This is a genomic window from Streptomyces sp. NPDC085866 (assembly GCF_044541035.1).
In the GTDB taxonomy this organism is placed as follows: domain Bacteria; phylum Actinomycetota; class Actinomycetes; order Streptomycetales; family Streptomycetaceae; genus Streptomyces.
Window position 1 is genome coordinate 56,792 of record NZ_JBITSQ010000016.1, and the last position, 57,253, is coordinate 114,044.

Below are 57,253 nucleotides of genomic sequence, written 5' to 3' on the forward strand. Positions count from 1 at the left end.
TCCCGGACCCGCCGTCCCCGCGAGGGCTTCGAGGTCGCTCCTGCGGACCTTGATCGCCATCCAGGCGGTGAGGAACGCGAGTCCGGCCATCGCCACGGCCGGGACGAAGGCGATCGAGATGCCGTGGGCGAGCACCTCGCTTCCCCAGGGCGCGGGCAGCTGGTGCGTCTTGGCGAACTGCGCCTTCTGTTCCGGTGTGCCCTGCGCGAGGAACTTCGGCAGCTGCTTCTTCGCCTCGTCCGTGCTCGCCGAGCCGAAGACGGTGGTCAGGATGGACAGGCCCAGCGAGCCGCCGACCTGCTGCGTGGCGTTGAGCAGCCCGGAGGCCGCACCCGCCTCGTGCTGGGCGACACCGGAGACCGCCGTGACCGTGACCGTCACGAAGTTCAGGCCCATGCCGAAGCCGAAGACCAGCATCGGGCCCAGGACCCCGCCGACGTAGGAGCTGTCAGGGGTGATGAAGGTCTGCCAGAACAGCCCGATCGCCACGAGCGCCGAGCCGGTCATCATGAACGGCTTGGGGCCGAGCGTGGGCAGGAACCGCTGCGACAGACCCGCGCCGACCGCGATGGCGACCGTCACGGGGAGGAAGGCCAGACCGGCCTCGATCGGGCTGTAGCCGAGCACGTTCTGGACGAACAGCACGATGTAGAAGAACATGCCGAACATCGCCGCTGCCAGGCTCAGCATGACCACGTAGGTGCCCGAGCGGTTGCGGTCGCGGAACATCTTGAGGGGGGTGATCGGTTCCTTCGCCCGCAACTCGGTGAAGACGAAGGCCAGCAGAAGCACCACCGCCGCGCAGAACGAGCCGAGCGTGAGCCCGTCCCGCCAACCGTCCTCCGAGGCGCGGATGAACCCGTACACCAGCGAGGCCATGCCTGCCGTCGACGTAAGCGCTCCCGCGATGTCGAACCGTCCCGGGTGCCGCTGGGACTCGCTGATGTACAGCGGAGCGAGTGCGGCGATCAGCACGCCGATGGGCACGTTGACGAAGAGCACCCACCGCCAGTCGAGCCAGTCGGTCAGCATGCCGCCCGCGAGCAGGCCGATGGCACCGCCGCCCGCCGACACCGCGGCGAACACGCCGAACGCCCGGTTGCGCTCGGGACCTTCGGGGAAGGTGGTGGTGATCAACGCGAGCGACGTGGGCGATGCGATCGCGCCTCCCACACCCTGCAGGGCGCGTGCGGCCAGCAGCTGCCAGGGTTCCTGGGCCAGGCCGCCCAGCAGCGAGGCGAAGGTGAACAGCAGGATGCCGGTCATGAACACCCGGCGCCGGCCGAGGATGTCACCGGCCCGCGCGCCGAGGAGCAGCAGACCGCCGAAGGTGAGCGTGTAGGCGCTGACCACCCAAGTGAGGTCCGTGGTGCTGAACTTGAGCGCGTCCTGAATGTGCGGGAGCGCGATGTTCACAATCGTCGCGTCGAGCACCACCATGAGTTGGCAGGCCGCGATGACGGTGAGCGCTATGCCGGGATGCCCCTCCCGGCGGGCCGCTCCTGGTTTCTGTTCCTGGATGAGCTGAGAGGTTGTCACTATGGGTCCCCCACAAAGGCTTTAGTGAACGCTCGCGTTCACTGTCGCGTCAACGGTAGTGAGTCCCCAACAGTGAACGCAAGCGTTCACTTAATCCTGTGTCGCGCATCGCGTCCCCCTTGCTGCGGCGCGACGCAGCCCCGCCCCGAAACCCCCGCTTCCCCTTGCCTGCTGGAGAAACTCAGATGGTTACCTCGCGCTGGACGGCCGCCCCTGCTCAGGCGGCTTCCCCTCGTCGGCGCGGTGCGGTGCTCGAGCGCGCGATCCTGGACGCCGCTCTGGAGCAGCTCAGTACGGTCGGCTGGAACGGCCTGACGATGGAGGGTGTCGCGGCCGGCGCGCAGACCGGCAAGGCCGCTGTCTATCGTCGCTGGCCCTCCAAGGAGGATCTGGTCGCCGACGCACTCGAGGCCGGACTACCGCGCTTCGAGGGGGTGCCCGACCTCGGCAGTGTGCGCGAGGACCTGCTGGCCTTGTGTCGGCGAGCGCGCGACGCCATGTTCTCGCGCCCCGGTTTCGCGTTGCGTGCAGTGATTCACGAATGCGACCCGGCGCAGGTCGAGCGCTTCCATGGCGTGATCTTCGAAGGTGTGGTCGAGCCGACCATCAAGCTGCTGCGCGAGGTCGTCACCCGGGGGATAGGGCGGGGAGAGGTGCGGTCCGACGCGGCCAACAGCTACGTCTTCGACGCCATCCCGGCAATGATGATGTACCGATCGAAGATGTGCGGAAGCGAATGGAGCGAGCGGGATCTGGAAGAGATGATCGACCAGTTGATGCTTCCGCTGCTGCGGCCGCACGGCGCCTGATTCCGGCTGCCGGCGACCTCCGCGCCGACCGGGGGACCTGGGGTGTCGCACGAGGATCCCGGCGGCGTACGCTAAGGGCGCCATGCCGTACGAACCACCCACTCATACCGTCGAGCGCTCCCTGCGCGCCACGACCGGAGCGAAGATCATTGCCGGTGTCGACGAGGTGGGGCGGGGCGCCTGGGCAGGGCCCGTGACCGTCTGCGCTGCGATCACCGGACTCCGTCGGCCGCCCGAGGGTCTGACCGACTCCAAGCTGCTGACCGTCAAGCGGCGCACGGAACTGGCCGAGATACTGCGGTCGTGGGTGACGGCCTATGCCCTGGGGCATGCTTCCCCCGAGGAGATCGACGACCTGGGGATGACCGCCGCACTGCGGCTCGCCGCCGTCCGTGCCCTGGACGCGCTGCCGGTCCGCCCCGACGCCGTGATCCTCGACGGGAAGCACGACTACCTCGGTGTCCCGTGGAAGGTGCGCACGGTGATCAAGGGCGACCGGTCGTGCGTGGCCGTTGCGGCGGCGTCGGTGATCGCCAAGGTTCAGCGCGACAAAATGATGGCCGAACTGGGTATCGACCATGCAGACTTCGGGTTTGCGGACAACGCCGGGTATCCGTCGCCCGTGCACAAGGCCGCACTGGAGGAACGGGGACCCACCCCGTACCACCGTTTGTCGTGGGCGTATCTTGATTCGCTGCCCCAGTGGCGGCACCTCAAGAAGGTCCGCAGCTGGGCGGACGGAAGCGCTCCGGAAATCGAGGGTCAGCTCGGCTTCGATTTCTGACGGTTCCGCTCGCACTGATGTGCCACCCGGTCGCCCGCGCCGCACCAACGTTTGATAAATATCAGCTCATGCCTCTCATTCCCGAGGAGCCTCAGATTCACGAGAGTGCCCAGGGTCCCCGCGCCACGCCCGCCAGCGGCCGTACCGCGCCGACCCCCCGCCCCGTACCCGGCCCCCGCCCCGCGGCTCCGTCGCGCCCCGGTCGTCCCGGCCCTCTGCGGCCCACGCCGCCGGTGCAGCGGACGCAGCGTGACGTGGCTCCGGCCAAGCCAGGCCCGTCGGGCCCGGCCGCTCCCGCCGCCCCGGCGGCTACCCCGCAGATCCAGCTGATCCCGGCCTCGGCAGAGGGTGCGCTCGACGCAGCCGACGAGGCGGTGGACCTGCTCCTGGACTCGGGCCGTGCCCCCGCGGACGTGCTGGTGATCACCACCGGTTCCCAGCACCCGTGGGCCGAGCACGAACTGTCCTTCGGTGAAGCCTCCTACTGGGCGCAGCACGACGCCGGTGATGACGTGTTCTACACGGACGCCGCCATCGCCTCCCGTGCCGCGTCACGCCCCGTGGTCGTCGTGGCCGTCAACGGCGGTTCCGCCGCTGCCGCCACCGCCCTTCCGCTGGCCCACTCCCGGGCCGGTGCGCTGCTGATCGTCTGCGGTGACCCGCAGCAGATCAACTCGGTGCTGGGCTCCGGCGTCTGAGTCCCGCCCGGCACCTCGGGGTGCCGGGGCGACGAAGGCAGCCCCGAGGGGATCCGCACGGTGCTGCTTTCGGCATGCCCGGATGACTGGCGGTGGCCGTTCCTCCTCCGGGGACGGCCGCCTGTCGGAGCGTCCGGGCGGCCGTGTGGCGGCTGTGTGTCCGGGTGCCGGGCGGACCGCGCGGCCGGACCCGGAGCCGAGCTTTCAGCGAGCAGCCGCGCGGCGCAGCACCTCGGAGACCGGGCCGCCGGTGCGAGGTGCCAGGGCCGGGACTTCCGACATGGCGAAGGGCTCCGGCTGCGAGTGGGTACTGGGCCGGCGTCCGCCACGCCCCTCACCGAGCACCTGCCAGCCGTCACCGGTCAGCGTGATGTACGCCCCGCAGCGCAGCCCGTGCAGTGTGCAGGCGTCGCGCAGCCCCCACATCCAGGCGCCGTCCTCCTCGGTCCAACGCGCGTCGCCCTCGCGGCAGTAGAGCAGCACGGCGGTGCGCACCGGGGTGCGGCGGCGCAGGTCGTGCGGAATGACCCGGCGCAGCTGGGCCAGCAGCGCGTTGCGGAACATCCAGCCGTCGGCCGGCGCCGGACGGCGCAGGAACGAGGCGCTGGCGCACAGCCGTTCGTCGGGATCCAGCACGGCCACGATCGCCATGGACGGCTTGGGGCGATGGCGGGCGTGCAGCCCGCTGACGACCTCACGGGGACTGCGCAGCAGGGGGATTCCGGCGGCTGCCCACTCCGCGGGCTCGAGCAGGCGGCTGGCGGAAGCGGCGGACGCGGACGTCGACAACGAGGCCGCCGAGGACGAGGCGAATCCGAAGGTCACGTTCCTCCCTTCGGCTACGCGCCCACACTACGGGCGAGGTCGGATTCGGGGGACCGCGCACCGCAGCAAAGCCCAGCCGGTTCACGGACGAGCCGTGCGGGGAGCGGACTTCAATTCTTCCTGTCGAACTTGGATGCGGCAACGAGCAATTGGGGCCACCGACTGTTATCTGGTGGTGCGTGACTTATATCCCTACCCACGAGTGCTCCTGATGACCCCCGTGGCGTTCGATCACGGCACGTGGTGCGTCGGTCCGGGTAGCGACGCACCACGGCTGGTCAGCCCTGGACGGCCAGCACCAGGGGCAACACCCCGTCGGCTCCGGCCCTTCTGAGCAGTCGTGCCCCGACCGCGAGGGTCCAACCGGTCTCCGTGAAGTCGTCCACCAGCAGGACCGGACCACGGGCCTCGGCGAGCGCGGAGGCGAGGGCGGGAGGCACGGTCAGCGAGCCGTCGAGGGCCTTCAGACGCTGGGCACTGTTACTGCGTGAGACCCGCGACGCGTCACCGGCGTACTCCACGGAGCCCAGCAGGGGCAGCCGGCCGATCTCGGCGATACGGGCGCCCAGGGAGTGGATCAGTGTCGGACGGGTGCGGGAGGCGACGGTGACCACGCCGACCGGCCGGGGCTGCGCGCCGGCCGCCCCGGAGGCCCAGCCGCCGGGGCCTTTCGCCCAGTCCGCCAGCACCTCCACCACGGCTCGCGCCACGTCGTCCGGCACGGGCGCGTCCGGGGCCTGGGGTGCCAGCAGGGGGCGCAGCCGGTTGCCCCAGCCGATGTCCGACAACCGACCCAGAGCCCGCCCGGACGAGGCCTGTTCACCGACCGGAATACGCCCCTTGAGGTCGATGCCGATCGCCGGGAGCCCGGTCGGCCACATGCGGCGGGGCTCCACCTCGACCCCGGCACGGTCCAGGTCGACACGTGCGGCGTCCAGGGCCGACGTGGACGTGTCGGCGGTGAAGCGCGGCCCCGCGCAGTTGTCGCACCGGCCGCAGGGCTTGGCGCCCTCGTCGTCGAGCTGGCGCTGGAGGTACTCCATCCGGCAGTCCGTGGTGGAGGCGTACTCGCGCATCGCCTGCTGTTCTGTCTTGCGCTGCCGTGCCACCCAGTCGTAACGCTCGGCGTCGTACGACCACGGCTGGCCGGTCGCGGTCCAGCCGCCCTTGACGCGGTTCACCGCTCCGTCCACGTCGAGGACCTTCAGCATCGTCTCCAGCCGGGAACGACGCAGTTCCACCAGGGGTTCGAGCGCCGGCAGCGACAGGGGGCCGTCCGCCCGGGCGAGGACGTCCAGAGTGCGGCGCACCAGATCCTCGGAGGGGAAGGCGAGCGACGCGAAGTACTCCCAGATCGCCTCGTCCTCCCTGCCCGGCAGCAGCAGCACCTCGGCGTGCTCGACGCCACGGCCCGCGCGGCCGACCTGCTGGTAGTAGGCGATGGGGGAGGACGGCGAGCCCAGGTGCACGACGAATCCGAGGTCCGGCTTGTCGAAGCCCATGCCTAGCGCGGAGGTGGCGACCAGCGCCTTGACCCGGTTGGCGAGCAGGTCGTCCTCGGCCTGCTGCCGGTCGGCGTTCTCCGTCCGGCCCGTGTAGGAGGTGACGGCGTGCCCGCGCTGCCGCAGGAAGGCGGTGACCTCCTCGGCTGCGGCCACGGTGAGCGTGTAGATGATGCCGGAGCCCGGCAGGTCGTCGAGGTGGTCGGCGAGCCAGGCCATCCGGTGCGCGGCATCGGGCAACCGCAGCACGCCGAGGCTCAGGCTCTCCCGGTCCAGCGGCCCGCGCAGCACCAGGGCGTCCGATGAGCCGCCGGTGCCGAGCTGCTCGGCGACGTCGGCGGTCACGCGCGCGTTGGCCGTGGCGGTGGTGGCCAGTACCGGGACACCTGGCGGAAGCTCACTGAGCATGGTGCGCAGTCGGCGGTAGTCCGGGCGGAAGTCGTGGCCCCAGTCGGAGATGCAGTGGGCCTCGTCCACGACGAGCAGTCCGGTCGCCGCGGAGAGCTTGGGCAGGACCTGGTCGCGGAAGTCGGGGTTGTTCAGCCGCTCCGGGCTGACGAGCAGCACGTCGACCTCGCCGGCCTCGATCTCGGTCTGCACGGCCTCCCACTCCTCGGTGTTGGAGGAGTTGATGGTCCGGGCGTGGATGCCGGCTCGGGCCGCGGCCTCCACCTGGTTGCGCATGAGCGCGAGCAGTGGAGAGACGATCACCGTGGGTCCGCCGCCTCTGGCCCGCAGCAGCGAGGTCGCCACGAAGTACACCGCGGACTTGCCCCAGCCCGTGCGCTGCACGACCAGGGCCCGGCGCCGGTCGGCGACCAGCGCCTCGATGGCCCGCCACTGATCCTCGCGCAGCCGGGCCGTGCCCGTGGTGTCCCCGACGAGCCGGGCGAGGACGGCGTCGGCCTGTGCCCGGAGGTCCGCGTTGCTCGTGTGCTCCATGCGTCCCATACAACAGGACGCGACTGACAATCGGGCGGGCGCCGGCCGCGAGCGGACGACCGTGGCTGTCCGGCTGTGGACGGAGCGCCCGCGGTCGGCGCCTGCCTTGTCGTGTCCCTGATTCGAGTTATCCACAGGCCCAACCGGAATCTCGTGGTCCGCGAGATCGTCTGCGCATGACGAACCACAGCGAAACGACCGGGCCCTTCGAAAACGGCGACATCGTCGGACGAGAGCCGCTGACCGAGCAGTCCGCGCACGACACCCAGGTCACTCTGCGCACCCCGGGCGAGCTGGCCGACGCACTGCCCTACCTGCTCGGCTACCGCCCCGAGGACAGCATCGTGCTGGTCGCCCTGCACGACCGGGAAGGCCGCGGCAGGTTCGGCGGCCGGGCCCGGCTGGGCATCCCCGCAAGCACCGAGGACTGGGAGGAGGCCGTGCAGCAGCTGGTACGGGGGCTGGTGACCAGCAGCGAGCGACGCGGCAGGCGGCCCGAGCAGATGGTCGCCTACGTCTGCCAGGAACCGGGCCAGGGCGAGACCGGCCGGGACGTGATGCTCCGGCTCGAGCCGCTGATCGCCCAGATGCGCACCGAATGCGGCGACCTCGACGCGCCCGTGGTCGAGGCCTTGTGCATCTCGGACGGCCGCTTCTGGTCCTACAGCTGCGCGGTAGAGGGATGCTGTCCTGACGACGGAACGCCGATGGGCCTGCCCGGTACCTCGGTGCTGGCCGCCGCAGCCACCTACGCGGGGATCCAGGTGCGCGGCACGCTCCGCGAGCTGCGGGCCAGGCTGCTGCCCTGGGAGACCAGCGTCGCCCTGGAGCAGGAGGTCGCCCTGGACGCGGCCGGGATGTCCCTGGTACCCCGCATCCTGGACGACGCGGCCCGGCAGAGCGTGGCGGAGGAAACCCTCGATCTCGCCGAGCTGATCATTCACAGGTTCGCCGCGGCAGCGCCGGTGTCCGGCACGCACCCGGCCGACCTCCGCGACGACGAACTGCTCAGCCACGACGAGGCGGCGACGCTGATCCTCGGGCTCCAGGACCGCACGACCCGCGACCGGGCGGCCGCGTGGATGGAGGGCGACGAGGCCGGTCCGGCTCTGCGGCTCTGGCGCGCACTGTCCCGCCGGTGCGTCGGGCCGTACGGCGAGCACGCCGCCGGCCCGCTCACCCTGGCGGGCTGGGTCGCCTGGTCCACCGGCGACGAGCTCGAGGCCCGGGAAGCCCTCGCGATGGCACTGGGCGCGGACCCCGACTACCTCTTCGCCCGCCTCCTCCACCGGGCCTGCAACGAAGGACTCGACCCCGAGTCGGTCCGCCGCTGCCTGCGTGTGGAACGCGCGGGGCGTGCCCGGACGGACACCGTGGAGACAGATTCGGCACGGGAAGCGACCCCGGGCGCGCCTTCGGGAACGGTCGTCGCAGGCCCTGGAGCAGCCGCCCGGACGGACGGTCCCCACGGCGAGCGCGCCTCGCGGACCGGCGGTCCTCGGCGCCGTCGCCGAACGCGGGCCGCGGAAGGCGGCGACCGCAGTCCTCGTCCGGCGCGGGTGCAGGACGCACGGCGGCGGTCGCCCGGCTCCCACGCCGGATCGCCGGCCGATGGACCTTCGCGTCCGGGCAGCACGAAGCCGGGCGGCATGCGCGCGCGTTCCGGTGAGGGCCCGAGCCGCGACACCGCGGCGGCGGGCGGTCAGCGGGAGACCGAAGGGGACGGATGAGTGCCGAGACACAGCGGCAGGGGGTGAGTCCCTTCAGCCGCACGGGCGCCTTGCCGGGCTCCTGCCCGCCACGCCGCCATTCGGTCGGCTTGCCCGATCCGAGGCGTGACCAGGAGGAGTCCCTCTCCGTTCACCTGAGTGGCGGAGCGCCGGCACGGGCCGTACCGCCGCCGTACGACCCCTGTCCCTCCGGACGCGCTACCCCGCGCACAGCGTGTCCGAGGCGCACCGAGTGCAGAAGAAGCCACCGCATGCATCAGCAGCAGACTCGGCTCTCCGCCGCCGACGAGAGCCACCCGCCCGAGGTCGGGCACATGCCCTTCCCACAGCCCGGTACCGGGATCACTGCACCGAAAATCGACGGTGCCCCCAGGCCGCCGTCGCCCCCGGGCATGTCTCCGATCCCCCCAGCCGTCGACGGCCGGCCCCGAGGCTCAGCCCAGCACACGAGTCGGCCGCGCCTCCCCACCGGCGCACCGGCTCCCGGCGCTTCCCCGCGCACGCCGTACCCGAGGCCCCGGCCGGCCCCCGACCTGCCGCCCACGCACACCGCCCTGATCTGCGTCGCCCTGCCGGGCCTCGCCATCTCCGGCGAACAGGGACAGCTGGCCGGCCAAGGACTGGAGGGGTTCTACCGGGGCGGTCGGCGCCTGCTCTCGCGGTGCCAGGTCCGCATCGCCGGGCGGGAACCGCTCGCGGTGCAGGCCAGGATGACCGGGGCGGACCGGGCTCGCTTCGTCGGGACGCTGCGTGTCTCCCCGGGGACGGGTCCGGATCCCGATGTCGTCGTCGAGCGGACCCGTAGCGCCGACGGAACCGAGCGCATCACACTCCAGAACGCCTCCCCACGCCCCCTCCGCCTCCCGCTCGAGGTCGCCCTCGGCACGGACCTGGCGGACCTCGGCGCCATCGCCTGCGGCAGGACAGGCCCCGAACTCCCGGCCAGCGTCCATGACTCGGGCCTGCGCTGGTCCTCGGCCGGTGGCGGCGCCAGTGTCACCGCGCACCCCGCACCCGCCGACGCACTGGCCTCCGCCGGACTGCTGTGCTGGGAGCTGGAACTGCCTCCGGGTGGAACGGCGAGCGTGGAACTACGCGTACGCCCGGACGGCGCCGGACCACTGCGCGCCGTGGGCCAGGCCGCGACGAGCCCCTTCGCGCCCGCCCGGGCGGCAGGCGACGACCCGCGAGTGGCCACCCTCCTCCAGGCCGCTGTCGACGACCTCCAGGCCCTGCTGCTGCGCGATCCCGCGCACCCCGCCGACACCTACCTCGCGGCGGGCGCGCCCTGGCGCTGCGGCATGGCCCCGGCCGAGGCGCTCGCCGCGGCCCGGATGGCGCTGCCCCTCGGCACCCGGCTCGCCGCGGGCACGCTGCGCACCCTCGCCCGCACCCAGCTTCCGGGCCCAGGCCCACAGGCCGGTCTGATCCCCGGTCCGCGACGCGACGCCGGGGCTCTCCTCCCGCCGGCGTGCACAGGCACCGAGGCCACGCTTCTCTTCCCCGTCCTGCTCGCCGAGGCCCGCCGCTGGGGGCTCCCCGAGCAGGAGACGCAGGAACTGATGCCCGCCGCCGAGCGCTGCCTGGCCTGGCTGCGGACCGCCGTCGGTGACGGCACCTACCTCCCCGACCCTCAGCCGGGAGGCCCGGTCCGCTGCGAGACGCAGGCCCACGCTCACCGGGCCGCTGTCCTCGGCGCCGATCTCCTCGACGCGTACGGCAGGCCGGGGGGCTCGGAGTCAAGACAGTGGGCCCAGGCCGTCCGGAACGCGTTCCGCACGGATTTCTGGGTGGAGGACCGAGGCGGCGGGCGCCCGGCCGCGGCCCTGGCGCCGGACGGCAGGCCCGTTCCGCATCTCGGCTCAGCTGCCGTGCACCTCCTCGACACCGGTCTGCTCGGCGCCGGCCGACTTGCCCCCGGCCTGCTCGACAAGGTGCAGACCGAACAGCTCGCCCGGCTGCTCGGTGGCCCCGCGATGGACGCGGGCTGGGGACTGCGCGGTCTCGGGACCAAGGAGGCCGGACACAATCCGTTCGGCCACCGGACCGGAGCCGTGCGGGTCCACGAGACCGCGCTCGCCGTCGCCGGACTGGCTGCCGCCGGTTTCGAGAAGGAGTCGAGCGGACTGCTGAGGGGGCTGCTGGAGGCAGCGGAGCACTTCGGCCACCGGCTGCCGGAGATGTTCGCGGGGGAGCGGCGCTCTGCCGGTAGCGCTCCTCTCCCGCACCCGGCGGCCTGCCGCCCGGCGGCCACCGCCGCCGCCTCCGCGGTCCTGCTCCTCACCACGCTCGCGGGCATCCGGCCCGACGCCCCGGCCCGCACCGTCACCCTGCGCCCGGTGCAGAGCGCACCCCTCGGCGAGATCGGTCTGACGGGGCTGCGCGTCGCGGGCGCTCCCTTCGCCGTGCGGGTCAGCCGACTGGGACTCGCCATGGTCGAGGAGGCGGCGGACGGTCTGCAATTGGGAGTGTGACCTCGTACGACGCGACCGGCACGACGGACGCGAGCCCACCCCGCGACCCATACCGGAACGAAGCGGACCGCCGCCTGCGCGGTAGACGAAGGGAGTGTTTATCGTCAGGCAGACGACTATGATCGCCGCATGCCCTACGACCCGTCAGCCTTTCCGCCCTTCGCCGTCACCGTGGACCTGGTCGTGCTGACCGTGCGCCGCCATGCCCTGTGCGCGTTGGCGGTACGCAGGGGCGAGCCGCCGTTCCAGGGGCGCTGGGCGCTGCCCGGCGGCTTCGTACGGGCCGACGAGGACCTGTCCCAGGCGGCGGCGCGCGAGCTGGCCGAGGAGACCGGGTTGCGCGCCCATGATCCCTCGGTGCCGGCCCAGGACAACGGCGCACACCTGGAACAGCTCGCGACCTACGGCGACCCCAAGCGGGACCCCCGGATGCGGGTCGTCAGCGTCGCGCACCTCGCCCTCGCCCCGGACCTGCCCGCGCCCCGGGCCGGCGGCGACGCGAGCAACGCACGCTGGGCGCCGGTCGAGGAACTGCTCCAGCAGGGCGGCTACGGTCGCGACGGCGAACCGGTGGCGCCGCTCGCCTTCGACCACGCCCAGATCCTCGCCGACGGAGTCGAGCGGGCCCGTTCCAAGATCGAGTACTCCTCGCTGGCCACCGCCTTCTGTCCGTCCGAGTTCACCGTCGGCGAGCTGCGCCGGGTCTACGAGGCGGTGTGGGGCGTGGCCCTCGACCCGCGCAACTTCCACCGCAAGGTCACCGGAACGCCGGGATTCCTGGTTCCGACGGGCGGTACGACCACCCGTCAGGGCGGGCGGCCGGCCCAGCTCTTCCGGGCCGGCGGTGCGACCCTGCTCAACCCTCCGATGCTCCGTCCCGAGGTCTGATCCATCGAACGGCGGACAAAAGTCCCCTCCCGCTTGCGCGCCACCGAAGAACAGATCAGGTGATACCCGAAAAACCGGACACTCCGCGCTATCTTGCTGCAGGTGATCCAGGCTTTCGGACTGACCAGCAACCCTCGCAAGGGTCACCCGCCTGCCGTCGACGACGTCTCCTTCGAGGCGCCCGCCGGCCGTGTCACCGTGCTCCTCGGGGCGGAGGGTGCGGGCAAGACGACCGCGCTCAGACTGATGCTCGAACTCCAGCAGGGCCGCGGCATCACCTACTTCAGGGGTTGGCCTCTGCATCAGATCGCCCACCCGGCACGGGAAGTCGGCGTGCTCCTCGGCGACGTGCCCGGTCATCCGTCCCGCTCGGTCCGCGGGCATCTGCGCATGCTGTGCGCGGCGGCGGGAGTTCCCGCCCGGCGCGCCGACGAGGTCCTCGAGGTCGTGGGCCTCGTCAGCCTTCGCGAGGAACGCCTCGGCACCCTGTCGCGGGGTATGGACCGCAGGCTCGGACTGGCCTGCGCCCTCCTGCCCGACCCGCACACGCTCGTACTGGACGACCCCGCCGACGGCCTCTCCGCCCGCGAGGCGCGCTGGCTGCACGGCATGCTGCGCGCACACGCGACCCAGGGCGGCACGGTGCTGTTCACGACTGCCGACTCCAAGGAGGCCGCACGCGAGGCCGACCGGGTCGTCACCCTCGAAGACGGCAGGGTCGTCGCCGATCTGGAGGCCAAGGATTTCGCCCGCACCCGGCTGCGTCCGCGCGTGGCCGTCCGCAGCCCTCACGCCGCCCGCCTCGCGGCCCTGCTCACCAAGGAGGCCCGAACCGACCAACGGTCCGTCGAGGTCGTGCGGGAAGGGGGCAACCGTCTCTCCGTGTACGGCAGTACAACCGCCGACATCGGTGAGACCGCCTTCCGGCACGGCATTCTCGTCCACCAACTCGCCGACGAGGTAGGGGACATGGGGTCGAGTGCGGAAGTGGGAGGCGGGGGCGAGGTGAGGGCGGCCGATGAGGAGGTGGCGGCCGGGCCGGAACAGGCAGAGACGGACCACTCGCCGGAGGAACCGGTGCAAGCCGCGTCCGGCTCATCGCCAAAGGTGTGGGCCGCTCCAGCTGCGCAGGCAGCGTCCGGTGTCACGTCCGGGGACCACGAGCGGGCGGTGCCCAGCGTCTCGGCGTCGGAGCGGGAGCCGGAGCCGGAGCAGGGCGTCGGCGACGAGTGGCCGCCCTGCGGGGGCGTACATGGCCGCGGCTCCCTGTCGAGCCGCACGAGGATCGCCGACGGCACCCCGGCCGAGAGGACGTCGCAGGCCGACACCGTCTCCGGAACCGGACGTACGCCCCTCGACGCTGCTCCTGGAGCCGACCGGACGTCCACGAGCGTGGCCTCCGCCGCCGCGGCCGGAGTGGTCGGCGGTGCCGAGGCGGCCGCTCCAGCCGGTGCGCCTGCGATCGCCGCCGACATCCGCCTCGCGGCCGCACTCGAGGTCGATTCCCCGGAGGCCTCCGCGGAGCCGGAAGCAGAAGCCGACACCGCGAGCACCACCACGGTCGGCAAGCCGGCGGTCGGCACGACCGTCCCCGGCGCCCGGAATCCGGACGCCCGGAGACCCGGCAGCCCCCAGCCCCGGACCGGGCAGGCCGGGCAACCGGCACGCTCGCGCGCCGACGCCGCCCCCGCCCTCGACGCCGTGTCCTGCCTCCCACCCTCCATCTCGGTCCGCCCCGCCCGCAGCCCGCTGCGTCCCCTGCGCTACGAACTCCGGCGTGCCACCGGAATCGGCACCGGATTCCTCACCTGCGGAGTCGTCCTGGTGGTGTCCGCGCTCACCGCCGTACTCCTGGCGAGGCTCGGCCACACCCCGCAGGCAAGGCTCTTCGCGGCGTGGCCGCGGGAGCTTCCCCTGCCGCCCACGGCGCTCGCGGCGGGGCTGCTCGGTGCGCTGGCCTTCGGAGACGAGTTCCGCCACCCCGCGCTGGCGGCGGACCGCGGGACCGTCCCCCGTCGGCTGGGGCTGCTCACCGCGAAACTCCTCGTCTCCGGAGCCACCGCCCTGATGCTGGCCTTCCTCACCGTGGGCTGCGACGCCGAGGCGATCTATCTCGTCTACGGACGGGAGCTCACACGAGTGCCCTCGGACTGGCTCTCACTCGGTGCGAGTTGGCTCGGGCTGGTCGTCGGCTGCGCGTGGGCCGGTGTCCTGGCGTCCGGCGTCTTCCGGTCCACGACGGCGGGCCTCGCCGCCGTCCTCGCTGTACCCGTCCTGGTCGTGCCCGCCGTGCACCAGGCGCTACAGGGTCCCGCCATGGGGACGGCGGCCGGCTTCCCGGCGCGGATGCGGGAGGTCCTCCTGTTGCAGTGGCCCTTCGGAGGGGACCGGTATCTGCTCGCCATGGCCCGGGTCGTCGCCCAACCCGTGGGTGGCGCAATGACGTTGTCGCTGGCGGCGTTGCTGTGTGCGTATCTGGTCACGACGCTTCGCGCCAGGGTCCGATGACGACTGTCCGTACGCTTGCGGTCCTGCTGTGCGCACAACTCCCCGGAGAAAGCCCGTTTCTTTCCGATAAGGCGTCAATTGCGACGGGGTGAGCGATCACCCTTTCGTGTGCTTTTCACCAAAGACCTCAAGGGAGTTGGAGGCGACGCCGACAAAGGATCCGTGAGTACCCTTGCGCACACCATGATGACCGCCGCCCGCTCCGCAGACTCTGGTCTGACCGGCCCGGGCGATCTCGACCGCTACCCCTACGCCGAGGCCCCGGTGGCCGACCGTGTCGGAGTACCCGCCTGGGACGGAGCGGACCCCGAGCTGGGCCGCGTGGGCCGGCGCGCCGCGGGCAGCCGCGGACGCGGACTGCACGGCCAACTCGTCCAGCAGCTGGGTCAGATGATCGTCTCCGGCGACCTGGGGGCGGACCGCCCGCTGGTGCCCGAGGAGATCGGCCAGCGCTTCGAGGTCTCCCGCACCGTCGTCCGAGAGTCCCTCCGCGTCCTGGAGGCCAAGGGCCTCGTCAGCGCCCGCCCGAACGTCGGTACGCGCGTGCGTCCCGTCAGCGACTGGAACCTCCTGGACCCGGACATCATCGAATGGCGGGCCTTCGGGCCGCAGCGCGACGACCAGCGCCGTGAGCTGAGCGAGCTGCGCTGGACGATCGAGCCGCTCGCCGCCCGCCTCGCCGCCGGGCACGGACGGGAGGAGGTGCAGCAGCGTCTGTCCGACATGGTCGAGATCATGAGCCATGCCATGGCTCAGGGTGACGCGCTGACCTTCTCGCGCGCCGACACGGAGTTCCACGCGCTGCTCATCCAGATCGCGGGCAACCGCATGCTGGAGCACCTCTCCGGGATCGTCTCGGCCGCCCTCCAGGTCTCCGGCGGGCCGGTCACGGGCTGTGACCGGCCGAACGAGGCCTCCCTCGCCCTGCACGCGCGGATCGTCGACGCGCTCGGCACCGGCGACGGCACGGCGGCGGAGTCGGCCATGCGGCAACTGCTCACCGTCCACCCCGAGGTGGAGCGCGTGGTTCCCGCCCCGCGCGAGCACTGACCAGTACCGAAGGCGGTGCGGTCGCCAGTGTGCCGCGTTCTCGTGGTTCTCGTGGCGGCGCCGGGCCTGGGAACCGGCCGTCGCCGGACCCCGCCGGATTCCCAAGGATCCGGCGGGGTCCGGCGACGCGGCCGGCCGCCCATGCCGGCGGAGTGGTCCTGGTCGACACAACAGCGATGCGCTTTGCCTATGTCTGACCGCTTTTGACCGCTTACGGGGTGTGACTCGGGCCACGCAGATTGGGCGTAACGCTCGCGGGAGCAGCGCGATGACCTAAGAGGTGACAGCCGCGGAGGGAATACGGACGCCATGACAGGCGCTGTGCATCTTCCCGGCCCCCGCCCGCTCCGTCGGCCCATTCCCAGGCCGGTGGTCGGCTCCTGTCCGCTGTGGACGGGGCCGGAAGCCGTTTTCCAACGTTCCGAGAGGTTGTTCGTGTCGGCCAGCACATCCCGTACGCTCCCGCCGGAGATCGCCGAGTCCGTCTCTGTCATGGCGCTCATTGAGCGGGGAAAGGCTGAGGGGCAGATCGCCGGCGACGATGTGCGTCGGGCCTTCGAAGCTGACCAGATTCCGGCCACTCAGTGGAAGAACGTACTGCGCAGCCTCAACCAGATCCTTGAGGAAGAGGGTGTGACGCTGATGGTCAGTGCAGCAGAGCCCAAGCGCACCCGAAAGAGCGTCGCAGCGAAGAGCCCGGCGAAGCGCACCGCCACCAAGACGGTCGCGGCGAAGACGGTGACCACCAGGAAGGCCACCGCCACCACGGCCGCCCCGGCCGTGCCCGCCGCCCCGGCAGCCGACGACCCCGCCGAGGAAGTCGCACCCGCCAAGAAGGCAGCAGCCAAGAAGACGACCGCCAAGAAGGCGGCCGCGAAGAAGACCGTCGCCAAGAAGACGGCCGCGAAGAAGACCACGGCCAAGTCGGACGACGCCGAGCTGACCGAGGACGAGGTCCTCGAGGACACCAAGGTCGCCGACGAGCCCGAGGGCACCGAGAGCGCCGGCTTCGTACTCTCCGACGAGGACGAGGACGACGCTCCCGCCCAGCAGGTCGCCGCAGCCGGTGCCACCGCCGACCCGGTCAAGGACTACCTCAAGCAGATCGGCAAGGTCCCCCTGCTCAACGCCGAGCAGGAGGTCGAGCTCGCCAAGCGCATCGAGGCCGGTCTGTTCGCCGAGGACAAGCTGGCCAACGCCGACAAGCTCGCGCCGAAGCTCAAGCGCGAGCTGGAGATCATCGCCGAGGACGGCCGCCGCGCCAAGAACCACCTCCTGGAGGCCAACCTCCGTCTGGTGGTCTCCCTGGCCAAGCGGTACACCGGCCGCGGCATGCTCTTCCTGGACCTCATCCAGGAGGGCAACCTCGGTCTGATCCGCGCGGTGGAGAAGTTCGACTACACCAAGGGCTACAAGTTCTCCACGTACGCCACCTGGTGGATCCGTCAGGCGATCACCCGCGCCATGGCCGACCAGGCCCGCACCATCCGCATCCCGGTGCACATGGTCGAGGTCATCAACAAGCTCGCGCGCGTGCAGCGTCAGATGCTCCAGGACCTGGGCCGCGAGCCCACCCCGGAGGAGCTGGCCAAGGAGCTCGACATGACCCCGGAGAAGGTCATCGAGGTCCAGAAGTACGGCCGCGAGCCGATCTCGCTCCACACCCCGCTGGGTGAGGACGGCGACAGCGAGTTCGGCGACCTCATCGAGGACTCCGAGGCCGTCGTCCCCGCCGACGCCGTCAGCTTCACGCTTCTGCAGGAGCAGCTGCACTCCGTTCTGGACACCCTGTCCGAGCGCGAGGCCGGCGTCGTCTCCATGCGTTTCGGTCTCACCGACGGTCAGCCGAAGACCCTCGACGAGATCGGCAAGGTCTACGGCGTGACGCGTGAGCGCATCCGTCAGATCGAGTCCAAGACCATGTCGAAGCTGCGCCACCCGTCGCGTTCGCAGGTGCTGCGCGACTACCTCGACTAGGTCCCGGTCGTACGACGACGAAGGCCCGGCTCCCCTCGCGGGAGCCGGGCCTTCGCGCTGCGCGCAATCGTGCGGTGACTGACTCTGGGTGTCCCAGTAACACCCCAGAGTGAGGAGCATGCATGCGCCGTTCAATTGCCCGGGCCCTGATCCGGCCCCTGGTCCTGGCGGCCACCATGACCGCCATACCCCTGGTGGGAGCTGCCCCGGCGGCCGCCGACAGCGTGGTCGTAGGGGGTTTTCCGCTCGAGATTTCGCAAGCCCCGTGGACCGTGGCGCTCTCCAGCCGTGACCGGTTCGGAGGTACGCGCGCGGGGCAGTTCTGCGGCGGGGTGGCGGTCAGTAGGACCACTGTGCTCACCGCCGCCCACTGCGTGGACAAGGAGGTCCTCGGAGCGTCTCCGAACGAGGCGCGCGACCTCAAGGTCATCACGGGTCGTACGGACCTGCTGTCGGGTGAGGGCGAGGAGATCGCCGTACAGGGCAAACGAGTGAATCCGCGCTACGACCCGGTCACCAACTCCGGCGACTTCGCCGTGCTCACGCTCGCCGCGCCACTACCGAAGAGTGCGGTCGTGGCCATGGCGCCGGCGGGTGACCCGGCGTACACGGCGGGAACGCAGGCTCTGGTCTCCGGATGGGGTGACACGACCGGCGGCGGCACCTATGCGCATCGGCTCCACGCCGCACGCGTGCGGGTGCTGGCCGACGATCTGTGTGCCCGTGCCTACCCGGGCGGTCCGGACGGCGCCTACCGGGCCGACTCCATGCTCTGTGCCGGAGAGGTCGCGGGCGGTCCGGACGCCTGTCAGGGCGACAGCGGCGGGCCTTTGGTGGCCTCAGGGCGGCTGATCGGGCTCGTGTCCTGGGGGAGCGGCTGTGGGCGCCCCGGGAGCCCCGGTGTCTACACGCGTGTGTCCGACGTCCTGCGCACGCTGCAACCGGCCCTCGCTGGTCCGCAGAGGCCCTACAAGGGCACCTGAGGGACTGCGTGGGGGCATGAGCACGGGCGGTCGTTCCTCGTGGTGAGGAGCGGCCGCCCGTTCGCTGGCCTGTGCCAGGGCTGGCTCGTCGTGGTGCGAGATGTCAGCGCTCTTCTTCGGAAGCGGAGCCAGGAACGGTCGTCAGCCGCTCCGTCTCGTCCTGTATCTCAGCGGCGATCTTCTTGAGTTCCGGCTCGAACTTGCGACCATGGTGGGCGCAGAAGAGCAGTTCTCCGCCGCTGAGCAGGACCACGCGCAGGTATGCCTGGGCGCCGCAGCGGTCGCAGCGATCGGCGGCCGTCAGCGGGCTCGCGGGGGTCAGAACAGTAGTCACGTCGCCTCTTCTCTAGCTCGACGAGCTGTCGTACCAGGGTCAACATCCAACCAGCCCGAAAACGTTCCCGCTCGTGGCTTTTCCTCGAAAAAATCTTTCCGGGGCTGCTGTCTGCTGCCGGTTGGCGGCGAATGTGCCGTAGTGCGTCTCTTGTGTGCTTACGGTTTCGCGCTGTCTTAGGTTCACGTCCTCCCGGCGGGGTTGCCGGTTGTTCATGAGGACGTGCCCGGAGCCTAAATGGTTCATGCCTCCAAGGGAACGTGATATGTACTTCACTCCATCGAGGGATCGAACATGCATGCGAGCCTGGACTAGGCTGACTTCCCGATGAGGGTGGCGTTACAACGGCTCTACCAGGCCTCGGTACCCTCTGAGCGGCGACCGAAGCCGCCCCCTTACCCAAAAGGGGGTCACCTGAAATTCAGCGAGGAGCGAACCGCGTGACCGCCGATACGTCCGTGCCGTCCACAGCGCTGCTGGCAGGAGCAGACCGGGACGGTTCCAACTACACCGCGCGGCACCTGCTCGTCCTCGAGGGCCTCGAGGCCGTGCGCAAGCGCCCGGGCATGTACATCGGCTCGACCGACAGCCGCGGTCTGATGCACTGCCTGTGGGAGATCATCGACAACTCCGTGGACGAGGCCCTCGGTGGCTACTGCGACCACATCGAGGTGATCCTCCACGACGACGGCTCCGTGGAGGTGCGGGACAACGGCCGCGGCATCCCCGTGGACGTGGAGCCCAAGACCGGTCTGTCCGGCGTCGAGGTCGTCATGACCAAGCTCCACGCCGGCGGCAAGTTCGGCGGCGGCTCCTACGCCGCCTCCGGTGGCCTGCACGGCGTCGGCGCCTCCGTCGTCAACGCGCTGTCCGCCCGTCTCGACGTCGAGGTGGACCGCAGCGGCCACACCCACGCCATCAGCTTCCGGCGTGGTGTGCCGGGGGCCTTCCGAGGAGACGGCCCGGACGCGAAGTTCGAGGCCGGGAGCGGTCTGGCCAAGGGGAAGAAGATCCCCAGGACCCGTGCCGGCACGCGTGTGCGGTACTGGGCCGACCGGCAGATCTTCCTGAAGGACGCGAAGCTCTCCCTGGAGACGCTGCACCAGCGCGCCCGCCAGACCGCCTTCCTGGTGCCCGGCCTCACGATCGTCGTCCGCGACGAGCTCGGCCTCGGCGAGGGCGGCAGCAAGGGCGAGGAGTCCTTCCGCTTCGACGGCGGCATCAGCGAGTTCTGCGAGTACCTGGCCAGCGACAAGCCGGTGTGCGACGTGCTCCGCTTCTCGGGGCAGGGCACGTTCAAGGAGACCGTCCCGGTCCTGGACGAGCACGGCCAGATGACCCCCACCGAGGTCACGCGTGAGCTGGGCGTGGATGTCGCGCTGCGCTGGGGCACGGGCTACGACACCACCCTGAGGTCCTTCGTCAACATCATCGCCACCCCCAAGGGCGGCACCCACGTGACCGGCTTCGAGCAGGCCATCACCCAGACGCTGAACGACGTGCTGCGCGCCAAGAAGATGCTGCGTGTGGCCGAGGACAACATCGTCAAGGACGACGCCCTCGAGGGCCTCACCGCCGTCGTCACCGTGCGCCTGGCCGAGCCGCAGTTCGAGGGGCAGACCAAGGAGGTCCTCGGCACCTCGGCGGCCCGCCGCATCGTGAACAACGTGGTCTCCAAGGAGCTGAAGGCGTTCCTGACCGCCACCAAGCGTGACGCGGCCGCCCAGGCCCGGGTCGTCCTGGAGAAGGCGGTCGCCGCCGCCCGTACGCGTGTCGCGGCCCGCCAGCACAAGGACGCCCAGCGGCGGAAGACCGCTCTGGAGTCCTCGTCCCTGCCGGCCAAGCTCGCCGACTGCCGCAGCGACGACGTCGACCGCAGCGAGCTGTTCATCGTCGAGGGCGACTCCGCGCTCGGCACGGCGAAGCTGGCCCGGAACTCCGAGTTCCAGGCGCTCCTGCCGATCCGGGGCAAGATCCTCAACGTGCAGCGGTCGTCGGTGACCGACATGCTCAAGAACGCCGAGTGCGGCGCGATCATCCAGGTCATAGGAGCCGGGTCGGGCCGTACGTTCGACATCGACGCGGCCCGCTACGGCAAGATCATCATGATGACCGACGCCGATGTGGACGGTTCCCACATCCGGTGCCTGCTGCTGACGCTGTTCCAGCGCTACATGCGGCCGATGGTCGAGGCGGGCCGGGTCTTCGCCGCGGTGCCGCCGCTGCACCGCGTCGAGCTGATCCAGCCGAAGAAGGGCCAGGACAAGTACGTCTACACGTACTCGGACCGTGAGCTGCGCGACAAGCTCATGGAGTTCCAGAGCAAGGGCATCCGGTACAAGGACTCCATCCAGCGCTACAAGGGTCTGGGCGAGATGGACGCCGACCAGCTGGCCGAGACCACGATGGACCCGCGCCACCGCACCCTGCGCCGGATCAACCTCTCCGACCTGGAGGCCGCCGAACAGGTCTTCGACCTGCTCATGGGCAACGACGTGGCGCCGCGCAAGGAGTTCATCTCCAGCTCGGCGGCGACACTGGACCGGTCGCGGATCGACGCGTAACCGCTGAGCCGGGCTTCGGCCGACCGGTCCGCTCACCATGAGCGGTCCGGTCGGCCGGTCGCGTGGCTGCTCCCTGCGGTGACACCTCGCGCCCGGCCGGCCGCCCCGAGCTCGTGATCACCGCCCCACCGCAGGTCTCTCTCCACCCGTGGGTGGAGGCGGACCGGTCGCCGGATTCCACCCGCGATCCACCCCTGCTCCGATCTCCTGACCTGCGCATTTCCGTAACTTCGAAGGCGTCGGCAGCACTCGCTCCCGACACCACCTTCTCGCTTACGGAGGCTGTGATGTCCGGGCTCGTCAACGTGTTGATGATCGTGGCCGTCGTCGCCGTGGTGGTCGTGCGGCAGTTCCGTGCCCGTGCGATCGACACCGACCGGCGCTGGTGGCTGCTGCCCGTGATCCTCGCGGTCGTGGCGCTGCGCGAACCCGGCATTCTCGACGCCCACCACCGCGCCGAATCCGCCGTGCTGCTCGCCGTGGAGGTGCTCATCGGCCTGGCCACGGGCGCCGGCTGGGCCTGGACCACCCGGATCTGGACGGAGTCGGACGGCGTCGTGTGGACCAAGAGCACCCAGGCCAGCGTCGTCGTATGGCTCGTCGGCATAGCCCTCCGGGTCGGTGTCTTCGCCCTCGGCGCGGCGTTCGGCGTGCACCAGGACAGCGCGGCGCTGATGCTCGGCCTCGCCGGCACCCTGCTCGTCCGCGCCGGGGTCATGGCTTGGCGGGCCCAGGCACTCGGCTCCGCGAGCCGCCCGGCCCCGGCGTACGGTGACGACATGCGGTCGGCGCGGAGGGAGCGGGTGTGAAGGACAACGCCTGGACGCGCTGGCCGTCGCGCGAGGCGCTCGGCCGGGAGGGGATCAGCCGGCCCCGGCGCATGATCGCCTGGGCCGTCAGACTGCTCGTGATCGCCCTGCTCCTGTGGAGTGCCTTCAGCCAGAAGCACGTCGGCATCTGGGGCGCGCTCGCGGCCGCGTCGGGAGTCGTGCTGGCCGGCGTCGTCTCCTGGGCCTTCTTCCGCACGACCTACGAACACCGGCTGCTGCCGTCCCTGGGGCTCATCGGCGTGCTCCTGGGGATCGCGCTCGCGGCCCAGGCCACCGGCTTCAAAGGACCGGCCCTGGTGATCTGGTGCGGCTGCGGGGTCGCCGTCCTGGAGCGGCTGCCTCTCGGGGCCGCCCTGCCGGTGACATCGGTGGCACTGGCCTCCTACTCCGCCTCCAACAACGACGTGTGGCTGACCACGGCCGCCACGGTGGGGGGCATGGCCCTCGCCGGATACGTCCTGCGACTGGACGCGGAGGCCCGGGGCGGCGCGCAGCGGCTGCTCGCCCAGGAGCGGGCCGCGAGGGCCGCCGAGGCGGAGTCGGCGGCGCTGGGCGAGCGGGCGAGGATCGCCCGGGAGATCCACGACGTGCTGGCCCACAGCCTCTCGGCGCAACTGGTCCACCTCGAGGCGGCCCGGCTGCTGATCGAGCGGGGGGCCGACCGGGAGCAGATCCTGGAGCGCGTGGTGGCCGCCCGGGGCATGGCTCGCGACGGCCTCGCCGAGACCCGGCAGGCGCTGTCCGCGCTGCGCGGCGAGCTGACCCCGCTGGAGGACTTCCTGACCGAACTCGTCAGCGGCGCCGACGGAGCCGAGGTCACCGTCACAGGTGAGCGCAGACCCCTGCCGGCCGAGGCGTCCCAGGCCGTGCGCCGGGTGGCGCAGGAGGCACTGACGAACGTCCGCAAGCACGCCCACGGCGCCAAGGTGCACCTGCGGCTCGACTACGGCCCGCACGAAGTGACGCTGGACGTGCGGGACTCGGGCGGCCCGCCGGGCGAACTGACCGGGTCCGGCGGCGGGTACGGTCTGCTGGGGATGCGTGAGCGCGCCGAACTGCTGGGCGGCTCGCTCGACGCGGGGCCGGACGAGGAGGGGTTCTTGGTGACGTTGAAGGTGCCGGTATGACGGAGGCGGAGGGGGAGAAGAAGCCTGCGCGGGTCGTCGTCGCGGACGACCAGACCGTGGTCCGGGAAGGCATCGTGATGCTGCTCGGGCTGCTGCCCGGTGTGGAGGTCGTGGGTTCCGCGGGGGACGGCGAGGAGGCCGTGCGGCTGGTCGGGGAACTCGCCCCCGACGTGGTCCTGATGGACCTGCGGATGCCCCGCTGCGACGGCGTGGAGGCCACTCGGCGGATCCGGGCCCGGTATCCGGGGACCCAGGTCGTGGTGCTCACCACGTACGCGGACGACGAGTCGCTGTTCCCCGCGCTGCACGCGGGAGCCCGGGGCTATCTCACCAAGGACGCGGGCGGCGACGAGATCGTGCGCGCCGTGGAGAGCGTCCTGTCGGGGGACGCGGGACTGTCGCCGAGTGTCCAGCGCCGGCTGCTGGAGCGGCTGTCGGAGCCCGAGCCCAAACCGGCCGAGGCCGAGGCGCCCGACGGGCTGACCGCGCGGGAGACCGAGGTCCTGGTACTGATCGGTGAGGGGCTGAGCAACCAGGAGATCGCCCGCAAGCTGCATGTCTCCACCGCGACCGTGAAGACACACATCAACAACCTCTTCGCCAAGACGGGCCTCAAGGACCGGGCGCAGGCGGTGCGGTACGCGTACGGGAAGGGACTGGTGCGGCCCCGCGCGGAGTGAATCACCTGATGGGGTGAAGAGCTGGGGGAAGAAGAGTCAGGGATCTTCCGATCTGTCCATCCTTGGGCATGCAGTCAAGCAACGGTCGTGCCCGCGGAGCCGGGGACGGTTCCGGGGACCCGGCCGAGAGCCAGGAAGACCCCGGCGCGGTGTCCCGCGACGCGAGGTACGAGGACCCTTGGTACGACGCGCTGGCCACCGGCTGGGGCGAGCTGGACGGCACCGGTGTGCCGGCCCGGGCCGTACCGTCCGCGCGTGGGGAGCAGGACGCAGCGGATCTTCGCGCTCGTAACGTGTACGTCGAGGTGCAGCGCAGCGAGGCTTTCCAGGAGGTGCGCAGCAGGTACCGGCGGTTCGTGGTGCCGGGGGTCGCCGCCTTCCTCGCGTGGTACGTGGGGTATGTGGTCGCCGCGACGACCGCTCCCGGACTCATGGCCCGTCCCGTGATGGGAGCGGTGAACGTGGGGATGCTGGCGGGGCTCGGGCAGTTCCTGACCACGTTCCTGTTCACCTGGGCCTACGCCCGGCATGCGCGGCTGCGGCGGGACCGGGCGGCGCTGGAGCTGCGCTGGGACACCCAGGAGCTGGCACGCGGAGCCCGGGGAGGCGCCTCGTGACCGGCGATCATCAGATGCTGGCGCTGCTGCTGTTCAGCGGCTTCGTGGCCGTCACCCTGGGGATCACGACATGGGTGAGTCGCAGGCGGCAGGGTTCGGCGGAGGAGTTCTACGCCGGCGGCCGCCTCTTCTCCCCGATGGAGAATGGTTTTGCCATCGCGGGCGACTACATGTCGGCCGCCTCCTTCCTGGGGGTCACCGGGCTCATCGCCCTGTTCGGCTACGACGGGCTGCTCTATGTGGTGGGCTTCCTCGTGGCCTGGCTGGTCGTGCTGTTCCTGGTGGCGGAACTGGTGCGCAACTGCGGGCGGTTCACCCTGGCCGACGTGGTGGCCGCGCGGATGAGTGAGCGGCCGGTGCGGATCGCCGCGGGAACTTCCTCGGTCACGGTGTCCGTTCTGTATTTGGTGGCGCAAATGGTGGGCGCGGGCAGCCTGGTGGCGCTGCTGCTGGGGCGGACGAGCGGGGCGGCCCAGGCCTGGACGGTCATCGGGGTGGGCGCGCTGATGGTGATCTATGTGTCCCTGGGAGGCATGCGGGCCACCACCTGGATCCAGATCGTGAAGGCGGTTCTGCTGCTCAGCGGGACGGTCGCGCTGACCGTGCTGGTGCTGGTGCGGTTCCACGGCGACTTCGACCAGCTGCTGGTCACGGCCGCGGAGCGCAGCGGCCACGGGAGCGCGTTCCTGGCGCCGGGACTGAAGTACGGCGGGAGCTGGACGGCCCGTCTCGACTTCATCAGCCTGGGGCTCGCGCTGGTGCTGGGCACGGCGGGGCTGCCGCACATCCTGTCCCGGTTCTACACGGTGCCGACCGCGCGGGCGGCCCGTCGCTCGGTGGTGTGGTCCATCGGGCTGATCGGCGGCTTCTACCTGATGACGATCGTCCTCGGCTTCGGGGCCGCCGCCGTGGTGGGGCCGGACGTCGTGAGCCGCTCGAACGCGGCGGGGAACACGGCGGTACCCCTGCTCGCGCTCGATCTGGGCGGCGGCGCCGGTTCCACCGGCGGAACGGTTCTGTTCGCGGTCGTCGCGGCCGTCGCCTTCGCGACGATCCTCGCGGTGGTCGCCGGGATCACGCTCGCCTCCTCGGCGTCCGTGGCGCACGATCTGTACGCGTCGCTGCGGCGGCGGCGCGTCAAGGCGCGCAGTGAGGTGGCGGTGGCGCGGATCGCGGCGGTCGGCATCGGCGTCGTGGCGATCGCCCTGGGCCTGCTGGCCCGCGACCTCAACGTCGCCTTCCTGGTGGGCCTCGCCTTCGCCGTGGCCGCGTCGGCGAACCTGCCGGCACTGCTGTACTCGCTGTTCTGGCGTGCCTTCACCACACGCGGTGCCGTGTGGGCCGTATACGGCGGGCTGATTCCCGCACTCGGTCTGGTGCTCCTGTCCCCGGTGGTGTCCGGCAGCCCGGGCTCGCTCTTCCCGGACGTCGACTTCCAGTACTTCCCCCTGCAGAACCCGGGCATCGTCTCCATCCCGCTCGGCTTCCTCGCCGGCTGGCTGGGCACGGTCATCTCGGACGAGTCCGCGGACGAGGCCAAGTACGCGGAGACCGAGGTGCGCTCGCTGACCGGGGCGGGAGCCGTCTAGCCGGCGGCGTCCGACAGGTGCCGCGGGCGTGCGGCCGTGGCCCGGCAGACGGTCGCCGGGCGGCCCTACGGCGCCACCCACGCGTAGCGGTGTTCCGGGCGGCCGGTGTCGCCGTACTTCAGGGAGAGATGCAGGCGGCCCGCCTGTTCCAGGTGGCGGAGGTAGCGCTGGGCAGTGGAGCGGCTCAGGCCGGTTCGGGCGGCGACCTCGTGGGCCGACAGCGGCTGGTCCGCGTGGTGCAGGACGCCGCAGATGAGGTCCGTCGTGGGCTCCGAGTGGCCGCTGGGCAGGCCCGGCGCTGACGGCGCGGGAGACGTACGCAGAGCGCCGAAGATCCGGTCGACCTGTTCCTGGCCCGTCAGACCCCGGCCGCCCACTCGGTCGACGGTGCGGCGCAGGGCCGCATAGGAGTCCAGCCGGGTGCGCAGGGCGGCGAAGGTGAAGGGCTTGACCAGGTAGTGCAGGGCGCCCAGGCGCATCGCCTGCTGCACGGTCGTCACATCGCTGGTCGCCGTGATCATGATGACGTCGGTGCCGTGGCCCTGCTCCCGCATACGGTGGACGAGTTCGAGGCCGGTCTGGTCCGGCAGGTAGTGGTCGAGCAGGACGAGGTCGATGGCGCCGCGTTCGACGGCGGCCAGGGCCTGGGCGGCGCTGTGCGCGCGGGCGGTCACCCGGAAGCCGGGAACCTTCCCCACGTACTTGGCGTTTATCTCAGCGACGCGGAAGTCGTCGTCCACCACCAGGACGTCAATCATCAGGCCTCTCCTTCAAGGCCGGCGAGCGTTAAGCCCGTGTTTCGTGCTCCGCAGTTGTAGCGCGAGCAAAATGAGCACAACAGGCTCTTGCGAGCAAAAGAACGGCTTGTGCTCACAAGACTGCAGCTGTGGCCGGGGGCACACCTACCGTCCCGACCCATGAGCACAGACACCAGCCCCGCCATCGAGCTACGGGGCGCGAGCAAAACCTTCAGGACCCCGTCGGGGGGGCTGCACACGGCCGTGCGCGACCTGGACCTCACCGTGCGGCGTGGCGAGTTCGTGGCCGTCGTCGGGCCCACCGGCTGCGGGAAGTCCACCACGCTGACCCTCGTCAGCGGCCTGGAGGAGCCCACCGAGGGCGAGGTGCTGGTGGCCGGGCAGCCGGTCGACGGCGTCGGCGACAAGGTCGGATTCGTCTTCCAGCAGGACGCCACCTTCCCCTGGCGGACGGTCCTGTCCAACGTCATGGCCGGCCCCCGCTTCCGGGGTGTGCCCAAGGCGGAGGCCAGGCAGAAGGCCCGTGAGTGGCTGGCCCGTGTCGGACTCGCGGCCTTCGAGGACCGCTACCCGCACCAGCTCTCCGGCGGCCAGCGCAAGCGTGTCGCCCTCGCCGCCACCTTCGTCAACGACCCCGAGATCCTGCTCATGGACGAGCCGTTCTCGGCGCTCGACGTGCAGACCCGCGCGCTGATGTCGGACGAGTTGCTGGAGCTCTGGGAGGGCACCGGCGCCTCCGTCGTCTTCGTCACCCACGATCTGGAGGAGTCCATCGCGCTGGCCGACAAGGTCGTCGTGATGACCGCCGGGCCCGCGACCGTGAAGCAGGTCTTCGACATCGACCTGCCGCGGCCGCGCAAGGTCGAGTCGGTGCGCCTGGAGCCGCGGTTCATCGAGATCTACCGCGAGATCTGGGAGTCCCTCGGCGAAGAGGTCCGCATCACCCGCGAGAGGGGTGCCGCCCATGTCGCCTGACGTCATGCCCGAGGCCCAGGTCGCGCTGACCATGACCGAGCCCGGCAACAAGACGGACCGCACGCAGTCACGCGCGCGTGCCGCCCGCAGACGCAAGGCCGTCGTCATGGGCGCCCGCGTACTGCTCCTGATCGCGGTCCTCGGCCTCTGGGAGGCGCTCTCCCGGGCCAAGACCATCGATCCGTTCAACTTCTCGATGCCCTCGAAGATCTGGGACCAGATCTGGACCTGGGTGATGCACGGGACCGCCCAGGGCTCCCTCGGCGAGCAGATCTGGGCCACGGTCCACGAGGCGCTGCTCGGCTGGGTGCTCGGTGTGGTCGCCGGTGTCGTGTTCGGTATCGCCCTCGGGCGGATCACCTTCCTCGCCGACGTCCTTGGCCCATACATCAAGGTGCTCAACTCGATCCCCAGGATCGTCCTGGCCCCGATCTTCGTGATCTGGTTCGGACTCGGCCCTGCCTCCAAGGTCGCGTCGGCCGTCGTGCTGGTGTTCTTCCCGGTGTTCTTCAACGCCTTCCAGGGCGCCCGCGAAGTCGACCGCAACCTGGTCTCCAACGCCCGGATCCTCGGCGCGAGCGACCGCAGGGTCACGCTCCAGGTCGTCATCCCGTCGGCCACCTCGTGGATCTTCACCAGCCTCCACGTCAGCTTCGGCTTCGCCCTCATCGGCGCCATCGTCGGCGAGTACATCGGCGCGACCAAGGGCATCGGCCTGCTCGTCGCGCAGTCGCAGGGCACCTTCAACGCGGCCGGCGTCTACGCCGCGATGGTCATCCTCGCCGCCGTCGCCCTCGTCGCCGAAGGGCTGCTCACCTTCGCCGAGCGTCGCATCTTCCGGTGGAAGCCGGCGGGCTCCGACAGCTGAGCGCCCCCGAATCACCCCTCTTTCGAACGCTTCTCCGAGCCACCCCCCTTTCCCCGCACCGCCCTCTCACAAGGACGTGAACCGCCATGCGCAAGTCCGCCAGATACACCACCCTGGCCGCCGCCGGTCTGCTCGCCCTCTCCTCCCTGACCGCCTGTGCCAATGACGCGGCGAGCACCGCCTCGGCCGGCTCCGGCAGCAAGGGCGACGGCAAGGGCACGAAGGTCAAGATCATGGTCGGCGGCCTCGACAAGGTCATCTACCTGCCCGCGATGCTCACCCAGCGGCTCGGCTACTTCGACGCCGAGGGCCTCGACGTGGAGCTGCTGAGCGAGCCCGCCGGCGTCCAGGCCGAGACCGCGCTCGTCTCCGGCCAGGTGCAGGGGGCGGTCGGCTTCTACGACCACACCCTCGACCTCCAGGTGAAGGGCAAGTCCGTGGAGTCCGTGGTGCAGTTCTCGCACGCGCCCGGCGAGGTGGAGGTCGTCTCCAACAAGGCGGCGGGCCACATCACTTCACCCAAGGACTTCAAGGGGAAGAAGCTCGGTGTCACCGGTCTCGGCTCCTCGACCGACTTCCTCACCAAGTACCTCGCCGTCAAGAACGGCGTGAAGGTCAGCGAGTTCACCCCTGTGGCCGTCGGTGCTGGACCGACCTTCATCTCGGCGCTCCAGCAGGGCGCGATCGACGGCGGCATGACCACCGACCCGACCGTCGCCACCATCCTGGACAAGAAGGCCGGCAAGGTCCTCCTCGACATGCGCACCCCGGAGGGCTCGCAGGCGGCGCTGGGCGGGCCGTACCCGTCGTCGAGCCTGTACATGCAGACGGACTGGGTCAACAGCCACAAGGACACCGTCCAGAAGTTGGCCAATGCATTCGTCAAGACGCTCAAGTGGATGTCCACCCACAGCGCGGACGAGATCGCGGCCAAGATGCCCGCCGACTACTCCCAGGGCGACAAGGCGCTCTACGCCGAGGCGATCAAGAGCACGCTGCCGATGTTCACCAAGGACGGTGTGATGCCCGCGAACGGTCCCGAGACCGTCGAGAAGGTCCTCAAGTCGTTCAACCCCACCATCCAGAACGCCAAGGTGGACCTGAGCAAGACGTTCACGACCGAGTTCGTCGAGAAGGCGGCCGAGTGACGGCTCGCTGACGCCCGCTCAGGCGCGGGTCGCCCACACGTAACGGTGTTCCGGGCGGCCCGCGTCGCCGTATTTGAGGGTCAGCCGGGCTCGTCCCGTGCGCTCCAGGAGCTTGAGGTAGCGCTGGGCGGTCTGGCGGCTCACCCCGGTCCGCTCGGCGATCTCCTGGGCGGACAACGGCCCCTCGGCGCTCATCAGGGACTGGCGCACCAGCTCGGCCGTGGTGGGGGAGTGCCCCTTGGGCAGCTGCGGCTCCGACGGCGCCGACAGGGCGCCGAAGATGCGGTCCACCTCGGCCTGTTCGGCCTCGCCGCCGCCGTCCAGCGTGCGGCGCAGCTGGGCGTACGCCTCCAGCTTGGCCCGCAGCCCGGCGAAGGAGAACGGCTTCACCAGGTACTGCAGGGCGCCGTGCCGCATGGCCGCCTGGACGGTCGACACGTCCCGGGCGGCCGTCACCATGATCACGTCGGTCTGGTGGCCGCGCCGGCGCATCTCCTGGACGACCGCGAGCCCGGTGTCGTCGGGCAGGTAGTGGTCCATGAGGACCAGGTCGAGCCGCGGGAACGTCTCCAAGTGGCGCAGCGCCTCGGCCGCGTTGTGCGCCTCGCCGGCCACATGGAAGCCGGGCACCTTCTCGACGTAGGCGGCGTTGACCCGAGCGACCCGCACGTCGTCGTCCACGACCAGGACCTCGATCATCGCGCCTCCTCCTCGGCAGCGGTGGGGACGTCCCCGGGGGCAGGTTCCCCGGATCCGGTGAGGACCGGCTGCCCGGGCCCCGTGAGGACCGGCTCCAGTTCCGGCTCGGTCAGTGCCTCGGGCAGGACTACGGTGAACTCCGCGCCCCCGCCGTCCGCCGCGCCCACCGTCGCGCTCCCGCCCTGCCGTTCGGCGAGCCGGCGCACCAGCGAGAGCCCGAGGCCCCGCTTGCCGTGCGCGGGCGGCTGCTTGGTGGACCACCCCTCCGTGAAGATCAACTCCCGTTGGTCCTCCGGGATCCCGGGCCCGGTGTCGTGCACGCGGAGGACGACCGTACGGCCCTCGGTGCGCAACTCGACCTCCACGCGCGCGTGCGGAGTACCCGCGACCGCGTCGAGCGCGTTGTCCACGAGGTTGCCCACGACCGTGACCAGCCCCCGGGGGTCGATCAGCCGGTCCGGGAGCCGGGTGCGTTCCGACACCCACAGGGCGACCCCTCGTTCGGCCGCCACGGTCGCCTTGCCGACCAGCAGGGCGGCGAGCAGCGGGTCCTGGATCTTCTCGGTGACCTGCTCGGCGGTGACCCGGTGGTCCCCGACGACCTCGCCGACGAACTCCACGGCGTCGTCGTACATCTCCAGCTCCAGCAGCCCGAGCAGGGTGTGCATGCGGTTGGCGTGCTCGTGGTCCTGGGCGCGCAGGGCGTCGATCAGGCCGCGCGTGGAGTCGAGTTCGCGGCCCAGCTGCTCCAGTTCGGTGCGGTCGCGCAGGGTGGCCACGGCGCCGCCGTCGTCCGTGGGCATGCGGTTGGCGACCAGGACGCGCTGGCCGCGCACGGTCAGCAGGTCGGTGCCGGTCACCCGCCCGGCCAGAACGTCCGCCGTACGACCCTCGCCCAACGCCTGGTCCAGGGACTTGCCGACGGCCTCGTCGCCGATGCCCAGCAGCCGCCGTGCCTCGTCGTTGAGCAGCCGGATGCGGCCGCCGCGGTCGAGCGCGACCACGCCCTCGCGGATGCCGTGCAGCATCGCCTCGCGCTCGGCGAGCAGCGCCGAGATGTCGGAGAAGGCCAGGTCCCGGGTCTGCCGCTGCACCCGCCGGGAGATCAGCCAGGCGGCCAGCGCACCCACCGCGAGAGCGCCGCCGGCGTAGGCGAACAGCCCCGGGATCGCGCTGATCAGCCGGGCGCGCACGCTGTCGTACGCGATACCGACCGAGACCGCGCCGATGATCCGGTGGTCGGCGTCGTACAGAGGCACCTTGCCGCGGGCCGAGCGGCCCAGGGTGCCCCTGTCGATCTCCATGACCTCCTTGCCGGCCAGGGCGTCGCGCGGGTCGGTGGAGACCGGCCGGCCGATCTCGCTCGGGGTGGGGTGCGACCAGCGGATCCATCGCCGGTCCAGCACCACGATGTACTCGGCGTTCGTGGCGTGCCGGATCCGCTCGGCCTCCTTCTGGACCGGTCCGTCACGGGTCGGCGGGGTGTGCTCGACGCCCTCGGCGATCTGCGGGTCCTGTGCCGTGGTCTGGGCGATGGCCAGCGCGCGGCGCATCGCCTCCTGGTCCAGCTGTTTGCTCAGCGGAGCCAGGAAGAGCCCGGTCGCGAGCACCGCGACCCCCGCGGCGATCGCCACCTGCATCAGCAGCACCTGCGAGAAGACCCGCCGCGGCAGACCGAGGCGCAGGCGGCGTGCGGGGGGAGTGGGGCTCATGCCCACGACGGTACGTGGGGGGACGGCGGTCGCCGTAGCGGGTGTGGCGCGGATCTCTTGACCATTTCTTGACGGAGCGGGGTGCGGGGGTTCTTGAAGACGCGGTCGCGGGAGCGGTCGGGATCAGCTCGCCAGCGCCGCCGTCCGCAGCTCGCGCACGGCCACCACGTCCATCCGTGCCGGCGTCCCGAGCACCGTCGCGCCGCAGCTTTCCGGGCGCGGCGGCAGGGACGCGCCCTGGGTCACGGTGACGAGCCAGTGGCGGCCGTCGGTGTGGGCGACCACGACCTCCCAGTGGGGTGCCCCGCCCTCGGTCCGTACGACGCTCAGCGCGCCGGCCGCGTACTCGCCCGCCACCGAGCGCACGGCCAGTTCGGCCGCCTGGCCGGGCCGGTCCCAGGCGGAGCACCCGCGGCACCCCTCGACCACCACGCGGCCCTCCTGGACCCCGTGCAGGGCCTCCTTGATGGTGTGCGCCTCCGCGCGGCCGTACGCGTAGCCGTACGGCAGGACGAGCACCGTGGGCGAGAAGCGATGACCACCCAGATGGGTGACCTCCCAGACGCCCCGCACACCGGACGAGGCCAAATCGGTGGCGAGGGGACGGCCCAGGAGGGCGCAGCAGCGGTCGCGCTTGCCGTTGGTGCACACGAGCGCGAGCGGGTCGCCCGTGTGCGGTCGGCCGTCCAGTGCCGCGCCGAAGGAACGGTGGTCGCCCGCACCCAGAGCGGCGAAGTCGAGGCCGAGCAGCCGGTACGGATCGCGGGTGACGGCGCTGTGCAGCCAGACGTTTCCGGGGACGGTGTGGGCCACGTACACCTGCCGGAGCTCGGGCGTGCCGGGGTCGGCGTGGCGGCCGGGGCGCCGGATGAGCGCGACGCGGACGCCGGTTCCCTCGGCGGCTGCCTCCAGGGCACGGCCCAGCGCGGGGTCGAGATGGCTCGAAGTGAGCGCCTTGACGCCCCACGGGCCGGGCTGTTCCAGCAGCAGCCACGTCGTCGCCGTGGCAGCCGTGCCGGAAACGGGCTCGTCGAGGCTCCGGGAGACGGTCGCACACCTACTCACAGAGGTGAGCCTAACCTGACTTTCCCCGGGGTGACTTCCGGCCGCGCCCGTGCGCTACTCGGGGAGGGGCTGCGGAGGGCGCGGACCGACGTAGTGACCGCTGGGGCGCATGCGCAGCGGACGCTCGCCGTACTCCTCCAGGGCGTGGGCGATCCAGCCCGCCGTCCGGGCCACGGCGAAGATGGTCTCGCCGGCCGTGGCGGGCATGCCGCAGGAGGCGGTGAACACCGCGAGGGCCAGGTCGACGTTGGCGTGCAGCGGGGTGTGACGGGCGGTCGTTGCGACGATGTCGCGGGCCGCGAGCAGGGCGGGCTCTGCTCGCGGGAGCTGCTCCAGGAGGCCGAACAGGACCCGCGCGCGCGGGTCTTCGCCGGGGTAGAGCCGGTGGCCGAGTCCGGGGATACGGCGTCCCGCGCGCAGCTCGTCCGCGATCACCGGGACCGCGGTGCCCTGATCGAGGACGTCGAGCAGCATCCGGTGGGCCAGGCCGCTGGCTGCGCCGTGCAACGGGCCCTCCAGGACGCCGAGTCCGGCGGAGACGGCCGCGTAGGCGTGCGCGCGGGCCGAGGCGGCGACCCGGACGGCGAGCGTGGAGGCGGCCAGGTCGTGGTCGACGAGCAGGGCGAGGGCGGTGTCCAGGACGCGCAGTGCCGCCTCGTCGGCGGGGCGTCCGGTCAGCCGGCCCCACAACCGGTGGGCCAGCGGGCCGTCGTCCTTCGGGGCGTGCAGGACCGGCGGCAGCGCGGCGACGAGCGTGGGGATGAGGGTGCGCGCCGTGCTCAGCACGGCCTCCTCGGACAGGTCGAAGCGCAGCGGGTCCTCGGCCGCCGCGGCGATCGCCGCCACCCGCAGCCGGTCGGTGGGGGAGGTGTGCTCGGGCAGGGCGCGCACGGCGTGACGGGCGACCTCGACAGTCTCCTCGGGCGCGGTGAAGGTCACGCCCCGGGTCATCCGGCCCGTCCACAGCCACTCCGCGACCTCCTCGTAGGAGTGGCGGGCGGCCAGCTCCGTGGCGTCGACGCCACGGAAGTAGTAGCGGTCCTTGTCGATGAAGGTCAGCCGGGTCCGGACGGACAGATCCCCGCCGGAGCCCGGACTCCCCGCCGCCTCCCGCCGGTTGCGCCGGGCGAGCGCCTCGACTTCGCGCGCCTCGAAGGTGCTGGCGCGGCCGCCCGGCTCGCGCCTGCTGCTGAGCAGGCCGCGGCTCACGTAGGCGTACACCGTCTCCGGCTTCACGCCGAGCAGTTCGGCGGTCTCCTTGGTGGTCAGCCTTCGCCCGGGACGGTCGGGAGCGGGTTCGTGATCGCGCATGGAGGTCACCGTAGTCGTCTCTGCACACCTTGATAGCAACACATTGATTCGATCAACGTTGACAGGAAAGTAGTCAAGCATGGACAGTCGGATCAAGTCCAGGGAGGAACATCATGTCCATCAACAGGACCGCACCCCGTGTCGACGTACCGCGCGGCCTTGCAGGAGTCGTCGTCACCGACACCGAGATCGGAGACGTACGGGGGCTCGAGGGCTTCTACCACTACCGCCAGTACTCGGCCGTCGAACTCGCGCGGACCCGCGGCTTCGAAGACGTCTGGCACCTCCTCGTCCACGGCGCGCTCCCGGACGCGGAGCGCCGTGCCGCCTTCACCGCCGAGACCGCGAGACTGCGCCGGCTGCCCGAGGAGGTCCGCGCGGCCCTGCCCGCCATAGCGGCGGCGAGCCGCATCTCCGGACCGCTGGCCGGGCTGCGCACGGCACTGTCGCTGCTGGGCGCGGCGCAGGGGTTGCGGCCGGTGTACGACATCGACGCCGACCGGCGTCGCGCGGACACCGTCGCCGTCTGCGCGGCCGTACCGACCCTGCTGACCGCGCTCCACCGGCTGGGGCAGGGCCTCGACGCGGTGGAGCCGCGCGAGGACCTGTCGTACGCGGCCAACTACCTCTACATGCTCACGGGCGAGGAACCGGACCCACGGCGGGCCCGTGCCGTCGAGCAATACCTGATCTCAACCATTGATCACGGATTCAATGCATCAACCTTCACCGCGCGCGTCATCGCGTCCACGGGCGCCGATGTGGCGGCCTGCCTGGTCGGGGCCGTGGGGGCACTGTCCGGGCCGCTGCACGGCGGGGCGCCCAGCCGCGCCCTCGACACCCTGGACGCCATCGGAACGCCCGACCGCATCGACTCCTGGATCCGGGAGCGGGTGCTCGCCGGCGACCGCATCATGGGCTTCGGGCACGCCATCTACCGCACGGAGGACCCTCGTTCGCGGATGCTGCGCGAGATCGCCCAGGGCTTCGGAGGCGCACGCGTCGCCTTCGCCGTCGAGGTCGAGCGGCAGGTCGAGGCGATCCTCGCCGAGCTGAAGCCCGGCCGCGAACTGCACACGAACGTCGAGTTCTACGCGGGCGTGGTCATGGAACTGTGCGGCCTGCCCCGGGAGATGTTCACCCCCACCTTCGCGGCGGCCCGGGTGGTCGGCTGGAGCGCCAACGTCCTGGAACAGGCGGAGGACTCGAAGATCATCCGGCCGGTCGCGAGGTACGTGGGCCCGGAGCCGCCGGTGGCGGTGCCGGCGCAGCCCTGAGGGCCCCGCAAGCCGTCGACGCCCGGCCCGGTGCGGGCGCGGGTCCCGGCGGCACCCCTCCCAGGACGCCCCGCTCTTATCCTGGTCCGGCAGTCGGTCCACGTGAGAGAGGGCGCCCGTTGGGCAACAGCCGCACCCCGCAGCAGATCCCCGTCGTCGTGCTCGCCGGATTCCTCGGCTCGGGGAAGACCACGCTCCTCAACCACCTGCTGCACCGCAGCGGAGGCAGCCGCATCGGGGCGATCGTCAACGACTTCGGCGCCATCGAGATCGACGCCATGGCCGTCGCCGGTGCCCTCGGCGACTCGACCGTCTCGCTCGGCAACGGCTGCCTGTGCTGCGCGGTCGACGCGAGCGAACTCGACGTCTATCTGGAGCGGCTCGCCGCGCCCGACGCCGGCATGGACGTCATCGTCATCGAGGCCAGCGGACTCGCCGAGCCGCAGGAACTCGTGCGGATGGTGCTGGCCAGCGAGCATCCCGGCATCGTCTACGGCGGCCTCGTCGAGGTCGTCGACGCCGCCGAGTTCGACGGCACCCGGGCCCAGCACCCCGAGATCGACCGGCACCTCGCCCTCGCCGACCTCGTCGTGGTCAACAAGCTCGACCGGGCGCCGGACGCCGACCGCGTACTCGGCCTGGTCCGCTCGCTTACCGGGCGGGCCGCGGTCGTGCCCGCCACCTACGGCCGCATCGACCCGGAGTTCCTCTTCGACTGCCGCCCGAGCGAGGAGCGCATCGGGCAGCTGTCCTTCGACGACCTGCACGAGCACGGCGGCGGCGACGACCGGCACGGCCACCTGCACACCGGCTACGACAGCCTGTCCTTCACCTCCGACGTGCCGATCGAGCCCCGTCGGCTGATGCGGTTCCTGGACAGCCGTCCCGAGGGGCTGTACCGGATCAAGGGGTACGTGGACTTCGGGCCGCACGACACCGTCAACCGGTACGCCGTCCATGCCGTCGGCCCGTTCCTGCGCTTCTACCCCGAACCGTGGCCGCCCGCCGACGCCCGCCGCACCCAGCTCGTGCTGATCGGCTCCGGCATCGAGGCGGACGCCCTCGGCAAGGAGCTGGAGGGGTGCAAGAACGACGCCCCACACGCCGACGAGCACGGCATGTGGGGCGTCCTGCGGTACGTACCGGGCTCCGAGGAGGAGCCCGACGCAGTGGCGTACGAGGGCTAGAACACCGGTCCCGCGACCACCGACACCGTCTTCGCCAGCGACGTGCCCGAGCCGTCCCGGCGCGGGTCCGGCTCCGGCAGCTCCGCCGGGGTGCCGTTCTTCTGCGCCGCCCGGGCCGGGACGGGACCCGCCCAGGCCAGCGACAGGCAGTCCTCGCCCTTCAGGAACCGCTGGCAGCGCACGCCGCCGGTGGCCCGGCCCTTGCGCGGGTACTGGTCGAACGGGGTCAGCTTGGCCGTCGTCTGCACGGAGTCGTCCAGCGTGCCGCGCGAGCCCGCCACCGTGAAGACCACCGCGTCGGCGGCCGGGTCGACCGCCGTGAACGAGATGACCTTCGCGCCCTCGGTGAGCTTGATGCCCGCCATGCCGCCGGCCGGGCGGCCCTGCGGGCGGACGATGGAGGCCTGGAAGCGCAGCAGCTGCGCGTCGTCCGTGATGAACACCAGGTCCTCCTCGCCGGTGCGCAGCTCCACCGCGCCGACGATCCGGTCGCCCTCCTTGAGCGTGATGACCTCCAGCTCGTCCTTGTTGGACGGGTAGTCGGGCACCACACGCTTGACGACACCCTGCTCGGTGCCGAGCGCCAGACCCGGGGACGACTCGTCCAGCGTGATCAGACAGACCACCGTCTCGTCGTCCTCAAGGGAGACGAACTCCGCCAGCGGCGCCCCTCCGGCGAGGTTCGGCGGGGTCGCCGTCCCGGGCAGCTGCGGCAGGTCGACCACGTTGATCCGCAGCAGTCGGCCCGCCGAGGTCACCGCGCCGACCTCACCGCGCGCGGTCGCCGGGACCGCCGAGACGATCACGTCGTGCTTGGCGCGTCTGGCGTCGGCGTCCTCCGTGAACGGCTCGTTGTCCGCCGTACGGGCCAGCAGGCCCGTGGAGGACAGCAACACCCGGCACGGGTCGTCGGCGACCTGGAGTGGGACGGTGGCCACCGGGGCGCCGGCCGACTCCAGCAGGACCGTTCGCCGGTCGGTGCCGAACTGCTTGGCCACGGCGGCCAGTTCGGCCGAGACCAGCTTGCGCAGCTCCGCGTCCGAATCCAGGATCCGGGTCAGCTCCGCGATCTCCGCGGTGAGCTTCTCCTTCTCCGCCTCCAGCTCGATACGGTCGTACCTGGTGAGCCGGCGCAGCGGCGTGTCGAGGATGTACTGCGTCTGGACCTCGCTCAGCGAGAACCGCTCCATCAGGCGTTCCTTGGCCTGCGCGGAGTTGTCGCTGGACCGGATCAGCCGGATGACCTCGTCGATGTCGACCAGCGCGGTCAGCAGGCCCTCGACCAGGTGCAGACGGTCACGGCGCTTGCCGCGGCGGAACTCGCTGCGGCGCCGCACGACGTTGAAGCGGTGGTCGAGGTAGACCTCCAGCAGCTCCTTCAGGCCCAGGGTGAGCGGCTGCCCGTCCACCAGGGCCACGTTGTTGATGCCGAAGGACTCCTCCAGCGGAGTGAGCTTGTACAGCTGCTCCAGGATCGCCTCCGGCACGAAGCCGTTCTTGATCTCGATGACCAGACGCAGGCCGTGCTCGCGGTCGGTGAGGTCCTTGACGTCGGCGATGCCCTGGACCTTCTTCGCGTTGACCAGGTCCTTGATCTTGGCGATCACCTTCTCCGGACCGACCGTGAACGGCAGTTCGGTGATGACCAGGCCCTTGCGGCGGGCGGTCACGGTCTCGATCGAGACCGTCGCGCGCATCTTGAAGGTGCCGCGGCCCGTCGCGTACGCGTCCCGGATGCCGTCCAGGCCGACGATCCGGCCGCCGGTGGGCAGGTCGGGGCCCGGGACGTGCCGCATCAGTGCGTCCAGGTCCGCGGCCGGGTACCTGATCAGGTGGCGGGCCGCCGCGATGACCTCGCGCAGGTTGTGCGGCGGCATGTTCGTCGCCATGCCGACCGCGATGCCCGAGGAGCCGTTGACCAGCAGGTTCGGGAAGGCGGCGGGCAGGGCCACCGGCTCCTGCTCCTGGCCGTCGTAGTTGGGCGTGAAGTCGACCGTGTCCTCGTCGATCGACTCCGTCATCAGGCTCGTCGCCTCGGCCATCCGGCACTCGGTGTACCGCATGGCGGCCGGCGGGTCGTCGTTGCCCAGCGAGCCGAAGTTGCCGTGGCCGTCGACCAGGGGGAGGCGCATCGAGAACGGCTGGGCCATGCGCACCAGGGCGTCGTAGATCGACGCGTCGCCGTGCGGGTGCAGCTTGCCCATGACCTCGCCGACGACCCGGGCGCACTTCACGTAGCCGCGGTCGCGGCGCAGGCCCATCTCGTTCATCTGGTAGACGATGCGGCGATGCACCGGCTTGAGGCCGTCACGGGCGTCCGGCAGGGCCCGCGAGTAGATGACCGAGTACGCGTACTCAAGGTAGGAGCCACGCATCTCGTCCACGACGTCGATGTCGAGGATCTTCTCCTCGTACGAGTCGTCGGGCGGCGGGGTCTTCGTGCTGCGGCGGGCCATCCTGCCTGGCTCCTTGCTGAAGCGTTTGACGGATCTGACGCGGACCATTGTGGACCGAGGCACTGACAACCCGGGCCACGACCCGGTCCGTGCGGTTCTGCCCGGTGCCGGAAAGCCGTCCCACGGCACGCCTGACGCAGGCTACGCGATCCGCTGTGGGCGTACGTCCGGCGGGAACTTCGCCGAGGCCTCGCACGCTTTGCATACAGTGGCAGGACCGGCAGGAAAACAGCGGTTTCGACGACCGCCTCCGCTCGCGAAGGGACGTACATGCCCATGGGTCACACGACCACAGCCGAGGCAGGCTCCGGGGGCCTGACAGCGACCGAGCACCGCCTGGCCAACGGTCTGCGCGTGGTGCTCTCCGAGGACCACCTGACCCCGGTGGCGGCGGTGTGCCTCTGGTACGACGTCGGCTCCCGCCACGAAGTCAAGGGGCGTACCGGCCTGGCTCACCTTTTCGAGCACCTGATGTTCCAGGGGTCGGCACAGGTCAAGGGAAACGGCCACTTCGAGCTGGTGCAGGGTGCCGGCGGTTCCCTGAACGGCACCACCAGCTTCGAGCGCACCAACTACTTCGAGACCATGCCCACCCACCAGCTGGAGCTCGCCCTCTGGCTGGAGGCCGACCGCATGGGCTCCCTGCTCACCGCCCTGGACGACGAGTCCATGGAGAACCAGCGGGACGTGGTCAAGAACGAGCGCCGCCAGCGGTACGACAACGTGCCCTACGGCACCGCGTTCGAGAAGCTGACCGCCCTCGCCTACCCGGAGGGCCACCCCTACCACCACACGCCGATCGGCTCGATGGCGGACCTGGACGCGGCCACCCTGGAGGACGCGCGTCAGTTCTTCCGCACCTACTACGCGCCCAACAACGCGGTGCTCTCCGTGGTCGGCGACATCGACCCCGTGCAGACCCTCGCCTGGATCGAGAAGTACTTCGGCTCGATCCCCTCCCACGACGGCAAGCCCGAGCCCCGCGACGGCACTCTGCCCGAGACCATCGGCGAGCAGCTGCGCGAGGTCGTCGAGGAGGAGGTCCCGGCGCGCGCCCTGATGGCCGCCTACCGGCTCCCGCACGACGGCACCCGCAAGGCAGACGCGGCCGACCTCGCCCTGACCGTCCTCGGCGGCGGCGAGTCCTCCCGCCTGTACAACCGGCTCGTGCGCCGCGACCGTACGGCCGTCGCGGCCGGCTTCGGCCTGCTGCGCCTGGCCGGCGCGCCCTCGCTCGGCTGGCTGGACGTGAAGACCTCCGGTGACGTCGAGGTGCCGGTGATCGAGTCCGCGATCGACGAGGAGCTGGCCCGGTTCGCCGAGGAAGGCCCCACGGCCGAGGAGATGGAGCGCGCCCAGGCCCAGTTGGAGCGCGAGTGGCTGGACCGGCTCGGCACGGTCGCCGGCCGCGCCGACGAACTGTGCCGGTTCGCCGTCCTGTTCGGTGACCCGCAGCTCGCCCTGACCGCCGTCCAGCGCGTCCTCGAGGTGACCCGTGAGGAGGTCCAGGAGGTCGCCAAGGCCTGCCTGCGCCCCGACAACCGCGCGGTCCTCGTCTACGAGCCGAAGCACCCGGAGACCGTCCAGGACGCCGACGTCCCCGAGGACCCGGAGCAGGAAGCCACCGTAGAGGCCGGTAACGACAACGAGGAGACGGCCAAGTGACCGAGCTCGCCACGATGGACTTCCACCCCCAGCCGCAGCCGGGCGAGGCCAGGCCGTGGGCGTTTCCCGCCCCCGAGCGCGGCGCGCTGGACAACGGCCTGACCGTGCTGCGCTGCCACCGCCCCGGCCAGCAGGTCGTCGCCGTCGAGGTGCTGCTGGACGCGCCTCTGGACGCCGAGAAGCCCGGCCTGGAGGGCGTCGCCACGATCATGGCGCGGGCCTTCTCGGAGGGCACCGACAAGCACTCCGCCGAGGAGTTCGCCGCGGAGCTGGAGCGGGCCGGCGCCACACTCGACGCGCACGCCGACCACCCCGGCGTCCGCCTCAGCCTGGAGGTCCCGGCCTCCCGCCTGGCCAAGGGCCTCGGCCTGCTCGCCGACGCCCTGCGCGCGCCCGCCTTCGACGACAGCGAGGTCGAGCGGCTGGTCCGCAACCGCCTGGACGAGATCCCGCACGAGCTGGCCAACCCCGCCCGCCGCGCCGCCAAGGAACTCTCCAAGGAGCTGTTCCCGGCGACCTCGCGCATGTCGCGGCCGCGCCAGGGCACCGAGGAGACGGTCGAGAAGATCGACGCGGCGGCCGTGCGTGCCTTCTACGACCGCCATGTGCGGCCCGCCACGGCCACCGTGGTCGTGGTCGGCGACCTCACCGGCACCGACCTGGACGAGCTGCTCGCCGACACCCTGGGTGCCTGGACCGGCACCCCGGGCACGCCGCGGCCGGTGCCGCCGGTGACCGCCGACGACACCGGCCGGGTGGTCATCGTCGACCGGCCGGGCGCCGTCCAGACGCAGCTGCTCATCGGCCGGATCGGGCCCGACCGGCACGACCGCGTGTGGCCCGCCCAGGTGCTCGGCACCTACTGCCTCGGCGGCACCCTCACCTCGCGCCTGGACCGCGTCCTGCGCGAGGAGAAGGGCTACACCTACGGCGTGCGCTCCTTCGGGCAGGTCCTGCGCTCCGCGCCGGACGGCACGGGCGCCGCGATGCTCGCCATCAGCGGCTCCGTGGACACCCCGAACACCGGTCCCGCGCTGCAGGACCTGTGGACGGTGCTGCGCACGCTCGCGGCGGAGGGCCTGACCGACGCCGAGCGGGACGTCGCCGTGCAGAACCTGGTCGGTGTGGCGCCGCTGAAGTACGAGACCGCGGCGGCCGTCGCGAGCACGCTGGCGGACCAGGTCGAGCAGCACCTGCCCGACGACTTCCAGGCGACTCTGTATCAGCAGCTCGCCGGCACCGGCACCGTGGAGGCCACCGCGGCCGTCATCAACGCCTTCCCGGTGGACCGCCTGGTGACCGTCCTCGTCGGTGACGCGGCCGAGATCAAGGCGCCGGTCGAGGCGCTCGGCATCGGCGAAGTCACCGTCGTGGCAGCCGAGTAGCGGCTTCGAGGCGCCCCGCGCGCGTGGGGGCCCTGACGACCCGACGGGTCGTCAGGGCCCTTTGTCGCGCGGAGCCCTTCCCAAGATGTCCGAATTGAGGCAGAGGTTGCCTGTCTGGCCTGTGGGATGCGCTACAAAAGCCGGGATCCGTTTGGGGATCGAAAGTCGGGCCGCATAGCGTCGACCGGGCTGTTCGTCAGGCAGTGCGCCGCGCCCGCGGCACCGGACAGTCATCGCCGAGTCCCCCACGGCGCGAGCCAGGGGAGCCGGGGACCCACCGCAGTCCCTGGGGTGAATCGGACGCCCGCGCACCGGCGAGGGGGTCCGTAGGAGACCTTCCTGCTCCGAACCCGTCAGCTAACCCGGTAGGCGAGAGGGAAGGAAAGGACCAGCCACTTCATGGCGTTCATGTGCGCCACCGGGAAGCACCGCAAGCCCGGTCGGGTCAAGCGCACCACCGCTCAGGCGGCCGGTGTCGCGGCCCTCACCACCACCGGTGTCGTCGGCACCCTGGCGGCCGGCCCGGCACTCGCCGCGGACAACTCCGTCGAGGAGACCGGCCTCACCCCGGTCATCACCGTCAGCGACACGGTCGCCGAGCAGATCGACGCGCAGGCCGAGGCCCAGCTGGTGGCCGCCCGGCAGAAGGCGGCCGAGGAGGCCGCGGCCAAGGTGGCCGTCGAGGAGGCGAAGAAGGAGCGCGAGGCCCAGGCCCGCGCCGCGCGAGAGGCCGAGCGCAAGCGCCTGAACGCCTTCGTGGCCCCGATCGCGCACTCGTACGTCTCCACCGGCTACAAGGCCAGCAGCTCCCTGTGGTCCTCCGGCTCCCACACCGGCATCGACTTCCACGCGGCCAGCGGGACGTCCGTCCACGCGGTCGGCTCCGGCACGGTCGTCTCCACCGGCTGGGGCGGCGCGTACGGCAACCAGATCGTGATCCGGATGGCCGACGGCATGTACACCCAGTACGGCCACCTGTCGTCCATCGGCGTCGTCGTGGGCCAGAAGGTCCTCCCGGGCCAGCAGATCGGCCTGTCCGGCGCGACCGGCAACGTCACCGGACCGCATCTGCACTTCGAGGCCCGTACGACCCCCGAGTACGGCTCGGACGTCGACCCGATCGCCTATCTCCGCCAGCACGGCGTGAACGTCTGACGCTCCGGCGCACGACATCCCGAAGCCCCGGCTCACGAGCCGGGGCTTTCGCCGTTTTTCGCAGCGCCTGCGGCATCCACTGTCCAAAAAATATCCATGGATTCCGGCCCGCCGTCGGAAATTCCGGCTCATTGCAATAGAGTCACGGAACACACGTCCATCGTCGACGTTTCACGGGGATTAAGGCGGAGGTCGGTCATGCGTATTCCGGCGCACTCGGTGTGCACGGCGATCCGGGACGACATCGTCGCGGGTGTCTACGAGCGCGGCGGCCGCCTCACCGAGGAAGTCCTCGCCCGCCGCTACGGGGTCTCGCGCGTCCCCGTCCGTGAGGCCCTGCGCACCCTGGAGGCGGAGGGCTTCGTGGTGACCCGGCGGCACGCGGGCGCGTGCGTGGCCGAGCCGACCGAGCAGGAGGCCGCCGACCTGCTGGAGATGCGCACGCTCCTGGAGCCGCTCGGCGCCTCCCGGGCCGCCCAGCGGCGCACCGAGGCCCATCTGAAGGTGCTGCGGGGGCTGGTCCGGCTGGGCCAGGAGCGGGCCAGGCGGGGCAACAGCGAGGATCTGCGCTCGTTGGGCGGCTGGTTCCACGAGACGCTGGCGCAGGCCTCCGGTAGCCCCTCGCTGGCCTCGACGCTGACGCAGCTGCGGCACAAGATTGCCTGGATGTACACGGTGGAGGCGTCGCCGAGCCCGGTGGACTCCTGGGCCGAGCACGGCGCGATCGTGGACGCGGTGGCACGCGGCGACAGCGAGCGCGCGCGGGCGATCACGGCGATGCACACCGAGCGCTCGACGGGCGCGCACCGGTTGCGGTTCACCTCGGGCGGGGACCGTTCCGAACGTGTGAGGAACTCGCAACATGCCGTAAACATGACGAGCCTGCGGCATTAACACGAGCGCCGTATACAAAGAGGAGATATTCGGTGGGCGGGTATTTCGGCTGCCCTTTTCCCGGCGCGTCGTGAATTCGCGGTCGTGCGCCTTCGGCGTGCCTGCGTTTAATTCTCCGGGGTCGGCGCCAAAAAGGCGGAAGCCGCGCCACCCGGAAAGGGTGACGCGGCTTCCTGGCACACCTCAGACGGTCTCGGGGAGCTCTTCCAGGCCCTCGGAGACCAGCTTGGCCAGACGGTCCAGGGCGATGTCCGCGCCCTCGGCGTCGGAGGCGAGGACGATCTCCTCGCCGCCCTGGGCGCCCAGGCCCAGGACAGCCAGCATGGAGGCCGCGTTGACGGGGTTGCCGTCAGCCTTGGCGATCGTCACCGGGACACCTGCGGCCGTGGCGGCCCGGACGAAGATGGAGGCGGGGCGGGCATGGAGGCCCTCGGCCCAGCCGACGTTGACGCGGCGCTCAGCCATGTGTTGCTGCCCTTCAGTGTTCAGGGTTGTCTAGACCAGTTTCCCATATCGCAAAGCGTGCCCGGAGCGGTCCTTCGTCCTGCTCCGGTGTGTCGTCGGACCGCGGCCTCGGTCCGACTTCCGTCCTCCACAGACTGCCTCGCGCCGTTGCCGTACGCGAGCCTTACTCTGGGGCCCATGCAGAGCCCGGCGGACCGGCATGACCGGCACGAGTACCCCGCCCACTGGGAGGCGGACGTGGTGCTGCGCGACGGGGGTACCGCGCGCATCCGGCCCATCACCGTTGATGACGCCGACCGCCTCGTCAGCTTCTACGAGCAGGTCTCGGACGAGTCGAAGTACTACCGCTTCTTCGCGCCGTACCCACGGCTCTCCGCCAAGGACGTCCACCGCTTCACGCACCACGACTTCGTGGACAGGGTGGGACTTGCCGCCACGATCGGCGGCGAGTTCATCGCCACCGTACGCTATGACCGCATTGGTGCCGACGGTCTGCCCGCCTCCGCGCCCGCGGACGAGGCCGAGGTCGCCTTCCTGGTGCAGGACGCCCACCAGGGCCGCGGGGTCGCCTCCGCCCTCCTGGAGCACATCGCCGCCGTCGCCCGCGAGCGCGGGATCCGCCGCTTCGCCGCCGAGGTGCTGCCCGCCAACACCAAGATGATCAAGGTGTTCACGGATGCCGGGTACACGCAGAAGCGCAGCTTCGAGGACGGCGTCGTACGCCTGGAGTTCGACCTCGAGCCCACCGACCGCTCCCTCGCGGTGCAGCGCGCGCGGGAGCAGCGCGCCGAGGCCCGCTCAGTACGTCGGCTGCTGGCACCCGGCTCCGTCGCGGTCGTCGGCGTCGGCCGCGCGCCCGGCGGGGTGGGCCGCAGCGTCCTCGGCAACATCCGGGACGCCGGCCATCCCGGCCGTCTGTACGCCGTGAACAAGGCCTTCCCCGAGGACCTCAAGGAGGTCGACGGGGTGCCCGCGTACCGCTCGGTGCGGGACATCGAGGGCCCGGTGGACCTCGCCGTCGTCGCCGTACCGGCCGAGCACGTGCCCGCGGTCGTCTCCGAGTGCGGCGAGCACGGGGTGCAGGGTCTGGTCGTGCTGTCCGCCGGGTACGCAGAGAGCGGGCCCGAGGGGCGTGAGCGGCAGCGGGCCCTGGTCCAGCTCGCGCGCGCGTACGGAATGCGGATCATCGGCCCGAACGCCTTCGGCGTCATCAACACCGCGCCGGACGTCCTGCTGAACGCCTCGCTCGCCCCCGAGATGCCCCGCCCGGGGCGCATCGGCCTGTTCACACAGTCCGGGGCCATCGGCATCGCGCTGCTGTCCCGGCTGCACCGGCGTGGGGGAGGTGTCACCGGGGTCACCGGGGTGTCCACCTTCGTGTCCGCCGGGAACCGGGCCGACGTGTCCGGTAACGACGTCCTTCAGTACTGGTACGACGACCCGGAGACCGACGTCGTCCTGATGTACCTGGAGTCCATCGGCAACCCTCGCAAGTTCACCCGCCTCGCCCGGCGCACGGCGGCGGCGAAGCCGCTGGTCGTGGTGCAGGGGGTCGGTTCCGCGCCCCAGGGGCACGCGGTACGGGCCACCCGGCTGCCGCACGCGACCGTCTCCGCGCTGCTGCGGCAGGCCGGGGTGATCCGGGTCGACACGATCACCGAACTGGTCGACGCGGGGCTGCTGCTCGCCCGGCAGCCGCTGCCCGCGGGGCCGCGCGTGGCGATCGTCGGGAACTCCGAGTCGCTGGGGGTGCTGACGTACGACCGGTGTCTCGCGGAGGGGCTGCGGCCGTCGCCTCCGCTGGACCTGACGACCGGGGCGACGGCGGAGGACTTCCACCGGGCGTTGTCGCGGGCGCTGGCGGACGAGACGTGTGACGCCGTCGTCGTCACGGCGATCCCGGCGATCGGGGAGGGATCGCCGGGGGACGCGGAGCTGGCGGAGGCGCTCCGGTCGGCTGCGGCTGCCGTTCCGGGTAAGCCCGTGCTGGTGGTGCACGTGGAGCTCGGAGGGCTTGCGGAGGCGTTGTCGGCTGCGGCCAGTACCTCACCACAGGCTCTCGCGAAGGCACCCGGCGTCGAGGGTGGTGCCCGCCCGCTCCACCCTGCGGAACGACTGCCCGCCTCGGCGGGAGCCTCACCCGAAAACCCCGAAAGCTCCACCCTTGAAGGCGCCGACTCCCGCCTCATCCCCGCCTACCCCGCCGCCGAGCGCGCCGTCCGGGCCCTTGCCGAAGCTGTGAAGTACGGGCAGTGGCGGCGGGAGTCCGCCGATCCGGGCAAGGTGCCGGAGTACGACGACATCGACGAGAAGGGGGCCGCCGAGCTGATCGAAGGGCTGCTGGAGCGTGGGCAGGGGCTCACGATCGGGCAGGCGCAGACCTGCGAGCTGCTCGAGAAGTACGGCATCCATGTGCGCCGGGCGCTGGCCGCCCCCACCCCGGACGCCGCCGCCGAGGCCGCCCGCACCCTCGGCTACCCCGTGGCCCTCAAGGCCACCGCCCCGCACCTCAGGCACCGGGCCGACCTGGGCGGCGTCCGCCTCGATCTGGCGGACGAGGAGCAACTGCGGAGAGCCTACGCCGAGTTGACGGAGCTGTTCGGGCAGCCCGAGGAGCTGCGGCCGGTGGTGCAGGGGATGGCGCCCCGGGGTGTCGACACGGTCGTACGGGCGGTGATCGATCCGGCCGCCGGGGCCGTGCTGTCCTTCGGCCTCGCCGGGGCCGCCTCGCAGCTGCTCGGGGACATGGCGCACCGGCTGATCCCGGTCACCGACCGCGAGGCGACCTCGCTGGTGCGGTCGATCCGGACGGCGCCGCTGCTGTTCGGCTGGCGCGGCTCCACGCCTGTGGACACGCCCGCGCTGGAGGAGCTGCTGCTGCGGGTGTCCCGGCTGGTGGACGACCACCCCGAGGTCGTCGCCGTCACTCTGGAGCCGGTCGTCGTCGCCCAGCACGGCGCGAGCGTCCTCGGCGCCACCCTGCGGCTCGCCCCGCCACCCGCCCGCGACGACCTCGGCCCGCGCACGCTGCCGGCCTACTGAGGGGGGAGGGGGACCGCATGGAGATCGCCGGCCGCCAGTTGCCCGAGGGCAGCTGGTGGGACTGGGAAGTGATCGTCTGGGACGGCGGGCAGCTGCGGCTGGCCGCCGGTTACGACCTCACCTACCACCACAGCCTGGAGCTGGTCTTCGTCGACCCGGTCCTCGTCTCCTGTCCGCCCAGCTTCCAGGACCCCGTCTTCCGCGCCCCGACGGCCGGGGAGACAGCACGCCTCGTGCGCGCCCTGGGCGAAGCACCGGCCGTCGTCGTCGCGTTCGAGGCGGATGCGGGCGGGCGCGAACCCCTCTCCTGTCTGATCGCCGCCGAGCGCCTGGACATCCTGTCGGGGTTCGTCCCTCGGCACTCGCGCACGGGTGCGAAGGCCGCCACAGGTGCTCGCGACTGGCCCGGACCCCCCTTGCCCACGGATTAAGATGGACGCCATGGCCAAGACCAGTACGACGACCCAGGGGCTGCGCACGGCGATCGAGCGCAGCGGCTACTACCCGGCCCTCGTGTCCGAGGCGGTGGAGGCCGCCGTGGGCGGCGAGCCGATCCGGTCGTACCTGGTCCATCAGGAGACGACGTTCGACCAGAACGAGGTGCGGCGGCATGTGACCGTGCTCGTCCTCACCGGCAACCGGTTCATCGTCAGCCACACCGACGAGCAGGCCGCCGACAGCACCTCCCCGACGCCGTACGCCACGACGTCCACGGAGTCCGTGAAGCTCGGCCGGATCTCGTCGGTCGTGGTCAGCCGGGTGGTCGCGAACCCGGAGCAGTACACGCCGGGCACGCTGCCCCGCGAGGTCGTGCTGACCATCGGCTGGGGCGCGGTCAGCCGCATCGACCTGGAGCCCGCCGCCTGCGGCGACCCCAACTGCGAGGCCGACCACGGCTACACGGGCAACTCCACGGCGGACGATCTCAGCCTGCGTGTCAGCGAGGCCGGGGACGGCCCGGAGACGGTGCGCCAGACGCTCGCCTTCGCGCAGGCCATCTCCGAGGCGACCGCGGACATCACGCGCTGATGTCCCACCCGTCTCCCTCCGCCGCCCATGATCGAGGGCGCTCCGCGCCCACCCCTACCGATCCTTACTCCTGGGACCACCCGGAACCGCTCGCCCTGGACACCGCGCCGCTGCCCGAGTACGGCACCGGCTCCCTCGCCGACCTCCTCCCGACCCTGGCCGCCGGCCTCGGAGTCCCCGGCATGACCGCCGCGATCACGGAACTGACCCCGGTGGACCGGGCCTGTGTCTTCCTGGTCGACGGGCTCGGCTGGGAGCAGCTCCGGGCGCACCCCGACGAGGCCCCCTTCCTCACCTCGCTGCTCGGCAGCTCGCGCGGCGGCACCGGACGCCCGCTGACCGCCGGCTACCCGGCGACCACCGCGACCTCCCTGGCCTCCGTCGGCACCGGCCTGCCCCCGGGCGCCCACGGACTGCCCGGCTACACCGTCCGCAACCCGGCCACCGGGGAGCTGATGAACCAGCTCCGCTGGCAGCCGTACACCGACCCCCGCCCCTGGCAGCCGTACCCCACGGTCTTCCAGCTGGCCCACGAGGCCGGGGTGCACTCCGCCCAGGTGTCCTCGCCCACCTTCCAGCACACCCCGCTGACCAAGATCGCGCTCAGCGGCGGCACCTTCCACGGACGGCTCACCGGCGAGGACCGCATGGACCTCGCCGCCGAGCAACTGGCCGCCGGTGACCGCTCCCTGGTGTACACGTACTACGCCGAGCTGGACGGCGCCGGACACCGTTACGGCGTCGCCTCCGACACCTGGCGCGGACAGCTCATGTGCGTCGACCGGCTCGCCCAGCGCCTCGCCGAGCAGCTGCCCCCGCGCAGCGCCCTGTACGTCACCGCCGACCACGGCATGGTCGACGTCCCCTTCGACGAGCAGCACCGCATCGACTTCGACGAGGACTGGGAGCTGCGCGCCGGAGTCGCCCTGCTCGGCGGGGAGGGGCGGGCGCGGCACGTGTACGCGGTGCCGGGCGCCGAGAACGACGTACTGACCGTCTGGCGCGAGGTGCTCGGCGAGCAGTTCTGGGTGGCCTCGCGGGACGAGGCGATCGCGGCGGGCTGGTTCGGGCCGCAGGTGGACGACCGGGTGTACGCGCGCATCGGGGACGTGGTCGCGGCCGCGCACGACGACGTCCTGATCATCGCCTCCGAGCAGGAGCCCAAGGAGTCGTCGCTGGCCGGCAACCACGGTTCGATGACCCCTGCCGAGCAGCTGGTCCCGTTGCTCGAAGTACGCTCCTGAACCTCCCTGCCCTGTGACTACTCGCCGAAAGGTGCTCAACTCCTCATGCCCGAGCTGGTGTTCTTCTCCGGAACGATGGACTGCGGGAAGTCGACGCTGGCTCTGCAGATCGAGCACAACCGCTCCGCACGCGGTCTCGCCGGCATGATCTTCACCCGGGACGACCGGGCGGGTGAGGGCAAGCTGTCCTCCCGGCTGGGCCTGGTCACCGACGCGGTGGAGGTCGAGGACGGCCAGGACCTGTACGCCTACCTGGTCGAGCACCTCTCGCAGGGCGGACGCGCGGACTACGTGATCGCGGACGAGGCGCAGTTCCTCGCGCCCGAGCAGATCGACCAGCTCGCCCGTGTGGTGGACGACCTCGGCATGGACGTCTTCGCCTTCGGCATCACCACCGACTTCCGTTCCAAGCTCTTTCCGGGCTCCCAGCGGCTGGTGGAGCTGGCCGACCGCATCGAGGTGCTGCAGGTCGAGGCGCTGTGCTGGTGCGGCGCCCGCGCCACGCACAACGCCCGCACGATAGGCGGCGAGATGGTCGTGGAAGGAGCCCAGGTGGTCGTCGGCGACGTCAACCAGTCCGCGGGCGAGGTCGGCTACGAGGTGCTGTGCCGCCGCCACCACCGGCGCCGGATGACCGCCGCGTCGGCTCGCGCGGCGGCCCTGTCCCCGGACGTCCTGCCGGTGGCCTCGGCATAGGCTCCGAGATCGACGGCCCGCCCTGACTGATCTTTTTCCGCTTGCGAAACTGGCATTTTCGGTCAGTTTCAATCGGCATCATTGATTGTTTTCGTATGCCGGACGTCGTACGCCCGTAATGGTCGTCGAACCAATCGAAGTCGTCCCACCTTCGAATCGAAGATCCACCTGCTACGGTCGGGGCAGGGAAAGTCAACCTGCGGGGGCAGGCGACGACCGGGGGGCGCCATGGCTGACGTTCGTGAAGTCTTCGACCGGTTACCGGGGTCGGCCACACGGAGCGCCAACCGGAGGAAGGTCTTTCTGGCCGTCGCGATCAAAGCGGACACCCAGGTCGGCATCGCGCGCCGCACCCACCTGTCCCAGGCCACGGTTTCCGCCGCGGTGAAGGAGCTCGAAAGGGCCGGCCTCGTGCGCGGCGCCAAAACCGATGGGAAAGGGCGCGGAGGCAAGGTTTTCCTCATTCCCACAGAACAGGTGGGAGTGGGTGTGCACCTAGGGTTCAACCACGTCACGGTGGTTGCCCGAAGGCTCGACAAGGTATTCGACGACGTGGCGGTCCGGGTGAACGCCGAAGGGGTCGCGAGAGGCTGGAACCGGGCCCTTCCCGTCGTCCGGGACATGATCCTCGACGTGATCGAAGCGACCGGGCGTGAGCGGAGCGACGTGTTCTCGCTCGGTGTCGCCGTACCCCGGATGATCGATCCGCGCACGAACGAGTTCACCCGGCCCGTCCTGCATCCCTGGCGGCCGGGGGACGATCCCGCAAAGGACCTGGGGGACCTCCTGGGGGTCCGTGCGGTCATCGACAACGACGCCAACCTCGGTGCGCTGGCCGAGCAGACCTACGGCACGCGCGAGCACGCCGAGACCGTGGTCTACGTGAAGGTGTCCACGGGTGTGGGAGCAGGGATCATCGTCCACAACAGCGTGCTGCGCGGGCACCGCGGGATGGCCGGGGAGATCGGCCACCTCACCGTGGACCCGGACGGCGCGATGTGCCAGTGCGGCGGACGTGGCTGCCTGGAGACGGTGATCGGCGCCGAAGCGCTCGTGCAACAGGTCCGGTTGGCACGCCCCAGGGCCGGCGCGGACTTCGAGCACCTGGAGGATGTCATCCGAGCCGCCAAAGAGCACGACGCCGTCTGCACGCGGGTGATCAAGGACGCGGGCCGGACCCTGGGTCGCTTCCTCGCCCAGCTGTGCAACCTCTTCAACCCTGACGTCGTCGTGGTGGGTGGCCAGCTGGCCGAGTGCGACCTGCTGCTCGGCGGCTGCAAGGAGTCGCTGTACCGCTTTGCTCTCCCCGGCGCGGTCGACGACAGCTCAGGGTTCGCTCTCACGTTGAGCGAGCTGGGAACACGCGCGGAGGCACAGGGAGCGCTCGTCCTGGGACTGCGCGGGCAGGAGAACCCGGCGAGCACCGCAAAAGGATGAGACGTCCGGACGGCCGGGGACGGCGGCGGCTCGATACATGACACCGCAGCGCTGCTGATAGTTCTGACGCCGTTTCCGCGATGGGTTTTCTTCGAAATGACGAGCAAGCGGAGGAGAGTACCGATCCTCGGCTTCGAATAAGCGAACCTTGTTCATCGACCAAGAAGAAGGCCGCGTCAGGAGACGTATCGCAGACGACGGACCTGAGCCGACACCCCGCAGGGTTATGGCAAAGTGCCAGGCCAGCGGGGCGTCGACGACTTTCCGGTTCACGACCTTGCGGGACGGGCGAGTGGCTACACTGCGGGGGCGCGCTCGAGTGGCCTGAAGAAGCCATTCGAGCCATCCGGTTTTTTCCGAGGCAGTCGCGCCCTTGACTCAAGGTGGCCCGATGACACATGACGCATTCTCCGAATTCCTGTCCGACCATGTGGAGGACGGCAGGCAGGGAAGGCACCCCGACGGGTCGCCCTCTTCCGGTGAGAGCCTCGCCTACGTGCCACCGGAGCTCATCGACCTCGGTCATGTCCGTGAGGTGACCTTGGGCAGTTCGCCCAACGGCAACGCCGATGCCAATGCGCAGTACTACTGGTAGAGGTCTTCGTGGCCGCCATGCCCGTCCCTCCGTGCACCGACCGTCAGCCGGTCAGGGACGGTCGTCACGAGGTTCGTCTGCCGCGGGGGCCGGCCCTCGCCGGGGTCCTGCCACCGGGCCCCGCACTGCCGGCTCCGGCTGCCCAAGTCTGGCCCGGAGAGCCAGTGCTGTGGTCCTGGGGCTCTTGGCACGACGGTGAGGTGCGCACCGTCGAGTGCCCGCAGGCTCGAGTCCTCGCGGTCGGCCAGTGCCTGGCCGACACGGAGCGGATGCGGCACGATCTCGTGCGTTCGGCCCGGGACGGTCACTGGGAGAGACTGACTCGATGGCCGGGTGCCTATCTGCTCCTGGTGCTGGAGGACGGCGGTCGCCTCACCGCCTACACCGACCTGGCCGGGCAGTTCCCGCTCTACTACGCACGGTGCGACGGCCGCACGATCGTCTCCACGCTCGCGACGGCAGTGGCAGCGATGGCGGGCAGGGACGGCGCCGTCGACACGACAGCGCTCGCCGCACACATCTTCTGCCCCTCGGTACCCGAACTCGCCGAGGGGCAGTCGGCGTTCGCGGGCGTGCGTCGTCTGCAGCCGGGAGAGGCATTACGGATCGACTCCTCGGGCTCCGTCACACATGGCCCGTACGAACGGCTCGAAGCCGACAGCGGGGCCCGCTTCGAGGAGAGCGCGGCCCGCCTGCGGGCATCTCTGCAGCGGGCCGTCGCACTGCGCGCCCATGGCGCAGGCCGGATCAGCTGCGATTTCAGCGGAGGAATGGACTCCACCGCCCTGGCCTTCCTCGCCGTCGAGGAGGCCGCGGAACCGCTGGACGCCTTCGTCTATCACCACCCCGACGCCCCGGCGGGCGACCTGGAACACGCAGTTCGGTACGCCGACCAGTCACCCGGAATCCGGCTCCATGTCACGCGGGGCGGCGACGCGTCACTGCCGTACCGCAGCTTGGAGTCACGGGGAGCCGCAGACCAGCCCGATCCGTCCACCGCCGCCGTGGCGAGACTGCGGTTGCGTCTCGCGCACATCGCGCAGCAGGGTGCGGGAACCCATCTGACGGGGGAAGGCGGTGACGCCCTGCTGACCGCGCCGCCCGTCCACCTCGGCGAAGTGGCGGCCTCGGGCGAACGGCGCCGGCTGGCGCACGACGCACTCGCCCTCGGTCGACTGCGCCGCGTCTCCCCGGCGAGCATCGCGTGGCGGGCATTGCGCCTGGCTCGCACACCCCTGGACCGGATGCTGCGGGAACTGGCCGTCCAGTTGGAGAACCCCCAGCCGCATCCGCCGCAATGGCTGGACGCGATCGCCTGGTGGCCGAGCCCTGGGCCGGAGGCCTCCTGGTTGACACCTCGTACCCGCCGCGACCTCGCCGAGCTGGCCGCCGAGCGCGCCGCGCAGATCCGTCGGGACGGGGCACGGCCGAGCCCCGGCACTCGCGCCGCCCTGTGCGATCTGAGGGCCTCCGCAATGATGCAGAGCCAACTCGTGGCAGTGGGGCGTCCGTACGGAGTGTGGACACAGGCACCCTTCCTCGACGGGGACGTCGTGCGTGCCTGCATGACTCTGCCGGCGCCGCGGAAGGCGGACCCGTTCACCGCGAAGCCACTGCTGGCGGCAGGACTGGCCGGGTTGGTCCCCGAGGCCGTGCTGCACCGGCGCACCAAGGGTGACTACGCGGCCGAGGACTACCTGGGTGCCCGCTTCTCCGCGCCGGCGCTCCGGGCCCGCCTCACCGGGTCGCCGCTCGCCGATCTCGGCATCGTGGAACCTGCGCGGGTCATCGCATCACTCGACAGAGCGGTGACCGGGCTCGCCGCGCCCTTCCCGGCGTTCAACCGTCTGCTGGGCGTGGACGTGTGGTTGCGGACCCACGCCGGGGGTGAGGAGACGCGATGACCCGGTTGGACGTGCCCGGCCACGTACGCGAGAGTCAGGGAGCGCACGGTGGCGCCGTGTTGCTCGACGTCCGCTCGGGTCACTGCTTCGCCATGAACTCCGTGGCGAAGGTCCTGTGGCAGGAGTGGCGGCGCAGTCGGGACTTCGATGCCGGAGTACGCTTGACGGCACAGCTCTTCCCGGAGGCTTGTCACGAGCGAATCCAGGAGGACGCCCGGGAACTCGTCGATGCTCTCGTGAGCCGGGGGCTGCTCGCCACCGGCTGCCACGACACCGAACGCGCGGGATCGGCATCGGCCGGTGCGAGCGGCGCACCGGCAGCGGAAACAGGGCACCGCCCACCCGACCGTCCCGGTGCGGCCGGAGCAGTGCACAACCCCGTCGGCGCGGAAGTCCCCATGGCCGCCGCTCCGTTACGGCCGCGCCGTACCGGCGGAAGTGCGCGCACCATCGCCCTCGGACTGCTCGGACTGTTGGGCGCGCTCCTGCTGATCCGCCTGCCGTTCCGGACCGTCCTGCGCGTGGTGGAGTGGACCGGACACCGTTGGTGCCGAAGGGAAGCAACTCCCTCGCAGGGGGCGGCCTCGCTGGCGGCGGTACGCCGTGCCGCCGTGCTGTACCCGGGTCGCGCCGCCTGCCTGGAAACCTCCCTGGCCACTTTCATGATGCTCGCCCTCAGCAGGCGCAGGACGGATTGGTGCATCGGAACGGCCGTCGACCCCTACCGTTTTCACGCCTGGATCGAGGCCCAGGGGACTCCGGTCAGAGCACCCGACGACTACGGCGCGGAAGCCTTTCGCAGAATTCTCTCCGTGTGATCTTGACGTGCCCGTCCCGTGCCTTCGATTCGCACAATCGCGGTCGCCGACCGCGGAGTTACCGGGCGGTTCCAAGACGGATATTCGAGTGGCGACGGAAATACCTTCAACTGTCGCTGGTCCTGCGCTAGCCTGACAATGCGACGGGGCGGCCGCCGGTTCCGGCAACCGCCCCCCGTGAGGGATCACATCCTCCCTCAGACCTGATGCATCAGCGCATCGATCGGCGTCGTACCACCGTGTCCCTGAGCCAGCACGCTCCAGAACACGAGGACGACGACGATGATGACCATCCGCACGTGCCACCACCGCACGGAGATCGAGCAGCGGGTGGTCATCGTCATTTTCATGCCCATGTCCGGTCACCTCCTTCCCGATGGGAGCCCGGTGCCCCGGTCAGCTGATCCGGAATTTCGGCGCCGCCTCCATCGCGATCCAGTGTTGTCGGCAACCGGCTTTAATTCAACGGCACTTCGATGCTGACGCCGTGCTTACATCCAGCATCTGAAGGCCACTTGTCGCGGTCTGTCATTCAATTCGCAGAAGTCCTGCCCGGAAAGTGTCATGCCCCGGGGGGAATTGAAATGTGCGGCCACTTCCCGACCGATCCCCCTGCTGTCCGCCACGGCCCGGTCGGGCAGAGCCCCGGCGGCGCGGTCCGCGGCGGCCCGTGGGGACTCCGAAGGGGTGCCGGAGGCCCCGGTCGCACCAAATCGAAGGCGCGCGGTCGGATGGCGCCCGCCCCCTGCCGCGAATGGAGCTCCGGGTGGACAGCTCAAGAGGCTTTGCTGCGTCCGGAGAGGGTCCGATTCCCCTCATGTGATATGCGTCACATGGGTGGTGTGTGGTCGAACGTCAGCGCGGCTCCTGGACCACCGAGAAGACCGCTCCCTCCGGATCCGCCACCGTGGCGACCCGCCCGTGCTCGCTGTCATGGGCCGGCCCGAGCACCTGGCCGCCCAGTTCGGCGACCTGCCGCAGCGTCGCGTCGGCGTCCGCGACCTCGAAGTACGTCAGC

Annotated in this window: 47 protein-coding genes and 1 riboswitch (2 of these 48 cut by a window edge); of the genes, 34 read left to right on the forward strand and 13 right to left on the reverse strand. The window is 71.1% G+C overall.

Features of this window, described 5'->3' with window-relative positions; genetic code table 11:
• Positions 1-1,539, reverse strand: partial view of an MFS transporter gene (locus ACIF83_RS34485; RefSeq protein ID WP_399732834.1) — the 5' portion only. Its footprint begins 9 nt before the window's first position; 1,539 of the gene's 1,548 nt are visible here — the first part of the coding sequence; it begins with the start codon at positions 1,537-1,539; its stop codon lies beyond the left edge, outside the window.
• A 185-nt stretch (positions 1,540-1,724) separates the two neighbouring features.
• Between ACIF83_RS34485 and ACIF83_RS34490 the strand changes: the two genes are divergently transcribed.
• The 3 genes from ACIF83_RS34490 (at position 1,725) to ACIF83_RS34500 (ending at position 3,830) form a co-directional block, all read left to right on the forward strand.
• Positions 1,725-2,348, forward strand: coding sequence for a TetR/AcrR family transcriptional regulator (locus ACIF83_RS34490; RefSeq protein ID WP_393480977.1), 624 nt, complete (start codon positions 1,725-1,727; stop codon positions 2,346-2,348).
• Positions 2,349-2,430: 82 nt separating this feature from the next.
• Complete coding sequence (locus ACIF83_RS34495) at positions 2,431-3,132, forward strand: ribonuclease HII (protein ID WP_393480979.1); 702 nt, start codon at positions 2,431-2,433, stop codon at positions 3,130-3,132.
• Positions 3,133-3,200: 68 nt separating this feature from the next.
• On the forward strand, positions 3,201-3,830 hold the full coding sequence (locus tag ACIF83_RS34500; protein ID WP_399732837.1) for a hypothetical protein: 630 nt from the start codon (positions 3,201-3,203) through the stop codon (positions 3,828-3,830).
• A 204-nt stretch (positions 3,831-4,034) separates the two neighbouring features.
• Here the strand turns inward: ACIF83_RS34500 and ACIF83_RS34505 are convergent, their stop codons facing one another.
• Together ACIF83_RS34505 and ACIF83_RS34510 are read right to left on the reverse strand one after the other, a co-directional pair.
• Positions 4,035-4,655 (reverse strand): hypothetical protein, encoded by a 621-nt coding sequence (locus ACIF83_RS34505; protein ID WP_393480983.1) that lies wholly within the window; start codon positions 4,653-4,655, stop codon positions 4,035-4,037.
• 278 nt (positions 4,656-4,933) lie between these two features.
• Positions 4,934-7,099, reverse strand: a complete 2,166-nt coding sequence (locus ACIF83_RS34510; protein WP_398141286.1) for a RecQ family ATP-dependent DNA helicase — start codon at positions 7,097-7,099, stop codon at positions 4,934-4,936.
• Between the two features lie 176 nt (positions 7,100-7,275).
• Here ACIF83_RS34510 and ACIF83_RS34515 point away from each other — a divergent pair, with 176 nt between their 5' ends.
• From ACIF83_RS34515 to ACIF83_RS34545, 7 genes are all read left to right on the forward strand, one after another.
• Complete coding sequence (locus tag ACIF83_RS34515) at positions 7,276-8,829, forward strand: DUF4192 domain-containing protein (protein WP_399732842.1); 1,554 nt, start codon at positions 7,276-7,278, stop codon at positions 8,827-8,829.
• A 392-nt stretch (positions 8,830-9,221) separates the two neighbouring features.
• Positions 9,222-11,303 carry a glycogen debranching N-terminal domain-containing protein gene (locus tag ACIF83_RS34520; protein WP_399732845.1) on the forward strand — a complete coding sequence of 694 codons (2,082 nt, stop codon included), beginning with the start codon at positions 9,222-9,224 and terminating at the stop codon, positions 11,301-11,303.
• Positions 11,304-11,432: 129 nt separating this feature from the next.
• The gene (locus tag ACIF83_RS34525) at positions 11,433-12,191 is read left to right on the forward strand and encodes an NUDIX domain-containing protein (protein WP_393480992.1); all 759 of its coding nucleotides are present in this window, start codon (positions 11,433-11,435) and stop codon (positions 12,189-12,191) included.
• A 102-nt stretch (positions 12,192-12,293) separates the two neighbouring features.
• Positions 12,294-14,699 (forward strand): ATP-binding cassette domain-containing protein, encoded by a 2,406-nt coding sequence (locus ACIF83_RS34530; RefSeq protein WP_399732850.1) that lies wholly within the window; start codon positions 12,294-12,296, stop codon positions 14,697-14,699.
• Positions 14,700-14,861: 162 nt separating this feature from the next.
• On the forward strand, positions 14,862-15,749 hold the full coding sequence (locus ACIF83_RS34535; RefSeq protein ID WP_393480996.1) for a FadR/GntR family transcriptional regulator: 888 nt from the start codon (positions 14,862-14,864) through the stop codon (positions 15,747-15,749).
• 435 nt (positions 15,750-16,184) lie between these two features.
• Positions 16,185-17,726 carry an RNA polymerase sigma factor gene (locus ACIF83_RS34540; protein WP_393480999.1) on the forward strand — a complete coding sequence of 514 codons (1,542 nt, stop codon included), beginning with the start codon at positions 16,185-16,187 and terminating at the stop codon, positions 17,724-17,726.
• A gap of 122 nt (positions 17,727-17,848) precedes the next feature.
• Complete coding sequence (locus tag ACIF83_RS34545; protein ID WP_399732853.1) at positions 17,849-18,709, forward strand: serine protease; 861 nt, start codon at positions 17,849-17,851, stop codon at positions 18,707-18,709.
• A gap of 103 nt (positions 18,710-18,812) precedes the next feature.
• Here the strand turns inward: ACIF83_RS34545 and ACIF83_RS34550 are convergent, their stop codons facing one another.
• Positions 18,813-19,043, reverse strand: a complete 231-nt coding sequence (locus ACIF83_RS34550; RefSeq protein ID WP_393481003.1) for a hypothetical protein — start codon at positions 19,041-19,043, stop codon at positions 18,813-18,815.
• A 440-nt stretch (positions 19,044-19,483) separates the two neighbouring features.
• Between ACIF83_RS34550 and ACIF83_RS34555 the strand changes: the two genes are divergently transcribed.
• The 6 genes from ACIF83_RS34555 (at position 19,484) to ACIF83_RS34580 (ending at position 26,450) form a co-directional block, all read left to right on the forward strand.
• Positions 19,484-21,607 (forward strand): type IIA DNA topoisomerase subunit B, encoded by a 2,124-nt coding sequence (locus ACIF83_RS34555; RefSeq protein WP_393481005.1) that lies wholly within the window; start codon positions 19,484-19,486, stop codon positions 21,605-21,607.
• Between the two features lie 287 nt (positions 21,608-21,894).
• The gene (locus tag ACIF83_RS34560) at positions 21,895-22,416 is read left to right on the forward strand and encodes a DUF1453 domain-containing protein (protein WP_399732857.1); all 522 of its coding nucleotides are present in this window, start codon (positions 21,895-21,897) and stop codon (positions 22,414-22,416) included.
• Positions 22,413-23,564: a histidine kinase gene (locus ACIF83_RS34565; RefSeq protein WP_393481009.1), complete on the forward strand. Its 1,152-nt coding sequence runs from the start codon at positions 22,413-22,415 to the stop codon at positions 23,562-23,564. Before ACIF83_RS34560 ends, ACIF83_RS34565 begins: the two co-directional genes overlap by 4 nt.
• On the forward strand, positions 23,561-24,244 hold the full coding sequence (locus tag ACIF83_RS34570; RefSeq protein WP_393481011.1) for a response regulator: 684 nt from the start codon (positions 23,561-23,563) through the stop codon (positions 24,242-24,244). Before ACIF83_RS34565 ends, ACIF83_RS34570 begins: the two co-directional genes overlap by 4 nt.
• A 68-nt stretch (positions 24,245-24,312) precedes the next feature.
• Positions 24,313-24,861 (forward strand): DUF485 domain-containing protein, encoded by a 549-nt coding sequence (locus ACIF83_RS34575; RefSeq protein ID WP_399732861.1) that lies wholly within the window; start codon positions 24,313-24,315, stop codon positions 24,859-24,861.
• Positions 24,858-26,450 carry a cation acetate symporter gene (locus ACIF83_RS34580; protein ID WP_398141110.1) on the forward strand — a complete coding sequence of 531 codons (1,593 nt, stop codon included), beginning with the start codon at positions 24,858-24,860 and terminating at the stop codon, positions 26,448-26,450. Before ACIF83_RS34575 ends, ACIF83_RS34580 begins: the two co-directional genes overlap by 4 nt.
• 65 nt (positions 26,451-26,515) lie before the next feature.
• Here the strand turns inward: ACIF83_RS34580 and ACIF83_RS34585 are convergent, their stop codons facing one another.
• Entirely contained in the window at positions 26,516-27,208 is a 693-nt protein-coding gene (locus ACIF83_RS34585; protein WP_399732864.1) for a response regulator, read from the reverse strand.
• A 159-nt stretch (positions 27,209-27,367) separates the two neighbouring features.
• Here ACIF83_RS34585 and ACIF83_RS34590 point away from each other — a divergent pair, with 159 nt between their 5' ends.
• The 3 genes from ACIF83_RS34590 (at position 27,368) to ACIF83_RS34600 (ending at position 30,199) form a co-directional block, all read left to right on the forward strand.
• A complete protein-coding gene (locus ACIF83_RS34590) occupies positions 27,368-28,183 on the forward strand; it encodes an ABC transporter ATP-binding protein (protein ID WP_393481021.1) in 816 nt (271 codons plus the stop codon).
• Complete coding sequence (locus ACIF83_RS34595) at positions 28,173-29,051, forward strand: ABC transporter permease (protein WP_398141108.1); 879 nt, start codon at positions 28,173-28,175, stop codon at positions 29,049-29,051. Before ACIF83_RS34590 ends, ACIF83_RS34595 begins: the two co-directional genes overlap by 11 nt.
• A gap of 86 nt (positions 29,052-29,137) precedes the next feature.
• Positions 29,138-30,199, forward strand: coding sequence for an ABC transporter substrate-binding protein (locus ACIF83_RS34600; RefSeq protein ID WP_393481025.1), 1,062 nt, complete (start codon positions 29,138-29,140; stop codon positions 30,197-30,199).
• 18 nt (positions 30,200-30,217) lie between these two features.
• Here ACIF83_RS34600 and ACIF83_RS34605 read toward each other — a convergent pair whose 3' ends face one another.
• The 4 genes from ACIF83_RS34605 to ACIF83_RS34620 all read right to left on the reverse strand — a co-directional run bounded on the left by ACIF83_RS34605 (position 30,218) and on the right by ACIF83_RS34620 (position 34,986).
• A complete protein-coding gene (locus ACIF83_RS34605) occupies positions 30,218-30,898 on the reverse strand; it encodes a response regulator (protein WP_393481027.1) in 681 nt (226 codons plus the stop codon).
• Entirely contained in the window at positions 30,895-32,610 is a 1,716-nt protein-coding gene (locus ACIF83_RS34610; protein ID WP_399732870.1) for an ATP-binding protein, read from the reverse strand. The genes ACIF83_RS34605 and ACIF83_RS34610 overlap by 4 nt, the downstream gene beginning before the upstream one ends.
• A gap of 123 nt (positions 32,611-32,733) precedes the next feature.
• Complete coding sequence (locus ACIF83_RS34615) at positions 32,734-33,675, reverse strand: sucrase ferredoxin (RefSeq protein ID WP_399732873.1); 942 nt, start codon at positions 33,673-33,675, stop codon at positions 32,734-32,736.
• 54 nt (positions 33,676-33,729) lie between these two features.
• Positions 33,730-34,986 (reverse strand): citrate synthase, encoded by a 1,257-nt coding sequence (locus ACIF83_RS34620; protein ID WP_393481033.1) that lies wholly within the window; start codon positions 34,984-34,986, stop codon positions 33,730-33,732.
• Positions 34,987-35,099: 113 nt separating this feature from the next.
• Here ACIF83_RS34620 and ACIF83_RS34625 point away from each other — a divergent pair, with 113 nt between their 5' ends.
• Both ACIF83_RS34625 and ACIF83_RS34630 read left to right on the forward strand, forming a co-directional pair.
• Positions 35,100-36,263 (forward strand): citrate synthase/methylcitrate synthase, encoded by a 1,164-nt coding sequence (locus ACIF83_RS34625; protein WP_398141106.1) that lies wholly within the window; start codon positions 35,100-35,102, stop codon positions 36,261-36,263.
• A gap of 119 nt (positions 36,264-36,382) precedes the next feature.
• Positions 36,383-37,450 carry a CobW family GTP-binding protein gene (locus ACIF83_RS34630; RefSeq protein WP_393481038.1) on the forward strand — a complete coding sequence of 356 codons (1,068 nt, stop codon included), beginning with the start codon at positions 36,383-36,385 and terminating at the stop codon, positions 37,448-37,450.
• On the opposite strand, the gene ACIF83_RS34635 is transcribed toward ACIF83_RS34630, so the two are convergent.
• Entirely contained in the window at positions 37,447-39,906 is a 2,460-nt protein-coding gene (locus ACIF83_RS34635) for a DNA topoisomerase (ATP-hydrolyzing) subunit A (protein WP_393481041.1), read from the reverse strand. The two genes, ACIF83_RS34630 and ACIF83_RS34635, sit on opposite strands and share 4 nt — an antisense overlap.
• 270 nt (positions 39,907-40,176) lie before the next feature.
• Here ACIF83_RS34635 and ACIF83_RS34640 point away from each other — a divergent pair, with 270 nt between their 5' ends.
• The 4 genes from ACIF83_RS34640 to ACIF83_RS34655 all read left to right on the forward strand — a co-directional run bounded on the left by ACIF83_RS34640 (position 40,177) and on the right by ACIF83_RS34655 (position 45,005).
• Positions 40,177-41,571 carry a M16 family metallopeptidase gene (locus tag ACIF83_RS34640; protein WP_393481043.1) on the forward strand — a complete coding sequence of 465 codons (1,395 nt, stop codon included), beginning with the start codon at positions 40,177-40,179 and terminating at the stop codon, positions 41,569-41,571.
• Complete coding sequence (locus tag ACIF83_RS34645) at positions 41,568-42,956, forward strand: M16 family metallopeptidase (RefSeq protein WP_393481045.1); 1,389 nt, start codon at positions 41,568-41,570, stop codon at positions 42,954-42,956. Before ACIF83_RS34640 ends, ACIF83_RS34645 begins: the two co-directional genes overlap by 4 nt.
• Before the next feature lie 224 nt (positions 42,957-43,180).
• Positions 43,181-43,343: riboswitch (cyclic di-AMP (ydaO/yuaA leader) on the forward strand.
• A 12-nt stretch (positions 43,344-43,355) separates the two neighbouring features.
• Entirely contained in the window at positions 43,356-44,111 is a 756-nt protein-coding gene (locus ACIF83_RS34650) for a M23 family metallopeptidase (protein ID WP_393481048.1), read from the forward strand.
• A 198-nt stretch (positions 44,112-44,309) separates the two neighbouring features.
• Positions 44,310-45,005: a GntR family transcriptional regulator gene (locus tag ACIF83_RS34655; RefSeq protein ID WP_393481050.1), complete on the forward strand. Its 696-nt coding sequence runs from the start codon at positions 44,310-44,312 to the stop codon at positions 45,003-45,005.
• 183 nt (positions 45,006-45,188) lie between these two features.
• Here the strand turns inward: ACIF83_RS34655 and ACIF83_RS34660 are convergent, their stop codons facing one another.
• Positions 45,189-45,470, reverse strand: a complete 282-nt coding sequence (locus ACIF83_RS34660) for an HPr family phosphocarrier protein (protein WP_071381868.1) — start codon at positions 45,468-45,470, stop codon at positions 45,189-45,191.
• 177 nt (positions 45,471-45,647) lie between these two features.
• Here ACIF83_RS34660 and ACIF83_RS34665 point away from each other — a divergent pair, with 177 nt between their 5' ends.
• The 9 genes from ACIF83_RS34665 (at position 45,648) to ACIF83_RS34705 (ending at position 56,235) form a co-directional block, all read left to right on the forward strand.
• On the forward strand, positions 45,648-48,512 hold the full coding sequence (locus ACIF83_RS34665) for a GNAT family N-acetyltransferase (RefSeq protein ID WP_399732881.1): 2,865 nt from the start codon (positions 45,648-45,650) through the stop codon (positions 48,510-48,512).
• Between the two features lie 17 nt (positions 48,513-48,529).
• Positions 48,530-48,943: a hypothetical protein gene (locus ACIF83_RS34670; RefSeq protein ID WP_393481054.1), complete on the forward strand. Its 414-nt coding sequence runs from the start codon at positions 48,530-48,532 to the stop codon at positions 48,941-48,943.
• A 1-nt stretch (position 48,944) separates the two neighbouring features.
• Positions 48,945-49,541: a DUF5998 family protein gene (locus ACIF83_RS34675; RefSeq protein ID WP_145882922.1), complete on the forward strand. Its 597-nt coding sequence runs from the start codon at positions 48,945-48,947 to the stop codon at positions 49,539-49,541.
• Positions 49,541-50,785, forward strand: a complete 1,245-nt coding sequence (locus tag ACIF83_RS34680; protein WP_393481056.1) for an alkaline phosphatase family protein — start codon at positions 49,541-49,543, stop codon at positions 50,783-50,785. Before ACIF83_RS34675 ends, ACIF83_RS34680 begins: the two co-directional genes overlap by 1 nt.
• A gap of 45 nt (positions 50,786-50,830) precedes the next feature.
• Positions 50,831-51,481: a thymidine kinase gene (locus ACIF83_RS34685; protein ID WP_393481058.1), complete on the forward strand. Its 651-nt coding sequence runs from the start codon at positions 50,831-50,833 to the stop codon at positions 51,479-51,481.
• An 81-nt stretch (positions 51,482-51,562) separates the two neighbouring features.
• On the forward strand, positions 51,563-52,918 hold the full coding sequence (locus tag ACIF83_RS34690; RefSeq protein WP_398141102.1) for an ROK family transcriptional regulator: 1,356 nt from the start codon (positions 51,563-51,565) through the stop codon (positions 52,916-52,918).
• Between the two features lie 391 nt (positions 52,919-53,309).
• Entirely contained in the window at positions 53,310-53,513 is a 204-nt protein-coding gene (locus tag ACIF83_RS34695) for a lasso RiPP family leader peptide-containing protein (RefSeq protein WP_393481061.1), read from the forward strand.
• Between the two features lie 17 nt (positions 53,514-53,530).
• On the forward strand, positions 53,531-55,417 hold the full coding sequence (locus ACIF83_RS34700; protein ID WP_399732888.1) for an albusnodin/ikarugamycin family macrolactam cyclase: 1,887 nt from the start codon (positions 53,531-53,533) through the stop codon (positions 55,415-55,417).
• Positions 55,414-56,235, forward strand: coding sequence for a lasso peptide biosynthesis B2 protein (locus ACIF83_RS34705; protein WP_399732891.1), 822 nt, complete (start codon positions 55,414-55,416; stop codon positions 56,233-56,235). The genes ACIF83_RS34700 and ACIF83_RS34705 overlap by 4 nt, the downstream gene beginning before the upstream one ends.
• 197 nt (positions 56,236-56,432) lie before the next feature.
• Here ACIF83_RS34705 and ACIF83_RS34710 read toward each other — a convergent pair whose 3' ends face one another.
• Positions 56,433-56,591: a hypothetical protein gene (locus ACIF83_RS34710; RefSeq protein WP_399732894.1), complete on the reverse strand. Its 159-nt coding sequence runs from the start codon at positions 56,589-56,591 to the stop codon at positions 56,433-56,435.
• A 499-nt stretch (positions 56,592-57,090) separates the two neighbouring features.
• On the reverse strand, positions 57,091-57,253 hold the 3' end of the coding sequence (locus ACIF83_RS34715; protein ID WP_393481070.1) for a VOC family protein. 629 nt of this gene lie beyond the right edge of the window; the window shows 163 of its 792 coding nt (coding positions 630-792); its start codon lies off the right edge, out of view; its stop codon occupies positions 57,091-57,093.

Excerpts from the sequence above, each read along its gene's own strand:
- ACIF83_RS34490 (WP_393480977.1), top strand. The coding sequence starts at position 1,725 with ATGGTTACCTCGCGCTGGACGGCCGCCCCTGCTCAGGCGGCTTCCCCT.
- ACIF83_RS34495 (WP_393480979.1), top strand. The coding sequence starts at position 2,431 with ATGCCGTACGAACCACCCACTCATACCGTCGAGCGCTCCCTGCGCGCC.
- ACIF83_RS34500 (WP_399732837.1), top strand. The coding sequence starts at position 3,201 with ATGCCTCTCATTCCCGAGGAGCCTCAGATTCACGAGAGTGCCCAGGGT.
- ACIF83_RS34510 (WP_398141286.1), bottom strand. The coding sequence starts at position 7,099 with ATGGAGCACACGAGCAACGCGGACCTCCGGGCACAGGCCGACGCCGTC.
- ACIF83_RS34515 (WP_399732842.1), top strand. The coding sequence starts at position 7,276 with ATGACGAACCACAGCGAAACGACCGGGCCCTTCGAAAACGGCGACATC.
- ACIF83_RS34520 (WP_399732845.1), top strand. The coding sequence starts at position 9,222 with ATGTCTCCGATCCCCCCAGCCGTCGACGGCCGGCCCCGAGGCTCAGCC.
- ACIF83_RS34525 (WP_393480992.1), top strand. The coding sequence starts at position 11,433 with ATGCCCTACGACCCGTCAGCCTTTCCGCCCTTCGCCGTCACCGTGGAC.
- ACIF83_RS34545 (WP_399732853.1), top strand. The coding sequence starts at position 17,849 with ATGCGCCGTTCAATTGCCCGGGCCCTGATCCGGCCCCTGGTCCTGGCG.
- ACIF83_RS34560 (WP_399732857.1), top strand. The coding sequence starts at position 21,895 with ATGTCCGGGCTCGTCAACGTGTTGATGATCGTGGCCGTCGTCGCCGTG.
- ACIF83_RS34570 (WP_393481011.1), top strand. The coding sequence starts at position 23,561 with ATGACGGAGGCGGAGGGGGAGAAGAAGCCTGCGCGGGTCGTCGTCGCG.
- ACIF83_RS34575 (WP_399732861.1), top strand. The coding sequence starts at position 24,313 with ATGCAGTCAAGCAACGGTCGTGCCCGCGGAGCCGGGGACGGTTCCGGG.
- ACIF83_RS34585 (WP_399732864.1), bottom strand. The coding sequence starts at position 27,208 with ATGATTGACGTCCTGGTGGTGGACGACGACTTCCGCGTCGCTGAGATA.
- ACIF83_RS34590 (WP_393481021.1), top strand. The coding sequence starts at position 27,368 with ATGAGCACAGACACCAGCCCCGCCATCGAGCTACGGGGCGCGAGCAAA.
- ACIF83_RS34595 (WP_398141108.1), top strand. The coding sequence starts at position 28,173 with ATGTCGCCTGACGTCATGCCCGAGGCCCAGGTCGCGCTGACCATGACC.
- ACIF83_RS34600 (WP_393481025.1), top strand. The coding sequence starts at position 29,138 with ATGCGCAAGTCCGCCAGATACACCACCCTGGCCGCCGCCGGTCTGCTC.
- ACIF83_RS34605 (WP_393481027.1), bottom strand. The coding sequence starts at position 30,898 with ATGATCGAGGTCCTGGTCGTGGACGACGACGTGCGGGTCGCTCGGGTC.
- ACIF83_RS34610 (WP_399732870.1), bottom strand. The coding sequence starts at position 32,610 with ATGAGCCCCACTCCCCCCGCACGCCGCCTGCGCCTCGGTCTGCCGCGG.
- ACIF83_RS34620 (WP_393481033.1), bottom strand. The coding sequence starts at position 34,986 with ATGCGCGATCACGAACCCGCTCCCGACCGTCCCGGGCGAAGGCTGACC.
- ACIF83_RS34625 (WP_398141106.1), top strand. The coding sequence starts at position 35,100 with ATGTCCATCAACAGGACCGCACCCCGTGTCGACGTACCGCGCGGCCTT.
- ACIF83_RS34635 (WP_393481041.1), bottom strand. The coding sequence starts at position 39,906 with ATGGCCCGCCGCAGCACGAAGACCCCGCCGCCCGACGACTCGTACGAG.
- ACIF83_RS34640 (WP_393481043.1), top strand. The coding sequence starts at position 40,177 with ATGCCCATGGGTCACACGACCACAGCCGAGGCAGGCTCCGGGGGCCTG.
- ACIF83_RS34650 (WP_393481048.1), top strand. The coding sequence starts at position 43,356 with ATGGCGTTCATGTGCGCCACCGGGAAGCACCGCAAGCCCGGTCGGGTC.
- ACIF83_RS34655 (WP_393481050.1), top strand. The coding sequence starts at position 44,310 with ATGCGTATTCCGGCGCACTCGGTGTGCACGGCGATCCGGGACGACATC.
- ACIF83_RS34660 (WP_071381868.1), bottom strand. The coding sequence starts at position 45,470 with ATGGCTGAGCGCCGCGTCAACGTCGGCTGGGCCGAGGGCCTCCATGCC.
- ACIF83_RS34665 (WP_399732881.1), top strand. The coding sequence starts at position 45,648 with ATGCAGAGCCCGGCGGACCGGCATGACCGGCACGAGTACCCCGCCCAC.
- ACIF83_RS34670 (WP_393481054.1), top strand. The coding sequence starts at position 48,530 with ATGGAGATCGCCGGCCGCCAGTTGCCCGAGGGCAGCTGGTGGGACTGG.
- ACIF83_RS34675 (WP_145882922.1), top strand. The coding sequence starts at position 48,945 with ATGGACGCCATGGCCAAGACCAGTACGACGACCCAGGGGCTGCGCACG.
- ACIF83_RS34680 (WP_393481056.1), top strand. The coding sequence starts at position 49,541 with ATGTCCCACCCGTCTCCCTCCGCCGCCCATGATCGAGGGCGCTCCGCG.
- ACIF83_RS34685 (WP_393481058.1), top strand. The coding sequence starts at position 50,831 with ATGCCCGAGCTGGTGTTCTTCTCCGGAACGATGGACTGCGGGAAGTCG.
- ACIF83_RS34695 (WP_393481061.1), top strand. The coding sequence starts at position 53,310 with ATGACACATGACGCATTCTCCGAATTCCTGTCCGACCATGTGGAGGAC.
- ACIF83_RS34700 (WP_399732888.1), top strand. The coding sequence starts at position 53,531 with ATGCCCGTCCCTCCGTGCACCGACCGTCAGCCGGTCAGGGACGGTCGT.
- ACIF83_RS34705 (WP_399732891.1), top strand. The coding sequence starts at position 55,414 with ATGACCCGGTTGGACGTGCCCGGCCACGTACGCGAGAGTCAGGGAGCG.
- ACIF83_RS34710 (WP_399732894.1), bottom strand. The coding sequence starts at position 56,591 with ATGGGCATGAAAATGACGATGACCACCCGCTGCTCGATCTCCGTGCGG.